The sequence below is a fragment of the Pseudomonas sp. ChxA genome (assembly GCF_030263855.1).
GTDB lineage: Bacteria > Pseudomonadota > Gammaproteobacteria > Pseudomonadales > Pseudomonadaceae > Aquipseudomonas > Aquipseudomonas fluorescens_CB.
Genome location: NZ_JARPMK010000001.1, coordinates 762501 through 819032 on the forward strand (window position 1 = coordinate 762501; position 56532 = coordinate 819032).

General features: G+C 57.0%; 58 protein-coding genes, 4 tRNA genes and 2 rRNA genes (2 of these 64 running past the window's edge). 57 read left to right on the forward strand and 7 right to left on the reverse strand.

What is annotated here, in order from left to right; genetic code table 11:
• From P5706_RS03250 to bfr, 51 genes are all read left to right on the forward strand, one after another.
• Positions 1–1793 (forward strand): 23S ribosomal RNA (locus P5706_RS03250); it begins 1099 nt to the left of the window's first position.
• 156 nt (positions 1794–1949) lie between these two features.
• A 5S ribosomal RNA gene (gene rrf, locus P5706_RS03255) occupies positions 1950–2065 on the forward strand.
• Between the two features lie 222 nt (positions 2066–2287).
• On the forward strand, positions 2288–3247 hold the full coding sequence (birA, locus tag P5706_RS03260; protein ID WP_285678553.1) for a bifunctional biotin--[acetyl-CoA-carboxylase] ligase/biotin operon repressor BirA: 960 nt from the start codon (positions 2288–2290) through the stop codon (positions 3245–3247).
• Positions 3237–3986, forward strand: coding sequence for a pantothenate kinase (locus tag P5706_RS03265; RefSeq protein ID WP_285678554.1), 750 nt, complete (start codon positions 3237–3239; stop codon positions 3984–3986). The genes birA and P5706_RS03265 overlap by 11 nt, the downstream gene beginning before the upstream one ends.
• A gap of 7 nt (positions 3987–3993) precedes the next feature.
• Positions 3994–4440 carry a hypothetical protein gene (locus P5706_RS03270; protein WP_200432043.1) on the forward strand — a complete coding sequence of 149 codons (447 nt, stop codon included), beginning with the start codon at positions 3994–3996 and terminating at the stop codon, positions 4438–4440.
• A 142-nt stretch (positions 4441–4582) separates the two neighbouring features.
• Positions 4583–4667 (forward strand) — tRNA-Tyr (locus P5706_RS03275).
• Between the two features lie 24 nt (positions 4668–4691).
• A tRNA-Gly gene (locus P5706_RS03280) sits at positions 4692–4765 on the forward strand.
• Positions 4766–4791: 26 nt separating this feature from the next.
• A tRNA-Thr gene (locus P5706_RS03285) sits at positions 4792–4867 on the forward strand.
• Positions 4868–5028: 161 nt separating this feature from the next.
• Positions 5029–5104: transfer RNA gene (locus P5706_RS03290), tRNA-Trp, on the forward strand.
• Between the two features lie 45 nt (positions 5105–5149).
• A complete protein-coding gene (gene secE, locus P5706_RS03295) occupies positions 5150–5518 on the forward strand; it encodes a preprotein translocase subunit SecE (protein WP_003194658.1) in 369 nt (122 codons plus the stop codon).
• Positions 5519–5527: 9 nt separating this feature from the next.
• A complete protein-coding gene (gene nusG, locus P5706_RS03300) occupies positions 5528–6061 on the forward strand; it encodes a transcription termination/antitermination protein NusG (protein ID WP_285678555.1) in 534 nt (177 codons plus the stop codon).
• A gap of 117 nt (positions 6062–6178) precedes the next feature.
• Positions 6179–6610 (forward strand): 50S ribosomal protein L11, encoded by a 432-nt coding sequence (gene rplK, locus P5706_RS03305; protein WP_003176435.1) that lies wholly within the window; start codon positions 6179–6181, stop codon positions 6608–6610.
• Positions 6610–7305: a 50S ribosomal protein L1 gene (rplA, locus tag P5706_RS03310; RefSeq protein ID WP_003232403.1), complete on the forward strand. Its 696-nt coding sequence runs from the start codon at positions 6610–6612 to the stop codon at positions 7303–7305. The genes rplK and rplA overlap by 1 nt, the downstream gene beginning before the upstream one ends.
• Before the next feature lie 199 nt (positions 7306–7504).
• Entirely contained in the window at positions 7505–8005 is a 501-nt protein-coding gene (rplJ, locus tag P5706_RS03315; RefSeq protein ID WP_056861893.1) for a 50S ribosomal protein L10, read from the forward strand.
• 78 nt (positions 8006–8083) lie between these two features.
• Positions 8084–8449: a 50S ribosomal protein L7/L12 gene (gene rplL, locus P5706_RS03320; RefSeq protein WP_010566858.1), complete on the forward strand. Its 366-nt coding sequence runs from the start codon at positions 8084–8086 to the stop codon at positions 8447–8449.
• A 219-nt stretch (positions 8450–8668) separates the two neighbouring features.
• Positions 8669–12742, forward strand: coding sequence for a DNA-directed RNA polymerase subunit beta (gene rpoB, locus P5706_RS03325; RefSeq protein ID WP_200432044.1), 4074 nt, complete (start codon positions 8669–8671; stop codon positions 12740–12742).
• A 64-nt stretch (positions 12743–12806) separates the two neighbouring features.
• Entirely contained in the window at positions 12807–17006 is a 4200-nt protein-coding gene (gene rpoC, locus P5706_RS03330) for a DNA-directed RNA polymerase subunit beta' (RefSeq protein ID WP_083356524.1), read from the forward strand.
• A gap of 216 nt (positions 17007–17222) precedes the next feature.
• Positions 17223–17594 (forward strand): 30S ribosomal protein S12, encoded by a 372-nt coding sequence (gene rpsL / locus P5706_RS03335; RefSeq protein ID WP_002555494.1) that lies wholly within the window; start codon positions 17223–17225, stop codon positions 17592–17594.
• A 118-nt stretch (positions 17595–17712) separates the two neighbouring features.
• On the forward strand, positions 17713–18183 hold the full coding sequence (rpsG, locus tag P5706_RS03340) for a 30S ribosomal protein S7 (protein WP_002555493.1): 471 nt from the start codon (positions 17713–17715) through the stop codon (positions 18181–18183).
• 30 nt (positions 18184–18213) lie between these two features.
• Positions 18214–20319 carry an elongation factor G gene (gene fusA / locus P5706_RS03345; RefSeq protein WP_015886136.1) on the forward strand — a complete coding sequence of 702 codons (2106 nt, stop codon included), beginning with the start codon at positions 18214–18216 and terminating at the stop codon, positions 20317–20319.
• A 30-nt stretch (positions 20320–20349) separates the two neighbouring features.
• Complete coding sequence (gene tuf, locus P5706_RS03350; RefSeq protein WP_003176426.1) at positions 20350–21543, forward strand: elongation factor Tu; 1194 nt, start codon at positions 20350–20352, stop codon at positions 21541–21543.
• 159 nt (positions 21544–21702) lie between these two features.
• The gene (gene rpsJ, locus P5706_RS03355; RefSeq protein WP_003186070.1) at positions 21703–22014 is read left to right on the forward strand and encodes a 30S ribosomal protein S10; all 312 of its coding nucleotides are present in this window, start codon (positions 21703–21705) and stop codon (positions 22012–22014) included.
• 81 nt (positions 22015–22095) lie between these two features.
• Entirely contained in the window at positions 22096–22731 is a 636-nt protein-coding gene (rplC, locus tag P5706_RS03360) for a 50S ribosomal protein L3 (protein WP_003194649.1), read from the forward strand.
• 12 nt (positions 22732–22743) lie between these two features.
• Positions 22744–23346: a 50S ribosomal protein L4 gene (gene rplD, locus P5706_RS03365; protein WP_017135963.1), complete on the forward strand. Its 603-nt coding sequence runs from the start codon at positions 22744–22746 to the stop codon at positions 23344–23346.
• Positions 23343–23642 (forward strand): 50S ribosomal protein L23, encoded by a 300-nt coding sequence (gene rplW, locus P5706_RS03370; protein ID WP_002555488.1) that lies wholly within the window; start codon positions 23343–23345, stop codon positions 23640–23642. Before rplD ends, rplW begins: the two co-directional genes overlap by 4 nt.
• A gap of 14 nt (positions 23643–23656) precedes the next feature.
• On the forward strand, positions 23657–24481 hold the full coding sequence (gene rplB / locus P5706_RS03375) for a 50S ribosomal protein L2 (RefSeq protein ID WP_003176423.1): 825 nt from the start codon (positions 23657–23659) through the stop codon (positions 24479–24481).
• A 16-nt stretch (positions 24482–24497) separates the two neighbouring features.
• The gene (rpsS, locus tag P5706_RS03380; RefSeq protein WP_002555486.1) at positions 24498–24773 is read left to right on the forward strand and encodes a 30S ribosomal protein S19; all 276 of its coding nucleotides are present in this window, start codon (positions 24498–24500) and stop codon (positions 24771–24773) included.
• Between the two features lie 11 nt (positions 24774–24784).
• Complete coding sequence (gene rplV / locus P5706_RS03385) at positions 24785–25117, forward strand: 50S ribosomal protein L22 (protein ID WP_003103908.1); 333 nt, start codon at positions 24785–24787, stop codon at positions 25115–25117.
• 13 nt (positions 25118–25130) lie between these two features.
• Positions 25131–25817 (forward strand): 30S ribosomal protein S3, encoded by a 687-nt coding sequence (gene rpsC, locus P5706_RS03390; RefSeq protein WP_003176422.1) that lies wholly within the window; start codon positions 25131–25133, stop codon positions 25815–25817.
• A 12-nt stretch (positions 25818–25829) separates the two neighbouring features.
• Complete coding sequence (rplP, locus tag P5706_RS03395) at positions 25830–26243, forward strand: 50S ribosomal protein L16 (protein WP_003232424.1); 414 nt, start codon at positions 25830–25832, stop codon at positions 26241–26243.
• The gene (gene rpmC, locus P5706_RS03400; RefSeq protein WP_002555481.1) at positions 26243–26434 is read left to right on the forward strand and encodes a 50S ribosomal protein L29; all 192 of its coding nucleotides are present in this window, start codon (positions 26243–26245) and stop codon (positions 26432–26434) included. The genes rplP and rpmC overlap by 1 nt, the downstream gene beginning before the upstream one ends.
• A 2-nt stretch (positions 26435–26436) precedes the next feature.
• Entirely contained in the window at positions 26437–26703 is a 267-nt protein-coding gene (rpsQ, locus tag P5706_RS03405) for a 30S ribosomal protein S17 (RefSeq protein WP_003176419.1), read from the forward strand.
• Between the two features lie 23 nt (positions 26704–26726).
• Complete coding sequence (gene rplN, locus P5706_RS03410) at positions 26727–27095, forward strand: 50S ribosomal protein L14 (RefSeq protein ID WP_002555479.1); 369 nt, start codon at positions 26727–26729, stop codon at positions 27093–27095.
• Positions 27096–27106: 11 nt separating this feature from the next.
• Positions 27107–27421 (forward strand): 50S ribosomal protein L24, encoded by a 315-nt coding sequence (rplX, locus tag P5706_RS03415; RefSeq protein WP_003176416.1) that lies wholly within the window; start codon positions 27107–27109, stop codon positions 27419–27421.
• Between the two features lie 20 nt (positions 27422–27441).
• Positions 27442–27981: a 50S ribosomal protein L5 gene (gene rplE / locus P5706_RS03420; RefSeq protein ID WP_003176415.1), complete on the forward strand. Its 540-nt coding sequence runs from the start codon at positions 27442–27444 to the stop codon at positions 27979–27981.
• A 13-nt stretch (positions 27982–27994) separates the two neighbouring features.
• Positions 27995–28300: a 30S ribosomal protein S14 gene (gene rpsN, locus P5706_RS03425; protein WP_003176414.1), complete on the forward strand. Its 306-nt coding sequence runs from the start codon at positions 27995–27997 to the stop codon at positions 28298–28300.
• Between the two features lie 208 nt (positions 28301–28508).
• Positions 28509–28901, forward strand: coding sequence for a 30S ribosomal protein S8 (gene rpsH, locus P5706_RS03430; RefSeq protein ID WP_010566853.1), 393 nt, complete (start codon positions 28509–28511; stop codon positions 28899–28901).
• Positions 28902–28913: 12 nt separating this feature from the next.
• Positions 28914–29447 carry a 50S ribosomal protein L6 gene (gene rplF / locus P5706_RS03435; RefSeq protein ID WP_003176412.1) on the forward strand — a complete coding sequence of 178 codons (534 nt, stop codon included), beginning with the start codon at positions 28914–28916 and terminating at the stop codon, positions 29445–29447.
• Between the two features lie 10 nt (positions 29448–29457).
• The gene (rplR, locus tag P5706_RS03440) at positions 29458–29808 is read left to right on the forward strand and encodes a 50S ribosomal protein L18 (RefSeq protein ID WP_017135964.1); all 351 of its coding nucleotides are present in this window, start codon (positions 29458–29460) and stop codon (positions 29806–29808) included.
• A 3-nt stretch (positions 29809–29811) separates the two neighbouring features.
• On the forward strand, positions 29812–30312 hold the full coding sequence (rpsE, locus tag P5706_RS03445; RefSeq protein ID WP_003176409.1) for a 30S ribosomal protein S5: 501 nt from the start codon (positions 29812–29814) through the stop codon (positions 30310–30312).
• 2 nt (positions 30313–30314) lie between these two features.
• Positions 30315–30491, forward strand: a complete 177-nt coding sequence (gene rpmD / locus P5706_RS03450; RefSeq protein ID WP_003176408.1) for a 50S ribosomal protein L30 — start codon at positions 30315–30317, stop codon at positions 30489–30491.
• 3 nt (positions 30492–30494) lie between these two features.
• Positions 30495–30932 carry a 50S ribosomal protein L15 gene (rplO, locus tag P5706_RS03455; protein ID WP_003176407.1) on the forward strand — a complete coding sequence of 146 codons (438 nt, stop codon included), beginning with the start codon at positions 30495–30497 and terminating at the stop codon, positions 30930–30932.
• Positions 30933–32261, forward strand: a complete 1329-nt coding sequence (gene secY, locus P5706_RS03460; protein ID WP_016969470.1) for a preprotein translocase subunit SecY — start codon at positions 30933–30935, stop codon at positions 32259–32261.
• A 28-nt stretch (positions 32262–32289) separates the two neighbouring features.
• The gene (gene rpmJ, locus P5706_RS03465; RefSeq protein ID WP_002555468.1) at positions 32290–32406 is read left to right on the forward strand and encodes a 50S ribosomal protein L36; all 117 of its coding nucleotides are present in this window, start codon (positions 32290–32292) and stop codon (positions 32404–32406) included.
• 129 nt (positions 32407–32535) lie between these two features.
• Positions 32536–32892, forward strand: a complete 357-nt coding sequence (gene rpsM / locus P5706_RS03470; RefSeq protein WP_003210063.1) for a 30S ribosomal protein S13 — start codon at positions 32536–32538, stop codon at positions 32890–32892.
• Positions 32893–32922: 30 nt separating this feature from the next.
• A complete protein-coding gene (gene rpsK / locus P5706_RS03475; RefSeq protein ID WP_002555466.1) occupies positions 32923–33312 on the forward strand; it encodes a 30S ribosomal protein S11 in 390 nt (129 codons plus the stop codon).
• Between the two features lie 18 nt (positions 33313–33330).
• Positions 33331–33951, forward strand: coding sequence for a 30S ribosomal protein S4 (gene rpsD, locus P5706_RS03480; RefSeq protein ID WP_003210056.1), 621 nt, complete (start codon positions 33331–33333; stop codon positions 33949–33951).
• Positions 33952–33973: 22 nt separating this feature from the next.
• Complete coding sequence (locus tag P5706_RS03485; protein WP_003176403.1) at positions 33974–34975, forward strand: DNA-directed RNA polymerase subunit alpha; 1002 nt, start codon at positions 33974–33976, stop codon at positions 34973–34975.
• A gap of 41 nt (positions 34976–35016) precedes the next feature.
• Positions 35017–35403 (forward strand): 50S ribosomal protein L17, encoded by a 387-nt coding sequence (rplQ, locus tag P5706_RS03490; RefSeq protein WP_017135967.1) that lies wholly within the window; start codon positions 35017–35019, stop codon positions 35401–35403.
• A 248-nt stretch (positions 35404–35651) separates the two neighbouring features.
• On the forward strand, positions 35652–37091 hold the full coding sequence (locus P5706_RS03495) for a catalase (RefSeq protein ID WP_425540580.1): 1440 nt from the start codon (positions 35652–35654) through the stop codon (positions 37089–37091).
• A gap of 155 nt (positions 37092–37246) precedes the next feature.
• A complete protein-coding gene (bfr, locus tag P5706_RS03500; protein ID WP_003176400.1) occupies positions 37247–37711 on the forward strand; it encodes a bacterioferritin in 465 nt (154 codons plus the stop codon).
• A 65-nt stretch (positions 37712–37776) separates the two neighbouring features.
• Here bfr and uvrA read toward each other — a convergent pair whose 3' ends face one another.
• Positions 37777–40611: an excinuclease ABC subunit UvrA gene (uvrA, locus tag P5706_RS03505; protein WP_069553225.1), complete on the reverse strand. Its 2835-nt coding sequence runs from the start codon at positions 40609–40611 to the stop codon at positions 37777–37779.
• A gap of 178 nt (positions 40612–40789) precedes the next feature.
• Between uvrA and P5706_RS03510 the strand changes: the two genes are divergently transcribed.
• Together P5706_RS03510 and P5706_RS03515 are read left to right on the forward strand one after the other, a co-directional pair.
• The gene (locus P5706_RS03510; RefSeq protein WP_122720166.1) at positions 40790–42184 is read left to right on the forward strand and encodes an MFS transporter; all 1395 of its coding nucleotides are present in this window, start codon (positions 40790–40792) and stop codon (positions 42182–42184) included.
• A 9-nt stretch (positions 42185–42193) separates the two neighbouring features.
• Positions 42194–42721 (forward strand): single-stranded DNA-binding protein, encoded by a 528-nt coding sequence (locus P5706_RS03515; RefSeq protein WP_010467282.1) that lies wholly within the window; start codon positions 42194–42196, stop codon positions 42719–42721.
• A gap of 67 nt (positions 42722–42788) precedes the next feature.
• Here P5706_RS03515 and P5706_RS03520 read toward each other — a convergent pair whose 3' ends face one another.
• Positions 42789–43697: a LysR family transcriptional regulator gene (locus P5706_RS03520; RefSeq protein WP_200432046.1), complete on the reverse strand. Its 909-nt coding sequence runs from the start codon at positions 43695–43697 to the stop codon at positions 42789–42791.
• Positions 43698–43799: 102 nt separating this feature from the next.
• On the opposite strand from P5706_RS03520, the gene tam reads away from it, so the two are divergent.
• A complete protein-coding gene (gene tam, locus P5706_RS03525) occupies positions 43800–44561 on the forward strand; it encodes a trans-aconitate 2-methyltransferase (protein WP_285678558.1) in 762 nt (253 codons plus the stop codon).
• Positions 44562–44582: 21 nt separating this feature from the next.
• On the opposite strand, the gene P5706_RS03530 is transcribed toward tam, so the two are convergent.
• Entirely contained in the window at positions 44583–45146 is a 564-nt protein-coding gene (locus tag P5706_RS03530; protein ID WP_285678560.1) for a cysteine hydrolase family protein, read from the reverse strand.
• Positions 45147–45395: 249 nt separating this feature from the next.
• On the opposite strand from P5706_RS03530, the gene P5706_RS03535 reads away from it, so the two are divergent.
• Positions 45396–46505 carry a DUF3182 family protein gene (locus P5706_RS03535; protein WP_285678561.1) on the forward strand — a complete coding sequence of 370 codons (1110 nt, stop codon included), beginning with the start codon at positions 45396–45398 and terminating at the stop codon, positions 46503–46505.
• On the forward strand, positions 46495–47250 hold the full coding sequence (locus P5706_RS03540) for an alpha/beta hydrolase family protein (protein ID WP_200432050.1): 756 nt from the start codon (positions 46495–46497) through the stop codon (positions 47248–47250). The genes P5706_RS03535 and P5706_RS03540 overlap by 11 nt, the downstream gene beginning before the upstream one ends.
• A 111-nt stretch (positions 47251–47361) precedes the next feature.
• Here P5706_RS03540 and P5706_RS03545 read toward each other — a convergent pair whose 3' ends face one another.
• The 3 genes from P5706_RS03545 to P5706_RS03555 are packed head-to-tail and all read right to left on the reverse strand — an operon-like array spanning position 47362 to position 50346.
• Positions 47362–48318, reverse strand: coding sequence for a lysylphosphatidylglycerol synthase domain-containing protein (locus P5706_RS03545; protein ID WP_285678562.1), 957 nt, complete (start codon positions 48316–48318; stop codon positions 47362–47364).
• Positions 48308–49570 (reverse strand): cardiolipin synthase ClsB, encoded by a 1263-nt coding sequence (gene clsB / locus P5706_RS03550; RefSeq protein ID WP_200432052.1) that lies wholly within the window; start codon positions 49568–49570, stop codon positions 48308–48310. The genes P5706_RS03545 and clsB overlap by 11 nt, the downstream gene beginning before the upstream one ends.
• Complete coding sequence (locus P5706_RS03555) at positions 49567–50346, reverse strand: endonuclease/exonuclease/phosphatase family protein (RefSeq protein WP_065930339.1); 780 nt, start codon at positions 50344–50346, stop codon at positions 49567–49569. The genes clsB and P5706_RS03555 overlap by 4 nt, the downstream gene beginning before the upstream one ends.
• 241 nt (positions 50347–50587) lie before the next feature.
• Between P5706_RS03555 and P5706_RS03560 the strand changes: the two genes are divergently transcribed.
• Positions 50588–52699, forward strand: a complete 2112-nt coding sequence (locus tag P5706_RS03560) for a mechanosensitive ion channel family protein (protein ID WP_285678563.1) — start codon at positions 50588–50590, stop codon at positions 52697–52699.
• 350 nt (positions 52700–53049) lie between these two features.
• On the opposite strand, the gene P5706_RS03565 is transcribed toward P5706_RS03560, so the two are convergent.
• Positions 53050–56532 carry the 3' portion of a DEAD/DEAH box helicase gene (locus P5706_RS03565; RefSeq protein WP_285678564.1) on the reverse strand. The gene runs 765 nt beyond the window's last position, so 3483 of the gene's 4248 nt are visible here — the last part of the coding sequence; its start codon lies off the right edge, out of view; its stop codon occupies positions 53050–53052.

Consider the following 56532-nt stretch of genomic DNA (forward strand, 5'->3'; position numbering starts at 1 on the left):
CGAGTCGGCCTGCGCGGAAGATGTAACGGGGCTCAAACCATACACCGAAGCTACGGGTATCACGTAAGTGATGCGGTAGAGGAGCGTTCTGTAAGCCTGTGAAGGTGAGTTGAGAAGCTTGCTGGAGGTATCAGAAGTGCGAATGCTGACATGAGTAACGACAATGGGTGTGAAAAACACCCACGCCGAAAGACCAAGGTTTCCTGCGCAACGTTAATCGACGCAGGGTTAGTCGGTCCCTAAGGCGAGGCTGAAAAGCGTAGTCGATGGAAAACAGGTTAATATTCCTGTACTTCTGGTTATTGCGATGGAGGGACGGAGAAGGCTAGGCCAGCTTGGCGTTGGTTGTCCAAGTTTAAGGTGGTAGGCTGGAATCTTAGGTAAATCCGGGATTCTAAGGCCGAGAGCTGATGACGAGCTAACTTTTAGTTAGCGAAGTGGTTGATGCCATGCTTCCAAGAAAAGCTTCTAAGCTTCAGGTAACCAGGAACCGTACCCCAAACCGACACAGGTGGTTGGGTAGAGAATACCAAGGCGCTTGAGAGAACTCGGGTGAAGGAACTAGGCAAAATGGCACCGTAACTTCGGGAGAAGGTGCGCCGGTGAGGGTGAAGGACTTGCTCCGTAAGCTCATGCCGGTCGAAGATACCAGGCCGCTGCGACTGTTTATTAAAAACACAGCACTCTGCAAACACGAAAGTGGACGTATAGGGTGTGACGCCTGCCCGGTGCCGGAAGGTTAATTGATGGGGTTAGCTAACGCGAAGCTCTTGATCGAAGCCCCGGTAAACGGCGGCCGTAACTATAACGGTCCTAAGGTAGCGAAATTCCTTGTCGGGTAAGTTCCGACCTGCACGAATGGCGTAACGATGGCGGCGCTGTCTCCACCCGAGACTCAGTGAAATTGAAATCGCTGTGAAGATGCAGTGTATCCGCGGCTAGACGGAAAGACCCCGTGAACCTTTACTATAGCTTTGCACTGGACTTTGAATTTGCTTGTGTAGGATAGGTGGGAGGCTTTGAAGCGTGGACGCCAGTCTGCGTGGAGCCAACCTTGAAATACCACCCTGGCAACTTTGAGGTTCTAACTCAGGTCCGTTATCCGGATCGAGGACAGTGTATGGTGGGTAGTTTGACTGGGGCGGTCTCCTCCTAAAGAGTAACGGAGGAGTACGAAGGTGCGCTCAGACCGGTCGGAAATCGGTCGTAGAGTATAAAGGCAAAAGCGCGCTTGACTGCGAGACAGACACGTCGAGCAGGTACGAAAGTAGGTCTTAGTGATCCGGTGGTTCTGTATGGAAGGGCCATCGCTCAACGGATAAAAGGTACTCCGGGGATAACAGGCTGATACCGCCCAAGAGTTCATATCGACGGCGGTGTTTGGCACCTCGATGTCGGCTCATCACATCCTGGGGCTGAAGCCGGTCCCAAGGGTATGGCTGTTCGCCATTTAAAGTGGTACGCGAGCTGGGTTTAGAACGTCGTGAGACAGTTCGGTCCCTATCTGCCGTGGACGTTTGAGATTTGAGAGGGGCTGCTCCTAGTACGAGAGGACCGGAGTGGACGAACCTCTGGTGTTCCGGTTGTCACGCCAGTGGCATTGCCGGGTAGCTATGTTCGGAATAGATAACCGCTGAAAGCATCTAAGCGGGAAACTAGCCTCAAGATGAGATCTCACTGGGACCTTGAGTCCCCTGAAGGGCCGTCGAAGACTACGACGTTGATAGGTTGGGTGTGTAAGCGCTGTGAGGCGTTGAGCTAACCAATACTAATTGCCCGTGAGGCTTGACCATATAACACCCAAGCAATTTGTTTCTCGAGAGAGCATCAGATTGCGGTGTGTGAAGACGAGATGAACCGAAAGTTCGACGCTCACAAAACACCGAAAGCTGTCACATACCCAATTTGCTGAAGCGAAGCCAGCTGGCTACGACTCAGTACCCGAATTTCTTGACGACCATAGAGCATTGGAACCACCTGATCCCATCCCGAACTCAGTAGTGAAACGATGCATCGCCGATGGTAGTGTGGGGTTTCCCCATGTGAGAGTAGGTCATCGTCAAGATTAAATTCCGAAACCCCTGATTGCTAACGCAATCAGGGGTTTTGTTTTGGGCGCTCGTCTAGGCGTAAATCTCGCTCACGAGTGGGGTTAATCACAACTGGCCCAGGCTGAGATGCGACGAAAGCCCGCTTTGCAGCCGCCTCCAGGGCTAAATCCTGTCCTTTCTATGCAATGACCTTGCGCATGGCTATCATGCGTGCCTCATTGTGAGGCGATGCTTGCATGCTGACGTTGTTAACACTTCTGAAAGATGGTCGATTCCACTCCGGAGAGGCGCTGGGTGCTGCCCTGGGTGTCAGCCGCAGTGCTGTTTGGAAGCAGCTCCAGCATCTGGAGTCTGAATTGAACCTGCCCATTCATAAAGTCCGCGGCAGGGGGTACCAGCTAGCATCTCCATTGGTGTTCTTGAGCGCTGAAGAAATTCAAGAGCATGCACCTGCTTTGGCGTGGCCTGTTTACATCTCTGACTCCATAGACTCCACCAACGCCGAGGCTTTGCGCCTCGTCGACGCTGGTTGCGCAGCGCCGTTTCTGGTGCTTGCCGAACAGCAAACGGCAGGAAGGGGAAGGCGGGGTCGTAAGTGGGTCAGTCCGTTCGCTCAAAACCTGTATTACAGCCTTGTATTGCGCATTGACGGCGGGTTGAGGCAGTTGGAGGGGCTTAGTCTTGTCGTCGGATTGGCAGTCATGCAGGCCCTGCGTGAGCTAGGTGTCCAGGGTGCCGCATTGAAGTGGCCGAACGACGTCCTGGTTGGGCAGAAAAAAATTGCCGGTATCTTGTTGGAATTGGTCGGAGATCCCGCCGACTTTTGCCACGTTGTCCTCGGTGTAGGGATCAACGTAAATATGCAGAAAGCCTCAGAGGTCGATCAGCAGTGGACGTCGGCGCAATTGGAGACGGGTTCCCCTGTCGACCGTAATCACTTGGTCGCACGTCTTGGGCTGCAACTGCAAAGTCACCTGGAGCGACATAAGGCTTTCGGTTTTGCTGCGCTTCAGGAAGAGTGGGAGCGAAATCATTTGTGGCAGGGTAAGGCTGTATCTCTTATCGCGGGTGTTAACCAGATTGATGGTGTGGTGCTGGGTGTTGATCACCAGGGCGCGCTGCGGCTGAGCGTCGCGGGCGTCGAGAAAATATACAGCGGCGGTGAGCTAAGCCTGAGGTTGCGTGATGATTCTTGAGCTCGACTGTGGGAATAGTTTTATCAAGTGGCGTGTACTCGATTCGCCTGCGGCCAAGGCGTCCGCTGAGGGTGTTGTCGGTTCGGACCTCGAGTTGATCGAAGGTCTGATAGCGATTCCGGGGCTCTCATTGACGCGCTGTCGCCTGGTAAGTGTTCGGGCCTCCGAGGAGACCGGCCAGTTGGTTGAGGCATTGCAGGGGGCATTTGGGGTTGTTGTGTCTTGTGCTGTCTCAGCGAGAGAGGCGGCGGGTGTACGTAACGGCTACGAAGAGTTTGAGCGCCTTGGGCTAGATCGTTGGTTGGCAATGCTGGGCGGTTTCAAGTTGGCATCAGGTGCGTGCCTGGTGCTCGATTTCGGTACCGCAGCCACTGCGGACTTTATTGCTGCCGATGGTGAGCATCTTGGCGGATTCATTTGCCCAGGGATGCCGCTCATGCGCAGCCAGTTGCGAACGCACACGCGCAAGATCCGCTATGACGATATTGCGGCAGAGCAGGCCTTGGCGCGCCTCACGCCAGGGCGCACAACCGTTGAGGCCGTTGAGCGAGGTTGCACGCTGATGCTCAGGGGGTTCGTCTTGACCCAGCTCGAATTGGCTCGAAGCTATTGGGGGGATAATTTCACCGTCTTTCTGACTGGCGGGGATGCGGACCTCGTCTCTGATGCTGTGCCTCAGGCTCGTTTCGTTCCTGATCTCGTGTTTGTTGGCCTGGCGATGGCGTGCCCTTTGTCCTGAGGTATTTATGCGTTGGCTGTTTCTGCTTTTGCTCGTTCTCAATGCCTTCTATTACATCTGGCATCAACAGGAAGCCCCGTTGCGTGCTAAAGATGTAACGCCTCTGAGCCTTTACAAGGGCTCTCAACAGGATATTCGCTTATTGAGTGAGTCCTCTGGCCCCATGGCCCGGCGTGACCGGGCAAAGGCGCCTGACGTACAAAATACCTGTTTATACATCGGTGGCTTTGCTGACCAGCGCCAGGCGCTGTCGGTCGAGCAGCGCCTCATAAGCCTGGATATAAAGGCCAAAGTGCAGCTGCTCAATACGCCTGATGCCTCCGGCTATTGGCTTCGTGTCGCCCCTGAAAGCAGGAGGCTGGCCGACGATCTGCCGTTTGAAAACCTTGCTAAGGAATTCAATGAGTTAAAACATAAAATAATGTTGTGCGAAGGCGTTGCAACTGTCGAATAGTTTGCATAGAATGGCGCCCGCTTCGCAGTGAAGACCTTTACGGTCTACAAGGTGAAGCGAAGGTCAACGCAGCTAACCTCATATTTTTAATGAGAAAATGCTTGACAGAAGGCCGGCGTGATGTAGAATGCCGGCTCGCTTAGGAGGGGTTCCCGAGCGGCCAAAGGGATCAGACTGTAAATCTGACGTCTACGACTTCGAAGGTTCGAATCCTTCCCCCTCCACCATTTTTAGCGTGAGCTGCAAGCTCCGCGGGTATAGTTTAGTGGTAGAACCTCAGCCTTCCAAGCTGATGATGCGGGTTCGATTCCCGCTACCCGCTCCAAGTTTGCAGGTTGTGCAATGTGTTTTGCTCTTGTAGCTCAGTTGGTAGAGCACACCCTTGGTAAGGGTGAGGTCAGCGGTTCAAATCCGCTCAAGAGCTCCATATAACAAGGCAGATATGAAAATATCTGCCTTTGTTTTAACAGCTGCCTCGGCTTGTTGGTGTTGCATTTGGTCTTGTTGCCAAGTGATTTCAGGTCTAGTGGGGTTGGTTGTTGTAAAGTCTTTTTCAGGCCTGCATAATGGTCGGCCTGATTTTGTTTTAGGTCAGTAGCTCAATTGGCAGAGCGACGGTCTCCAAAACCGTAGGTTGGGGGTTCGATTCCCTCCTGACCTGCCAGATTCACGTGGTGTGTCTGGCTTTCTTTTCACAGGATCTTCATAGATGACTCCTAAGGCTGAAGCTCAAAGCTCTCGTTTCGATCTCGTCAAGTGGCTCGCCGTAGTCGCATTGGTGGTCGTAGGCGTTGTTGGCAATCAGTACTACTCTGCTTCGCCGATCCTGTACCGTGTACTCGCTTTGCTCGCCCTTGCTGCTGTAGCTGCCTTTGTAGGCCTGCAGACTGCCAAAGGCAAGTCTTTCGCGGTCCTGGTAAAGGAAGCTCGCACCGAAATTCGTAAAGTCGTTTGGCCGACTCGCCAAGAAACCACGCAGACCACGTTGATTGTTGTGGCTGTTGTTCTGGTTATGGCGTTGCTGTTGTGGGGGCTTGATTCCCTGCTCGGCTGGCTTGTTTCCTTGATTGTTGGCTAAGGGTGTCCCGTGGCTAAGCGTTGGTACGTTGTGCATGCTTACTCGGGTTACGAGAAGCATGTTATGCGCTCTTTGCTAGAGCGCGTAAAGCTCGCAGGCATGGAAGATGGCTTCGGCGAAATTCTGGTTCCCACTGAAGAAGTGGTTGAAATGCGGAATGGCCAGAAGCGCAAAAGCGAACGCAAGTTCTTCCCTGGCTACGTGCTGGTTCAGATGGACATGAATGAAGGTACTTGGCACTTGGTCAAGGACACTCCTCGTGTTATGGGTTTCATCGGCGGTACTGCTGATAAGCCTGCTCCGATCACCGACAAAGAGGCGGAAGCGATTCTGCGTCGGGTTGCTGACGGTAGCGACAAGCCTAAGCCGAAGACGTTGTTCGAGCCGGGTGAGGTTGTTCGTGTCACAGATGGTCCGTTTGCTGATTTCAACGGTGCCGTCGAAGAAGTTAACTACGAAAAGAGCCGGATCCAAGTGGCAGTGCTCATTTTCGGTCGCTCTACTCCGGTAGAGTTGGAGTTCAGCCAGGTCGAGAAGGTCTAGCTGAGCAAGCATCCCAACCCCGCAGCCTTAGGCTGTGGGGTTTTGTCGTCACTGGGATAAACGCGCAAGTAACCGGGGAGCCTTTCGAGGCGTTTGAACCCGTAATTGGAGTGCCTCATGGCCAAGAAGATTACCGCTTACATCAAGCTGCAAGTGAAGGCCGCTCAGGCCAACCCAAGTCCACCTGTCGGCCCGGCTCTGGGTCAGCACGGCGTGAACATCATGGAATTCTGCAAGGCCTTCAACGCCCGTACTCAGGGTCTTGAGCCAGGTCTGCCGACTCCAGTGATCATCACTGTATACAGCGACCGTAGCTTCACTTTCGAAACCAAGTCGACCCCGGCTTCGGTTTTGCTGAAGAAAGCTGCTGGTCTGACTAGCGGTTCCGCTCGTCCTAACACCGTTAAGGTTGGCACCGTAACTCGTGCTCAGCTGGAAGAAATCGCGAAAACCAAAAACGCGGATCTGACTGCAGCTGATATGGATGCAGCCGTGCGTACCATCGCCGGTTCTGCTCGTAGCATGGGCCTTAACGTGGAGGGTGTGTAATGGCTAAGCTGACCAAGCGCCAAAAGGCTATCGCCGGCAAAATCGAAGCAGGCAAGGCCTACAACTTTGTAGACGCCGCTGCCCTGCTGACCGAGCTGTCGACTGTCAAGTTCAGCGAGTCCGTTGACGTTGCTGTAAACCTGGGTGTTGACCCACGTAAATCCGACCAGGTCGTTCGTAGCGCTACTGTGCTGCCACACGGCACTGGCAAGACTGTACGTGTTGCTGTCTTCACCCAAGGCCCGGCAGCTGAAGCTGCTCTGGCCGCCGGCGCTGATCGCGTTGGCATGGACGACCTGGCTGCCGAAATGAAAGGCGGCGACCTGAACTACGACGTAGTTATTGCTTCCCCGGATGCAATGCGCGTTGTAGGTCAGTTGGGTCAGATCCTCGGTCCACGTGGCCTGATGCCTAACCCTAAAGTCGGCACCGTAACGCCAGACGTAGCTACCGCGGTTAAAAACGCCAAGGCTGGTCAGGTTCGTTATCGCACCGACAAAAACGGCATCATCCACACCTCCGTTGGCAAAGTCGGCTTTGATGCCGTCAAGCTGAAGGAAAACGTTGAAGCCCTGATCGCTGATCTGAAGCGTATCAAGCCAGCTTCCTCGAAAGGTATCTACGTCAAGCGCGTTACCCTGAGCACCACTATGGGCCCAGGTCTGGTCATCGACCAAGGCTCGCTGGACGTATAAGAAACACGTTGGTGCGAGAGATCGCGCCAATTGAAAAAATTGGGGTCCCTGCCTGGCGGGGGCTATCCAAGACCGTAGGCGGCGCAAGCCTTAAACCTCAAGCCTACGCAGATGGTGCTCCCGGTTCCTTACCGAATCAGACACCAAAACGACATCCGGCTTCGGCCAGATGAAACGGTAACAAGCAGGAGTTAAACCCGTGGCAATTAATCTCGAAGACAAGAAGGCCATCGTCGCTGAAGTCAACGAGGCTGCCAAAGCTGCTCTGTCCGCTGTCGTGGCTGATGCCCGTGGTGTGACAGTAAGCGCTATGACCGGACTCCGTAAAGAGGCTCGTGAAGCTGGCGTATACGTACGTGTTGTACGTAACACCCTGCTCAAGCGCGCTGTTGCTGACACTGAATACAGTGTTCTCAACGACGTGTTCACCGGCCCGACTCTGATTGCGTTCTCCAAAGATCACCCGGGTGCTGCTGCCCGTTTGTTCAAGGAATTCGCCAAGAGTCAGGATAAGTTCGAGATCAAGGCAGCTGCGTTCGAGGGCAAGTTCCTCGCAGCTAACCAAATCGACGTACTGGCAACACTGCCGACCCGTAACGAAGCTATTTCTCAGCTGATGAGCGTGATTCAAGGCGCTACCAGCAAGTTGGCTCGTACTCTGGCCGCAGTTCGCGAGCAAAAAGAAGCTGCCGCAGCCTAAGGCTGAGCATCTCCTTTCGCGTATTTTTGTTTATTTCGATGGCCGCGTAGGCCGTCCCCCAATTCAGGAAATACAGTAATGTCTATCTCCCAAGAAGATATCCTCAACGCCGTAGCTGAAATGTCGGTTCTGCAGGTTGTTGAGCTGATCAAAGCTTTCGAAGAAAAATTCGGCGTTTCCGCTGCCGCTGCTTCCGCTGGCCCAGCTGTTGCTGCTGTTGCTGCTGAAGAGCAAACCGAATTCAACGTCATGCTGCTGGAAGCTGGCGAGAAGAAAGTAAACGTGATCAAGGCAGTTCGTGAACTGACCGGTCTGGGCCTGAAAGAAGCCAAGGCTGTAGTTGACGGCGCTCCTGCCCAGGTTCTGGAAGCAGTGTCGAAAGACGCCGCTGACAAAGCTAAAGCAGTGCTGGAAGAAGCAGGCGCTAAAGTCGAGCTGAAGTAAGCATCGACCTTGCGTCTCCAGCCCAAGCGTTAAGCTGAAGGCTGATGGCTGGTGGCTCTTGCCACCGGCCTTTTTCCGTTCTTGGCTGTCGACTCGGTCGCCGCCAATTACGCGCTGTAGCCACCCGATGCGGTGGTGCAAACCATGGGGTTTGCAAGATTTTCTGGCTGCTCCCGTCGGAGGGGCCAAACAAGCAGGTGACCAAGCTGGGGAACGCTGATGGCTTACTCATATACTGAGAAAAAACGTATCCGCAAGGACTTTAGCAAGTTGCCGGACGTCATGGATGTCCCGTACCTTCTGGCTATCCAGCTGGATTCGTATCGTGAATTCTTGCAGGCGGGAGCGACCAAAGATCAGTTCCGCGACGTGGGCCTGCATGCGGCCTTCAAATCCGTTTTCCCGATCATCAGCTACTCCGGCAATGCTGCGCTGGAGTACGTGGGTTATCGCCTGGGCGAACCGGCATTTGATGTCAAAGAATGCGTGTTGCGCGGTGTTACGTACGCCGTACCTTTGCGGGTAAAAGTCCGCCTGATCATTTTCGACAAAGAATCGTCGAACAAAGCGATCAAGGACATCAAAGAGCAAGAAGTCTACATGGGCGAAATCCCACTGATGACTGAGAACGGTACCTTCGTAATCAACGGTACCGAGCGTGTTATTGTTTCCCAGCTGCACCGTTCCCCGGGCGTGTTCTTCGACCACGACCGCGGCAAGACGCACAGCTCCGGTAAACTCCTGTACTCCGCGCGGATCATTCCGTACCGCGGTTCGTGGTTGGACTTCGAGTTCGACCCGAAAGACTGCGTGTTCGTGCGTATCGACCGTCGTCGCAAGCTGCCGGCCTCGGTACTGCTGCGCGCGCTCGGTTACACCACTGAGCAGGTGCTGGACGCTTTCTACACCACCAACGTATTCAGCCTGAAGGATGAAACTCTCAGCCTGGAGCTGATTGCTTCGCGTCTGCGTGGTGAAATCGCCGTTCTGGATATTCAGGACGAAAACGGCAAAGTGATCGTTGAAGCGGGTCGCCGGATTACCGCGCGCCACATCAACCAGATCGAAAAAGCCGGCATCAAGTCGCTGGAAGTGCCTCTGGACTACGTCCTGGGTCGCACCACCGCCAAGGTTATCGTTCACCCGGCTACAGGTGAAATCCTGGCTGAGTGCAACACCGAGCTGAACACCGAAATCCTGGCAAAAATCGCCAAGGCCCAGGTTGTTCGCATCGAGACCCTGTACACCAACGACATCGACTGCGGTCCGTTCATCTCCGACACACTGAAGATCGACTCCACCAGCAACCAATTGGAAGCGCTGGTCGAGATCTATCGCATGATGCGTCCTGGTGAGCCACCAACCAAAGACGCTGCCGAGACCCTGTTCAACAACCTGTTCTTCAGCCCTGAGCGTTATGACCTGTCTGCGGTCGGCCGGATGAAGTTCAACCGTCGTATCGGTCGTACCGAAATCGAAGGTTCGGGCGTGCTGTGCAAGGAAGACATCGTCGCGGTACTGAAGACTCTGGTCGACATCCGTAACGGTAAAGGCATCGTCGATGACATCGACCACCTGGGTAACCGTCGTGTTCGCTGCGTAGGCGAAATGGCCGAGAACCAGTTCCGCGTTGGCCTGGTACGTGTTGAGCGTGCGGTCAAAGAGCGTCTGTCGATGGCTGAAAGCGAAGGCCTGATGCCGCAAGACCTGATCAACGCCAAGCCAGTGGCTGCGGCGGTGAAAGAGTTCTTCGGTTCCAGCCAGCTTTCCCAGTTCATGGACCAGAACAACCCGCTCTCCGAGATCACCCACAAGCGCCGTGTTTCCGCACTGGGCCCGGGCGGTCTGACCCGTGAGCGTGCAGGCTTCGAAGTTCGTGACGTACACCCGACGCACTACGGTCGTGTTTGCCCGATCGAAACGCCGGAAGGTCCGAACATCGGTCTGATCAACTCCCTGGCCGCTTATGCGCGCACCAACCAGTACGGCTTCCTCGAAAGCCCGTACCGCGTGGTGAAAGACGCTCTGGTCACCGACGAGATCGTGTTCCTGTCTGCCATCGAAGAAGCTGATCACGTGATCGCTCAGGCTTCGGCCACGATGAACGACAAGAAAGTCCTGATCGACGAGCTGGTAGCTGTTCGTCACTTGAACGAGTTCACCGTCAAGGCGCCGGAAGACGTCACCTTGATGGACGTTTCGCCGAAGCAGGTAGTTTCGGTTGCAGCGTCGCTGATCCCGTTCCTGGAGCACGATGACGCCAACCGTGCGTTGATGGGTTCCAACATGCAGCGTCAAGCTGTACCAACCCTGCGCGCCGACAAGCCGCTGGTAGGTACCGGCATGGAGCGTAACGTAGCCCGTGACTCCGGCGTTTGCGTCGTAGCCCGTCGTGGCGGTGTGATCGACTCCGTTGATGCCAGCCGTATCGTGGTTCGTGTTGCCGATGATGAAGTTGAAACTGGCGAAGCCGGTGTCGACATCTACAACCTGACCAAATACACCCGCTCGAACCAGAACACCTGCATCAACCAGCGTCCGCTGGTGAGCAAGGGTGATCGCGTTCAGCGTAGCGACATCATGGCCGACGGCCCGTCCACCGACATGGGTGAACTGGCACTGGGTCAGAACATGCGCATCGCGTTCATGGCATGGAACGGCTTCAACTTCGAAGACTCCATCTGCCTGTCCGAGCGTGTGGTTCAAGAAGATCGCTTCACCACGATCCACATTCAGGAACTGACCTGTGTGGCACGTGACACCAAGCTTGGGCCAGAGGAAATCACTGCAGACATCCCGAACGTGGGTGAAGCTGCACTGAACAAGCTGGACGAAGCCGGTATCGTTTACGTAGGTGCTGAAGTTGGCGCAGGCGACATTCTGGTCGGTAAGGTCACTCCGAAAGGCGAGACCCAACTGACTCCGGAAGAGAAGCTGTTGCGTGCCATCTTCGGTGAAAAAGCCAGCGACGTTAAAGACACCTCCCTGCGTGTACCTACCGGTACCAAAGGTACTGTCATCGACGTACAGGTCTTCACCCGTGACGGCGTTGAGCGTGATGCTCGTGCACTGTCCATCGAGAAGACCCAACTCGACGAGATCCGCAAGGACCTGAACGAAGAGTTCCGTATCGTTGAAGGCGCAACTTTCGAACGTCTGCGTTCCGCTCTGGTAGGCCACAAGGCTGAAGGCGGCGCAGGTCTGAAGAAAGGTCAGGACATCACCGACGAAATCCTCGACGGTCTTGAGCACGGCCAGTGGTTCAAACTGCGCATGGCTGAAGATGCTCTGAACGAGCAGCTCGAGAAGGCCCAGGCCTACATCGTTGATCGCCGCCGTCTGCTGGACGACAAGTTCGAAGACAAGAAGCGCAAACTGCAGCAGGGCGATGACCTGGCTCCAGGCGTGCTGAAAATCGTCAAGGTTTACCTGGCAATCCGTCGCCGCATCCAGCCGGGCGACAAGATGGCCGGTCGTCACGGTAACAAAGGTGTGGTCTCCGTGATCATGCCGGTTGAAGACATGCCGCACGATGCCAATGGCACTCCGGTCGACGTCGTCCTCAACCCGTTGGGCGTACCTTCGCGTATGAACGTTGGTCAGATCCTCGAAACCCACCTGGGCCTTGCGGCCAAAGGTCTGGGCGAGAAGATCAACCGTATGATCGAAGAGCAGCGCAAGGTTGCTGACCTGCGTAAGTTCCTGCACGAGATCTACAACGAGATCGGCGGTCGCAACGAAGAGCTGGACACCTTCTCCGACCAGGAAATCCTGGATCTGGCGAAGAACCTGCGCGGCGGCGTTCCAATGGCTACCCCGGTGTTCGACGGTGCCAAGGAAAGCGAAATCAAGGCCATGCTGAAACTGGCAGACCTGCCAGAAAGCGGCCAGATGCAGCTGTTCGACGGCCGTACCGGCAACAAGTTTGAGCGCCCGGTTACTGTTGGCTACATGTACATGCTGAAGCTGAACCACTTGGTAGACGACAAGATGCACGCTCGTTCTACCGGTTCTTACAGCCTGGTTACCCAGCAGCCGCTGGGTGGTAAGGCTCAGTTCGGTGGTCAGCGTTTCGGGGAGATGGAGGTCTGGGCACTGGAAGCATACGGTGCTGCATACACTCTGCAAGAAATGCTCACAGTGAAGTCGGACGATGTGAACGGTCGGACCAAGATGTACAAAAACATCGTGGACGGCGATCACCGTATGGAGCCGGGCATGCCCGAGTCTTTCAACGTGTTGATCAAAGAAATTCGTTCCCTCGGCATCGATATCGATCTGGAAACCGAATAACACGTGACGCGAATCGAGAGCGGGGCTGTTTAGCCCGCTCTCTGCTCCGCCAGGAGGAAAGGCCTTGAAAGACCTACTGAATTTGCTGAAAAACCAGGGTCAAGTCGAAGAGTTCGACGCCATCCGTATTGGGTTGGCATCGCCTGAGATGATCCGTTCGTGGTCGTTCGGTGAAGTTAAAAAGCCGGAAACGATCAACTACCGTACGTTCAAACCAGAACGTGACGGCCTGTTCTGCGCCAAGATCTTTGGCCCGGTGAAGGATTACGAGTGCCTGTGCGGTAAGTACAAGCGCTTGAAGCACCGTGGTGTGATCTGCGAGAAGTGCGGCGTTGAAGTTGCACTGGCCAAGGTTCGTCGTGAGCGCATGGCGCACATCGAACTGGCTTCGCCGGTTGCCCACATCTGGTTCCTGAAATCGCTGCCGTCCCGTATCGGCTTGCTGATGGACATGACCCTGCGTGATATCGAACGCGTTCTCTACTTCGAGAGCTATGTCGTTATCGATCCAGGCATGACCACCCTTGAAAAAGGTCAGCTGCTGAACGACGAGCAGTACTTCGAAGCGCTGGAAGAATTCGGCGACGACTTTGATGCCCGTATGGGTGCCGAAGCTGTCCGCGAACTGCTGCACGCTATCGACCTGGAGCACGAGATTGGCCGTCTGCGCGAAGAAATTCCGCAAACCAACTCCGAAACCAAGATCAAGAAGCTGTCCAAGCGTCTGAAGTTGATGGAAGCCTTCCAGGGTTCCGGCAACTTGCCAGAGTGGATGGTGCTGACCGTTCTGCCGGTTCTGCCGCCAGACCTGCGTCCGCTGGTACCGTTGGACGGTGGTCGTTTCGCGACGTCCGACCTCAACGACCTGTACCGCCGCGTGATCAACCGTAACAACCGCTTGAAGCGTCTGCTCGATCTGTCCGCTCCGGACATCATCGTGCGCAACGAAAAGCGTATGTTGCAAGAAGCTGTCGATGCCTTGCTCGACAACGGTCGTCGTGGCCGCGCTATCACCGGTTCCAACAAGCGTCCTCTGAAATCCTTGGCTGACATGATCAAGGGTAAGCAAGGCCGTTTCCGTCAGAACTTGCTCGGTAAGCGTGTTGACTACTCCGGTCGTTCGGTAATTACCGTAGGTCCGACCCTGCGTCTGCACCAGTGCGGTCTGCCTAAGAAGATGGCACTTGAGCTGTTCAAGCCATTCATCTTCGGCAAGCTGGAAATGCGCGGTCTCGCGACCACCATCAAAGCGGCCAAGAAAATGGTCGAGCGCGAACTGCCAGAGGTTTGGGACGTTCTCGCTGAAGTGATTCGCGAACACCCGGTTCTCCTCAACCGTGCACCGACCCTTCACCGTCTGGGTATCCAGGCGTTTGAACCGGTACTGATCGAAGGTAAGGCTATCCAGCTGCACCCTCTGGTCTGTGCTGCGTACAACGCCGACTTCGACGGCGACCAAATGGCCGTGCACGTACCGCTGACACTGGAAGCCCAGTTGGAAGCGCGTGCGTTGATGATGTCGACCAACAACATTCTGTCGCCAGCCAACGGTGAGCCAATCATCGTTCCGTCGCAGGACGTTGTATTGGGTCTGTACTACATGACCCGTGAAGCGATCAACGCCAAAGGCGAAGGTCGTGTGTTCGCTGACCTGCAAGAAGTTGACCGTGTGTTCCGTGCCGGCGAAGCCGCACTGCACGCCAAGGTCAAGGTGCGGATCAACGAAACCGTCAACGACCGTGATGGCGGCAGCGTGAGCGGCACCCGTATTGTCGACACCACTGTCGGCCGTGCGCTGCTGTATCAAGTTGTGCCAAAAGGTCTGTCGTACGACGTCGTCAACTTGCCGATGAAGAAAAAGGCGATCTCCAAGCTGATCAACCAGTGCTACCGCGTGGTTGGTTTGAAAGAGACCGTGATCTTCGCTGACCAGTTGATGTACACCGGCTTTGCCTATTCGACCATTTCCGGCGTTTCCATCGGTGTTAACGACTTCGTTATCCCGGATGAAAAAGCCCAGATCATCAATGCTGCAACTGATGAAGTGAAAGAAATCGAAAGCCAGTACGCCTCCGGCCTGGTAACCCAGGGCGAGAAGTACAACAAGGTGATCGACCTTTGGTCCAAGGCCAACGACGAAGTGTCGAAGGCGATGATGGCTAACCTCTCGAAAGAGAAGGTTATCGACCGTCATGGCGTAGAAGTCGATCAAGAGTCGTTCAACTCGATGTACATGATGGCCGACTCGGGCGCACGGGGTTCTGCTGCGCAGATCCGTCAGCTCGCCGGTATGCGTGGTCTGATGGCCAAGCCGGACGGTTCCATCATCGAAACGCCGATTACTGCGAACTTCCGTGAAGGTTTGAGCGTACTTCAGTACTTCATCTCCACTCACGGTGCTCGTAAGGGTCTTGCGGATACCGCGTTGAAAACAGCTAACTCCGGTTACCTGACTCGTCGTCTGGTAGACGTTGCGCAAGACTTGGTTGTGACTGAAGTTGACTGCGGCACCGAACACGGTCTGCTGATGACTCCGCACATCGAAGGCGGCGACGTTGTAGAGCCACTGGGTGAGCGCGTACTGGGTCGAGTTATCGCCCGTGACGTATTCAAGCCAGGTACCGAGGAAATTATCGTTCCTGCCGGCACCCTGGTAGATGAGAAGTGGGTCGAGTTCATCGAACTCAACAGCATCGACGAAGTGATTGTTCGCTCGCCGATCAGCTGCGAAACCCGCTATGGCATTTGCGCCAAGTGCTACGGCCGTGACTTGGCACGTGGTCACCAGGTGAACATCGGTGAAGCGGTTGGCGTAATTGCTGCCCAGTCCATCGGTGAGCCGGGTACCCAGCTGACCATGCGTACGTTCCACATCGGCGGTGCGGCAAGCCGGACCTCCGCAGCTGACAGCGTTCAGGTGAAGAATGGCGGTACTGTCCGTCTGCACAACCTGAAACACGTTGAGCGAGTGGATGGTTGCCTGGTTGCTGTGTCCCGTTCCGGTGAGCTGGCAATCGCTGATGACTACGGTCGTGAGCGTGAGCGTTACAAGCTGCCGTACGGTGCTGTGATTTCGGTTAAAGAAGGTGACAAGGTCGACGCTGGCGCAATCGTGGCCAAGTGGGATCCGCACACTCACCCAATCGTTACCGAAATGAAAGGTACCGTGACCTACGTGGGCATGGAAGAAGGCATCACGATCAAGCGTCAGACTGACGAATTGACCGGTATGACCAACATTGAAGTACTCGACGCGAAAGATCGTCCAGCTGCCGGTAAAGACATCCGTCCTGCCGTGAAGATGGTCGACGACAACGGCAAGGACTTGTTGCTGCCAGGTACTGACGTAATCGCTCAGTACTTCCTGCCAGCCAACGCCCTGGTCGGTGTAGCGGATGGTGCGAAGATCGCGATCGGTGATGTTATCGCGCGTATCCCGCAAGAAACTTCGAAGACCCGCGACATCACCGGTGGTCTGCCGCGTGTTGCCGACTTGTTCGAAGCTCGTCGTCCGAAAGAAGCGTCGATTCTGGCTGAAGTCAGCGGCACCATCGCGTTCGGTAAAGAGACCAAAGGCAAGCGCCGTCTGGTCATTACCCCGAACGATGGTACTGATCCGTACGAAGAGCTGATTCCGAAGTGGCGTCACCTGAACGTCTTCGAAGGCGAACAGGTAAACCGCGGCGAAGTTATCTCCGACGGCCCGAGCGATCCACACGACATCCTGCGTCTGCTGGGTGTGAGTGCGCTGGCCAAGTACATCGTTAACGAGATCCAGGACGTTTACCGTCTGCAAGGCGTGAAGATCAACGATAAGCACATCGAGACCATCCTGCGTCAGATGCTGCGTAAAGTTGAAATCGCTGAATCCGGCGATTCCAGTTTCATCAAGGGCGACCAGATGGAACTGACTCACGTACTGGTAGAAAACGAACGTCTGGGCGCGGAAGACAAATTTGTCTCCAAGTTCACTCGTGTGTTGCTGGGTATCACCAAGGCGTCGTTGTCCACTGAGTCGTTCATCTCGGCGGCCTCCTTCCAGGAGACCACTCGCGTACTGACCGAAGCAGCGGTTACCGGCAAGCGCGATTACCTGCGCGGCCTGAAAGAAAACGTAGTCGTGGGTCGTCTGATCCCGGCGGGTACCGGTTTGGCTTACCACAGCGAGCGCAAGCGCCGCCGTGATGCTGACAAGCCGCTGCGCGTAAGCGCCAGTGAAGTGGAAGCTGCACTGACCGAAGCGCTGAACTCAAGCGGTAACTGAGTTCTGCGATAAATAAGTCTGGGCCCTGGCAGCCCCATTCGTCGGATCGAGACATTTTTGTCCCGGTTCGATGGGAGGGGAGGTCGGGGCCTTGCCTTGACTGGGGGCAAGATCCTCTTTAGACTCTTGTACCCCTAAATTTGGCGGGAATTCGTTCCTGCCATTTTGCTTTTCTTGCAAGACAATAGCGTCGCAAGACAACAGTGGAGCTAGTAGATGGCAACTATCAACCAGCTGGTACGTCAGCCGCGTAAGCGTATCGTCGAGAAATCCGACGTACCTGCGCTGCAGAACTGCCCGCAACGTCGTGGCGTATGCACTCGTGTGTATACCACCACGCCGAAAAAACCTAACTCGGCACTGCGTAAAGTATGCCGTGTGCGTCTGACCAACGGTTTCGAGGTTTCCTCGTACATCGGCGGTGAAGGCCACAACCTGCAAGAGCACAGCGTGGTACTGATCCGCGGCGGTCGTGTAAAAGACTTGCCAGGTGTTCGTTACCACACCGTACGCGGCTCCTTGGATACTTCCGGCGTTAAAGGTCGTAACCAGGGTCGTTCGAAGTACGGTACCAAGAAGCCTAAGTAGTAGCGGCTTTTTGTAAAACTGAATCATCTTATTTTCTGAGTCGATAAGAGTAAGGTCGGAGGCGTCCCGAAAGGGCACCGATTCCGAACGAACCTGAAGACCGTTTGAGGGCTTATCCATGCCAAGAAGACGCGTAGCAGCCAAGCGCGAAGTGCTTGACGATCCAAAATACGGAAGCCAAATTCTGGCCAAGTTCATGAACCACGTGATGGAAAGCGGCAAGAAAGCCGTTGCCGAGCGTATCGTTTATGGCGCGCTGGAAAAGGTTAAAGAACGCAAGAACAGCGACCCCCTGGAAATCTTCGAGAAAGCTCTCGACGCCATCGCTCCGCTGGTCGAAGTGAAGTCGCGCCGTGTAGGCGGTGCTACTTACCAGGTTCCGGTCGAAGTTCGTCCGTCCCGTCGTAACGCTCTGGCAATGCGCTGGTTGGTAGACTTCGCCCGTAAGCGCGGCGAGAAGTCTATGGCTCTGCGTTTGGCCGGCGAGCTGTTGGACGCTGCTGAAGGTAAAGGTGCTGCTGTTAAGAAGCGTGAAGACGTGCACCGTATGGCTGAAGCTAACAAAGCTTTCTCGCACTACCGCTTCTAATCTTAGCTTCACTAATTTTGCGAGGGCTTTATGGCTCGTACTACTCCGATTAGCCGCTACCGTAACATCGGTATCGTTGCTCACGTGGATGCTGGTAAAACCACCACCACCGAGCGCGTACTGTTTTACACCGGCAAAAGTCACAAGATGGGCGAGGTGCATGACGGCGCCGCGACCACAGACTGGATGGTTCAGGAGCAGGAGCGTGGTATTACCATTACTTCTGCTGCTATTACCGCCTTCTGGAAAGGTTCCGAGAAGCAGTACAAGGATGAGCACCGCTTCAACGTAATCGATACCCCGGGCCACGTAGACTTCACTATTGAAGTTGAGCGTTCCCTGCGCGTACTCGACGGCGCTGTCGTTGTGTTCTGCGGTACCTCGGGTGTTGAGCCTCAGTCGGAAACCGTATGGCGTCAAGCCAACAAATACGGCGTTCCACGTCTTGTTTACGTAAACAAGATGGACCGTGCTGGTGCCAACTTCCTGCGCGTGATCGGTCAGATCAAGCAGCGCCTGGGTCACACCCCGGTGCCAATCCAGTTGGCTATCGGTTCCGAAGACAATTTCCAGGGCCAGATCGATCTGCTGACCATGGAAGCTGTTTACTGGAACGATGCTGACAAAGGTATGGTTCCTGTTCGCAAGCCTATCCCTGCTGAACTGCAGGAACTAGCTGACGAATGGCGCAACAACATGGTTGAAGCTGCGGCCGAAGCCAACGAAGAGCTGATGAACAAGTACCTCGAAGGTGAAGAACTCACCAACGTGGAAATCAAGGCCGCTCTGCGTCAGCGTACTATCGCTGGTGAGATCGTCTTGGCTGTTTGCGGTTCCTCGTTCAAGAACAAGGGCGTTCCCCTGGTTCTCGATGCTGTGATCGACTACCTGCCGGCACCAGTAGATATTCCTGCCATCAAGGGTACTGACCCGGATGACGAGACTATCGAGCTGGAGCGTCATGCAGACGACGCAGAACCGTTCTCCGCTCTGGCATTCAAAATTGCCACTGACCCATTCGTGGGTACCTTGACCTTCGTCCGCGTTTACTCGGGCGTGTTGAACTCCGGCGACGGCGTGATCAACTCGGTTAAAGGCAAGAAAGAGCGCGTGGGTCGTATGGTGCAAATGCACGCAAACGCCCGCGAAGAGATCAAGGAAGTACGCGCTGGTGACATCGCGGCCTTGATCGGCATGAAGGACGTCACCACTGGTGAAACTTTGTGCAACGCTGACAAGCCAATCATCCTGGTTCGTATGGATTTCCCGGAGCCGGTTATTTCGGTTGCCGTAGAGCCTAAGACCAAGGATGACCAGGAAAAAATGGGTATCGCTCTGGGCAAACTTGCTCAGGAAGATCCATCTTTCCGCGTCAAGACTGATGAAGAGACTGGTCAAACGATCATCTCCGGCATGGGCGAGCTGCACCTGGACATCCTGGTTGACCGGATGCGCCGTGAGTTCAACGTCGAAGCCAACATCGGTAAGCCTCAGGTTTCCTATCGTGAGCGCATCACGAAGAACTGTGAAATCGAAGGCAAGTTCGTTCGTCAGTCCGGCGGTCGTGGTCAGTTCGGTCACTGCTGGATCCGTTTTGCACCTGCTGACGAAGGTCAGGAAGGTCTGCAATTCGTGAACGAAGTAGTTGGTGGTGTTGTTCCTAAGGAATACATCCCGGCTATCCAGAAGGGTATCGAAGAGCAGATGAAGAACGGTGTTGTTGCCGGCTATCCGCTGATCGGCCTGAAAGCAACCGTTTTTGACGGTTCTTACCACGACGTCGACTCCAACGAGATGGCGTTTAAGGTGGCTGCTTCCATGGCAACCAAGCAACTGGCCCAGAAGGGCGGTGGTGAGTTGCTTGAGCCAATCATGGCGGTAGAAGTTGTTACACCTGAAGACTATATGGGTGATGTCATGGGCGACCTTAACCGTCGTCGCGGCATGATCTTGGGTATGGAAGACACGGTTTCCGGCAAAGTGATTCGCGCCGAGGTTCCGTTGGGTGAGATGTTCGGTTATGCGACCGACGTTCGCTCCATGTCCCAGGGTCGCGCAAGCTACTCTATGGAATTCAAAAAATACAACACAGCTCCGGCGCACATCGCTGAAACTGTATCCAAAAAACAAGGCTGATTCAGTCCTTTAGGCAAGGAGTTAATTGTCGTGGCTAAAGAAAAATTTGATCGTTCCCTACCGCACGTCAACGTTGGCACCATCGGTCACGTTGACCACGGTAAAACCACTCTGACTGCTGCTCTGACTCGCGTTTGCTCCGAAGTGTTCGGTTCCGCAATCGTTGATTTCGATAAAATCGACAGCGCTCCAGAAGAAAAAGCTCGTGGTATCACCATCAACACCGCGCACGTTGAATACAACTCGCTGATCCGTCACTACGCTCACGTTGACTGCCCAGGTCACGCTGACTATGTGAAGAACATGATCACCGGTGCTGCCCAGATGGACGGCGCGATTCTGGTTTGCTCGGCCGCTGATGGTCCGATGCCACAAACCCGTGAGCACATCCTGCTGTCCCGCCAGGTAGGCGTTCCGTACATCGTGGTTTACCTGAACAAGGCTGACCTGGTAGACGACGCTGAGCTGCTGGAACTGGTTGAGATGGAAGTGCGCGATCTGCTGAGCACTTACGACTTCCCAGGCGACGACACTCCGATCATCATCGGTTCTGCTCGTATGGCTCTGGAAGGCAAAGACGACAACGAAATGGGCACCACGTCCGTTCGTAAACTGGTTGAGACTCTGGACAGCTACATCCCAGATCCAGTTCGTGTTATCGACAAGCCGTTCCTGATGCCAATCGAAGACGTATTCTCGATCTCCGGTCGCGGTACTGTTGTAACTGGTCGTATCGAACGCGGTATCGTTAAGGTTCAAGATCCACTGGAAATCGTTGGTCTGCGTGACACTACCGTCACCACCTGCACCGGTGTTGAAATGTTCCGTAAACTGCTCGACGAAGGTCGTGCTGGCGAGAACTGCGGCGTTCTGCTGCGTGGTACCAAGCGTGACGACGTTGAGCGTGGCCAGGTTCTGGTTAAGCCAGGTTCGGTTAAGCCGCACACCAAGTTCGAAGCTGAAGTGTACGTGCTGAGCAAAGAAGAAGGCGGTCGTCACACTCCGTTCTTCAAAGGCTACCGTCCACAGTTCTACTTCCGTACTACCGACGTAACCGGTAACTGCGAACTGCCGGAAGGCGTAGAAATGGTAATGCCAGGCGACAACATCAAAATGGTTGTCACCCTGATCAAAACCATCGCTATGGAAGACGGTCTGCGCTTCGCTATCCGTGAAGGCGGCCGTACCGTTGGTGCTGGCGTTGTAGCTAAAATCATCGAGTAATTATCTCTTCTGAGATAGCTCTGATGTTTTGAAAAGGCCCCCGCTCAGCGGGGGCCTTTTTTATTGGGTTGACACCTATCGGGGCCGTCTATAGAATTGCGCCTCCTTTTAACGGGCGTATTGCGCTCGCTGGGAATAGCAGCCGGAGTCTGAAATCCAATGCAAAATCAGCAAATCCGTATCAGGTTGAAGGCTTTTGACCATCGCCTGATCGACCAATCCACCCAGGAAATCGTGGAAACCGCGAAACGTACTGGTGCACAAGTGCGTGGTCCAATTCCACTGCCTACCCGTAAAGAGCGGTTCACCGTTCTGGTCTCCCCGCACGTCAACAAAGACGCGCGTGACCAGTACGAGATCCGTACTCATAAGCGCGTTCTGGACATCGTCCAGCCAACGGATAAAACCGTTGATGCACTTATGAAGCTTGATCTGGCGGCCGGTGTGGAAGTACAGATCAGCCTCGGCTAAGACTTGGGTCTTAGTCGTGTAACGCTCTGAAATGGGCGGCCATAGCGGGTGAAAGCCCCGTACACTCATGAGGTTTACAACATGACTATTGGTGTAGTCGGTCGTAAATGCGGTATGACCCGTATTTTCACCGAAGAAGGTGTCTCCATTCCGGTCACGGTCATTGAGATCGAGCCGAATCGCGTCACCCAGTTCAAAACTGAAGAAACCGATGGCTATCGTGCAGTGCAAGTCACTGTCGGCGAGCGTCGTGCTTCGCGTGTGACTGCTGCTCAAGCAGGTCACTTCGCTAAAGCAAACGTTGCAGCTGGTCGCACTGTTATGGAGTTCCGTCTCGAAGACGGCGACTACCAGGCTGGCGATCTGATCAACGCTGAAATCTTCGCCGCTGGTCAACTGGTTGATGTAACCGGTCAGTCCAAGGGTAAAGGCTTCCAGGGTACGATCAAGCGTTGGAATTTCCGTGGCCAAGACAACACTCACGGTAACTCCGTTTCCCACCGCGTCCCGGGCTCTATTGGCCAGTGCCAGACTCCTGGTCGTGTATTCAAGGGCAAAAAAATGTCCGGTCATATGGGCGCTGAGCGCGTGACCGTGCAGTCCCTCGAAGTAGTGCGCGTCGACGCTGAACGCAATCTGTTGTTGGTCAAGGGTGCTGTTCCTGGCGCTACTGGCGGCAACCTGGTTGTACGTCCAGCGGCCAAGGCTCGCGGTTAAGGGGAAGCTGACATGCAATTAAATGTAAATGACGCTCAAGCGATCGAAGTTTCCGAACTGACATTTGGCGGCGAATTCAACGAGACGCTGGTTCACCAAGCAGTCGTGGCCTACATGGCCGGCGGCCGTCAAGGTAGCAAGCAGCAAAAGACCCGTTCCGACGTACGTGGTGGCGGTAAGCGCCCTTGGCGTCAGAAAGGTACTGGCCGTGCTCGTGCCGGTACTATCCGTAGCCCAATCTGGCGTGGCGGCGGTACCACTTTCGCAGCTCGTCCGCAGGATCACACTCAGAAGCTCAACAAGAAGATGTATCGCGCAGCACTGCGCTCCATCCTTGCTGAACTCGTGCGTACTGATCGCCTGGTCGTGGTTCAAGACTTCGCTGTTGAAAGTCCAAAAACCAAAGATCTGCTGGGCAAACTGAACAACATGAGCCTGACCGACGTTTTGATCGTGTCGGAAGCTGTTGATCAGAACCTGTACCTGGCTGCTCGCAACCTGCCACACGTTGATGTACGTGACGTGCAAGGTTCCGATCCAGTTAGTCTGATCGCATACGACAAGGTGTTGATCACCGTGTCGGCCGTGAAGAAATTCGAGGAGCTGCTGGGATGAACCAGGAACGCGTATTTAAAGTTCTGCTTGGCCCGCACGTTTCCGAAAAGGCTACGGTTCTGGCTGACAAGAAAGGCCAGTTCGTTTTCAAGGTTGCAACTGACGCAACCAAGCTGGAAATCAAGAAGGCCGTCGAAAGCCTGTTCAGCGTGAAAGTAGAGCGTGTTACTACCCTGAATGTTCTGGGTAAGAGCAAGCGCACTGCTCGCGGTCTGGGCAAGCGTAATGACTGGAAGAAGGCAGTTATCTCCCTTCAGCCAGGCCAAGATCTCGATTTCAGCAGCAGTGCTGAGTAAGGAAGGGGTGCATCATGGCAATCGTTAAATGCAAACCGACTTCCCCTGGCCGCCGTTTTGTGGTCAAGGTGGTCAACCAGGAGCTGCATAAAGGCGCTCCTCACGCACCGCTGCTCGAGAAAAAATCGAAGACTGGTGGTCGTAACAACAATGGTCGTATTACCACTCGTCACATCGGTGGTGGCCATAAGCAGCATTATCGTCTGGTCGATTTCCGTCGCAACGACAAAGATGGCATCTCTGCCACTGTCGAGCGTATTGAATACGATCCAAACCGTACTGCTCACATCGCTCTGCTGCTGTACGCAGATGGCGAGCGTCGCTACATCATCGCCCCTAAAGGCGTGAGTGCTGGTGACCAGCTGATCGCAGGTGCTTTGGCACCGATCAAGCCGGGCAACGCTCTGCAACTGCGTAACATTCCAGTTGGTAGCACCGTACACGGCATCGAATTGAAGCCAGGTAAAGGCGCGCAAATCGCTCGTTCCGCTGGTGCTTCGGCTCAGCTGATCGCTCGTGAAGGTGTCTACGTGACCCTGCGTCTGCGTTCTGGTGAGATGCGTAAAGTGCTGGCTGAATGCCGCGCGACCCTGGGTGAAGTCTCGAACTCCGAGCACAGCCTGCGTTCGCTGGGTAAAGCTGGTGCCAAACGCTGGCGTGGCGTTCGCCCAACCGTTCGTGGTGTTGCCATGAACCCGGTTGACCACCCACACGGTGGTGGTGAAGGTCGTACCTCTGGTGGTCGTCATCCGGTATCGCCATGGGGCTTCCCGACTAAGGGCGCGAAGACTCGTGGTAATAAGCGTACCGACAAAATGATCGTCCGTCGTCGCAAGTAAATAGAGGGATACGACAGTGCCACGTTCTCTGAAAAAAGGTCCTTTTATTGATCTTCACCTACTGAAGAAGATCGAAGTGGCGGCGGAAAAGAACGATCGCAAACCAGTTAAAACCTGGTCGCGTCGTTCGATGATCCTGCCACAAATGGTCGGTTTGACCATCGCAGTACACAACGGTCGTCAACACGTCCCAGTTCTCGTTAACGAAGACATGGTCGGCCACAAACTGGGCGAGTTTGCCGGTACCCGCACTTATCGTGGGCACGTGGCAGACAAGAAAGCCAAGCGTTAAGGGGTTAGGAAATGGAAGTAGCCGCTAAGTTGTCGGGCGCTCGAATCTCCGCCCAGAAAGCCCGCTTGGTCGCCGACCAGATCCGCGGGAAGAAGGTGGGCGAAGCGCTCAACCTGTTGGCTTTCAGCAGTAAGAAAGCCGCCGAGATCATGAAGAAAGTGCTGGAGTCGGCCGTAGCCAACGCCGAGCATAACGAAGGCGCAGACGTTGATGACCTTAAGGTCAGCACCGTTTTCGTCAACGAAGGGCGTTCGCTGAAGCGCATCATGCCACGTGCCAAAGGCCGTGCTGATCGCATCGTCAAGCGGTCTTGCCATATCACTGTCAAGGTTGCTGACAAGTAACGGAGTCGAAGAGATGGGTCAGAAAGTACATCCCATTGGCATTCGCCTGGGAATCGTCAAGGAGCACACCTCCGTCTGGTACGCAGACGGTCGGACTTATGCGGACTATTTGTTCGCTGATCTGAAGGTGCGTGAGTATCTCCAAGACAAACTAAAAAGCGCGTCCGTAAGCCGTATCGATATCCATCGTCCGGCACAAACTGCACGTATCACCATCCACACCGCTCGTCCAGGTATCGTTATCGGGAAGAAAGGTGAAGATGTTGAGAAACTGCGTCAGGACCTGACCAAGCAAATGGGTGTGCCTGTGCACATCAATATCGAAGAGATCCGTAAGCCGGAGCTCGACGGTATGCTGGTTGCGCAGAGCGTAGCTCAGCAGCTGGAGCGTCGTGTAATGTTCCGTCGCGCTATGAAGCGCGCTGTACAGAACGCCATGCGCATTGGTGCCAAAGGCATCAAAATCCAAGTGAGCGGTCGTCTCGGCGGTGCTGAAATCGCACGTACTGAATGGTATCGCGAAGGTCGTGTGCCACTGCACACCCTGCGTGCCGACATCGACTATGCCAACTACGAAGCTCACACCACTTACGGTGTGATCGGTGTAAAGGTTTGGATCTTCAAGGGCGAAGTAATTGGTGGTCGCCAAGAAGAACTGAAACCACAAGCACCAGCGCCTCGTAAAAAAGCTGCTAAGTAAGGGGTACGCCAAATGTTGCAACCTAAGCGTACGAAGTTCCGCAAGCAGATGACAGGCCACAACCGTGGTCTGGCTCAGCGCGGTAGCAAAGTCAGCTTCGGCGAGTTCGCGCTGAAGTCTGTAGCTCGTGGTCGTCTCACCGCTCGTCAGATCGAGTCAGCGCGTCGTGCACTGACCCGTCACGTTAAACGTGGCGGCAAGATCTGGATCCGTGTATTCCCGGACAAGCCGATCTCCAAAAAACCTCTCGAGGTTCGGATGGGTAAAGGTAAGGGTAACGTGGAATACTGGGTAGCCCAGATTCAGCCAGGCAAAGTCCTGTATGAAATCGAGGGTGTAACTGAAGAGCTGGCGCGTGAGGCTTTTGCCCTGGCTGCTGCAAAGCTGCCGCTCGCCACCGCCTTTGTTAAACGGACGGTGATGTGATGAAAGCGAATGAACTTCGTGAAAAATCCGCACAGCAGCTGAACGAGCAACTGCTCGGCCTGCTGCGCGACCAGTTCAATCTGCGTATGCAGAAAGCAACTGGCCAGTTGGGGCAGTCTCATCTGCTCTCGCAAGTTAAGCGTGACATCGCTCGCGTGAAGACTGTGCTCAACCAGCAGGCAGGTAAGTGATCATGGCTGAAGCCGAAAAGACTGTCCGTACGCTGACTGGCCGTGTTGTCAGCGACAAGATGGACAAAACCATCACCGTACTGATCGAGCGTCGCGTTAAGCACCCGATCTACGGTAAATATGTTAAGCGTTCGACTAAGCTGCACGCGCACGACGAAACCAATCAGTGCCACATCGGCGACAAGGTCACTATTCGTGAAACTCGTCCGCTGGCCAAGACTAAGTCTTGGGCGCTGGTTGATGTTCTCGAACGCGCTGTGGAAGTCTAAGGACTAGGGGTCGGAGAAATTATATGATTCAGACTCAATCCATGCTCGATGTGGCCGATAACAGCGGCGCTCGCCGTGTTATGTGCATCAAGGTGCTGGGTGGCTCCCATCGTCGTTACGCTGGTATCGGTGACATCATCAAAGTTACCGTGAAGGAAGCAATTCCTCGCGGTAAAGTGAAAAAAGGCCAAGTGATGACTGCTGTTGTAGTCCGCACTCGTCACGGCGTACGTCGTGCTGATGGCTCCATTATCCGCTTTGATGGCAACGCTGCTGTTCTTCTGAACAACAAGCAAGAGCCGATCGGCACCCGTATCTTTGGGCCAGTGACCCGTGAACTTCGTACTGAGAAGTTCATGAAGATCGTCTCGCTCGCCCCAGAAGTGCTGTAAGGAGATCCGACATGCAAAAGATTCGTCGTGACGACGAGATCATCGTGATCGCCGGCAAAGACAAAGGTAAGCGCGGTAAGGTGCTTAAGGTTCTCGCTAATAACCGTCTGGTTATCGGCGGTCTGAACCTGGTTAAGCGTCATACCAAGCCTAACCCGATGTCGGGCGTACAAGGCGGTATCGTCGAAAAAGAAGCTCCACTGGACGCTTCTAACGTCGCCATTTTCAACGGCGAAACCAACAAGGCTGACCGCGTTGGTTTCAAAGTAGAAGACGGCAAGAAAATTCGTGTCTTCAAGTCGACCCAAAAAGCGGTTGATGCTTGAACACTGCTAGGTAGAAGACCATGGCACGACTAAAAGAGATTTACTGGAAAGAAATCGCACCGAAGCTTAAGGAAGAACTTAAGCTTTCGAACGTGATGGAAGTTCCACGCGTTACCAAAATCACCCTGAACATGGGTCTGGGCGAAGCAGTCGGTGACAAAAAAGTCATCGAGCACGCTGTTGCTGACCTGGAAAAGATCACCGGTCAAAAAGTCGTTGTGACTTACGCTCGGAAATCCATCGCTGGCTTTAAAGTCCGTGAAGGTTGGCCGATCGGCGTCAAAGTGACTCTGCGCCGTGAGCGTATGTATGAATTCCTGGATCGTCTGCTGTCGATCTCCCTGCCTCGGGTTCGCGACTTCCGCGGCCTGAATGCCAAGTCCTTCGATGGTCGTGGTAACTACAGCATGGGCGTGAAAGAGCAGATCATCTTCCCGGAAATCGACTACGACAAGATCGATGCTCTCCGCGGTCTGGACATCACCCTGACCACCACTGCCAAGAACGATGATGAAGGTCGCGCCCTGTTGCGTGCTTTCAAATTCCCGTTCCGCAACTGATTGGAGTAGGACCATGGCCAAGATGAGCATGAAAAACCGCGAGCTGAAGCGTCAGCTCACGGTTGCCAAGTACGCCAAGAAGCGTGCAGCACTGAAAGCAATCATCGTTGATCTGAACGCAAGTCCAGAAGCACGTTGGGAAGCGACAGTTGCTCTGCAGAAGCAGCCACGTGACGCAAGCGCTTCGCGCATGCGTAACCGCTGCCGCCTGACCGGTCGTCCGCACGGCGTTTACCGCAAGTTCGGCCTCGGCCGTAACAAACTGCGTGAAGCGGCAATGCGTGGTGACGTACCAGGTCTGGTTAAAGCCAGCTGGTAAGTACTTTCAACGTCCAGGTGGGCAGAATCGCAAGATACTGACCGCCGGTGACCTTGAATCTGGATCAAGCCCCTTTTGGGGCTTGTTTCATTTCCGGAGTATGTCTAAAATACGCGGCTCGCCTGAGCCCGTGTTTTTTATGCTCGGAGATTCTCGGCGACATATGTAGCCGCAAGGCTAATTTTTTTGTATTAGGAGCGTCTAGCCCATGAGTATGCAGGACCCGTTAGCGGACATGCTAACTCGTATCCGTAATGCCCAGATGGCTGAAAAGTCCGTCGTAAGCATGCCATCTTCCAAGTTGAAGGTAGCTGTTGCCAAAGTCCTGAAAGACGAAGGCTACATTGCGGGTTATCAGATCAGCAGCGAAACCAAGCCACTGCTGTCCATCGAGCTGAAGTACTTCGAAGGCCGTTCGGTCATTGAAGAAGTGAAGCGCGTTAGCCGTCCAGGCCTGCGTCAGTACAAGTCCGCTGAAGATCTGCCGAAAGTTCGTGGCGGTCTGGGCGTGTCTATCGTCTCCACCAACAAAGGTGTGATGACGGATCGTGCTGCGCGCGCTGCCGGTGTCGGCGGCGAAGTTCTTTGCACTGTGTTCTAAGGGGGGATAAGCATGTCTCGCGTCGCTAAGAACCCCGTTAAGCTGCCAGCCGGTGTCGAAGTAAAATTCGCAGGCCAACAGCTTTCGGTGAAGGGTGCCAAGGGCACTCTTGAACTGAACATCCATTCGTCCGTTGAGATCGTTGAAGAAGCTGGTGAGCTGCGTTTCGCTGCTCGCAATGGCGATCAACAAACTCGCGCAATGGCCGGTACCACGCGTGCGTTGGTAAACAACATGGTCCAAGGCGTAAGCCAAGGCTTCGAGCGCAAGCTCCAGCTGGTCGGTGTTGGTTACAAAGCGCAAGCAAAAGGCACGGTTTTGAACCTGGCCCTTGGCTTCTCGCACCCAGTGGATTACGAACTGCCGGAAGGCATCACCGCTGAGACCCCTAGCCAAACCGATATCCTGATCAAGGGTATTGATAAGCAGCTGGTAGGTCAGGTGGCCGCTGAGATCCGCGACTTCCGTCCACCAGAGCCGTACAAAGGCAAAGGTGTGCGCTACGCGGACGAAGTCGTCCGTCGTAAAGAAGCCAAGAAGAAGTAGGGCATAGCAAATGACCGACAAAAAAGTTACTCGACTGCGTCGCGCTCGCAAAGCACGCCTGAAAATGCACGAACTCGAAGTCGTGCGTCTCTGCGTGTACCGCTCGTCGCAGCACATCTACGCCCAGGTCATCTCGGCCGACGGCAACAAAGTCCTGGCAAGCGCCTCGACTTTGGATAAAGAACTGCGTGATGGTGCCACCGGCAACATCGACGCGGCCACAAAGGTTGGCCAGCTGGTCGCTACACGTGCTAAGGCCGTGGGCGTCTCGCAAGTGGCTTTCGACCGCTCTGGCTTCAAGTACCACGGTCGCGTGAAAGCGCTGGCTGATGCTGCTCGTGAAGCTGGGCTGGAGTTCTAAGTTATGTCAAATAACGACCAAAAGCGCGACGAAGGCTACATTGAGAAGCTGGTTCAAGTTAACCGCGTAGCCAAAACCGTTAAAGGCGGCCGTATCTTCACTTTCACCGCGTTGACCGTGGTTGGTGATGGTAAAGGGCGTGTTGGCTTCGGCCGTGGCAAGTCACGTGAAGTGCCTGCTGCGATCCAGAAGGCAATGGAAGCTGCTCGTCGCAACATGATCCAAGTTGATCTGAACGGCACCACGCTGCAGTACGCAATGAAGTCCGCTCACGGCGCTTCGAAGGTGTACATGCAGCCTGCTTCTGAAGGTACCGGTATCATCGCTGGCGGCGCTATGCGTGCTGTCCTCGAGGTTGCTGGCGTTCAGAACGTTCTGGCCAAGTGCTACGGCTCGACTAACCCGGTAAACGTGGTTCACGCCACTTTCAAGGGTTTGAAAGCTATGCAATCTCCTGAGTCTATTGCTGCCAAGCGCGGCCTGACTGTCAAGGAGATCTTCTGATCATGGCTACCGTTAAAGTAACGCTGATCAAAAGCATGACCGGCCGCATTCCTAACCACAAACTGTGTGTTAAAGGTTTGGGTCTGCGTCGCATCGGTCACACTGTAGAAGTCCAGGATACTCCCGAGAATCGCGGGATGATCAACAAGGCTTACTACATGCTGCGTGTAGAGGGTTAATCGATGAAACTCAATGATCTGAGTCCAGCGCCGGGTTCCCGTCGCGAAAAGCATCGTCCGGGCCGTGGTATCGGTAGCGGTTTGGGTAAGACTGGTGGCCGTGGCCACAAAGGTCAAACCTCCCGCTCCGGTGGCACCATCGCTCCTGGCTTTGAAGGCGGTCAACAGCCGCTGCATCGTCGCCTGCCTAAGTTCGGTTTCGTATCCCTGAAAGCCATGGATCGCGCAGAAGTGCGTCTGTCCGAGCTGGCTAAAGTGGAAGGCGACATCGTTACTGTGCAGACCCTGAAAGATGCCAACGTGATCAACGTCAACGTACAACGTGTGAAAATCATGTTGTCCGGTGAAGTGACTCGCGCTGTCACTATCGGCAAGGGAATCGGCGCCACCAAAGGTGCGCGTTCGGCTATCGAAGCAGCTGGCGGCAAGTTCGAGGAATAAATGGCTAAGCAAGGTGCTCTCTCAGCGCTCGGCAAAGGCGGTATGTCTGAACTTTGGGCTCGTCTGCGTTTTCTGTTCCTGGCGATTATCGTCTACCGAATAGGCGCACACATCCCGGTTCCAGGTATCAACCCGGACCGACTCGCAGACCTGTTTCGACAGAATGAGGGGACCATTCTTAGCTTGTTCAACATGTTTTCCGGCGGCGCGCTGGAACGGATGAGCATCTTTGCGTTGGGGATCATGCCGTACATTTCGGCATCGATCATCATGCAGTTGATGACCGCCGTCAGCCCGCAGCTGGAACAGTTGAAGAAGGAAGGTGAAGCTGGCCGTCGCAAGATTAGCCAGTACACCCGCTACGGCACTGTCGTCCTCGCTCTGGTTCAAGCTATCGGCATGTCCGTTGGCCTGGCGGGGCAGGGCGTTGCGTTCACTGGTGACTTTGGCTTCTATTTCGTCGCGGTATCCACGTTTGTGGCTGGCGCGATGTTCATGATGTGGCTGGGTGAGCAGATTACTGAGCGTGGTGTTGGTAACGGTATCTCGATGTTGATTTTCGCAGGTATCGTCGCCGGTCTTCCGAGAGCAATCGGGCAGTCTTTCGAGTCTGCACGTCAGGGTGATATCAACATTTTCGCCTTGGTTGCCATCGGTTTGCTGGCAGTAGCGATTATCGGTTTTGTGGTGTTCATTGAGCGTGGCCAGCGTCGTATTGCTGTTCACTACGCCAAGCGTCAGCAGGGCCGTAAGGTTTTTGCTGCGCAGACCAGCCACTTGCCGCTGAAAGTGAATATGGCCGGTGTTATTCCGGCAATTTTCGCGAGCAGCATTTTGCTGTTTCCGGCTTCGTTGGGTACCTGGTTTGGTCAGTCTGAAAATATGGGCTGGCTGCAGGACCTCTCTCAGTCGATCGCTCCTGGTCAGCCGTTGAATATTCTGCTGTTTAGTGCAGGGATTATTTTCTTCTGCTTCTTCTATACGGCGTTGATGTTCAATCCGAAAGACGTAGCGGAAAACCTGAAGAAGTCCGGTGCCTTTATTCCGGGTATCCGTCCAGGTGAGCAGTCGGCACGCTACATTGATGGCGTTCTGACTCGTTTGACCCTGTTCGGTGCTCTATATATGACGGCCGTGTGCCTGCTTCCCCAGTTCCTGGTGGTTGCAGCAAACGTTCCGTTCTACCTTGGCGGGACCTCGTTGCTGATCGTGGTCGTGGTTGTGATGGACTTCATGTCCCAAGTACAATCGCACCTCGTTTCGCACCAGTACGAATCCCTGATGAAGAAAGCCAACCTGAAGGGCTACGGCAGCGGCATGTTGCGCTGAGTACCCCATAAGGTTCGAGGAGTTGGTGATGAAAGTTCGTGCATCGGTGAAAAAGCTGTGCCGTAACTGCAAGATTATTCGCCGCGAAGGTGTTGTTCGAGTAATTTGCAGCGCGGAACCGCGTCACAAACAGCGCCAAGGCTGAGTGTGATCCGCTTGAAGCCCGGCAGCTAGTGCGCTGCCGGGTTGATTATTTGTTATTACAGCGATATTATCTCGCGCCCTATTTCTTGGCTTCCGGGGCGTAGGTAGCTGTCAATTGGAGTCCCACTGAATGGCCCGTATTGCAGGCGTTAACATTCCAGATAACAAGCACACTGTTATCTCGCTGACCTACATCTATGGTGTTGGTCGCACTACTGCGCAGAAAATTTGCGCAGACACTGGGGTAAACCCAGCCGCAAAGATCAAAGATCTGAGCGACGAGCAGATTGAGCTGTTGCGTGGCGAAGTGGCGAAGTTCACCACTGAAGGTGACCTGCGTCGCGAAATCAACATGAAAATCAAGCGTTTGATGGACCTCGGTTGCTACCGTGGTCTGCGTCATCGTCGTGGTCTTCCAGTACGCGGTCAGCGTACCAAGACTAACGCGCGTACCCGTAAAGGTCCGCGTAAGCCGATCCGCAAGTAATCGCCCACGCGAATCGACAGGAAAATTATCATGGCAAAACCTGCTGCTCGTCCTCGTAAAAAAGTTAAAAAGACAGTGGTTGATGGCATCGCCCACATCCATGCATCTTTTAACAACACCATCGTGACCATCACCGACCGTCAAGGTAACGCGCTGTCTTGGGCTACCTCTGGTGGTTCGGGTTTCCGCGGTTCCCGCAAGTCCACCCCGTTTGCTGCTCAAGTAGCTGCTGAACGTGCTGGTCAAGCTGCGCTGGAATACGGCCTGAAAAACCTCGACGTTAACGTCAAAGGTCCAGGTCCAGGTCGTGAGTCTGCTGTCCGTGCTTTGAACGGCTGTGGCTATAAGATCGCCAGCATCACCGACGTGACGCCAATCCCGCACAACGGGTGCCGTCCGCCGAAGAAGCGCCGCGTGTAATCCAGGAGATTGTAAAGAATGGCTCGTTACATTGGTCCAAAATGCAAACTCGCTCGTCGCGAAGGCACCGATCTCTTCTTGAAGAGCGGCGTGCGCGCGATCGAATCGAAGTGCAACATTGAAGCAGCACCTGGTATCCACGGCCAACGCCGCGGTCGCCAGTCCGATTACGGCACCCAACTGCGTGAAAAGCAGAAGGTCCGTCGTATCTACGGCGTTCTCGAGCGTCAGTTCAGCGGCTACTACAAAGAAGCTGCTGGCAAGAAAGGTGCAACCGGTGAAAACCTGCTGCAACTGCTCGAATGCCGTCTGGACAACGTTGTATACCGTATGGGCTTTGGTTCGACTCGTGCCGAATCCCGTCAGCTGGTATCGCACAAATCCGTCAGCGTAAACGGCCAAACCGTTAACGTTCCGTCTTACCAGGTTCGTGCTGGTGACGTGGTCGCGATTCGCGAGAAAGCAAAAAACCAACTTCGCATTGTCCAAGCTCTCGATCTGTGTGCCCAACGTGGCCGCGTAGAATGGGTAGAAGTAGACACTGAGAAGAAGTCGGGCGTTTTCAAGAACGTTCCTGCTCGCAGTGATCTGTCCGCCGACATCAACGAAAGCCTGATTGTCGAGCTCTACTCCAAGTAAGGGCTAGAAAATAGGTGCATCCATGCAGATTTCGGTAAATGAGTTCCTGACACCCCGCCACATTGATGTGCAGGTTGTCAGTCCAACCCGCGCCAAGATCACTCTCGAGCCTCTCGAGCGTGGTTTTGGCCACACCCTGGGCAACGCGCTGCGCCGCATCCTGTTGTCCTCAATGCCCGGCTGTGCAGTAGTCGAGGCCGAGATTGACGGTGTGCTCCACGAGTACAGCGCCATCGAAGGTGTACAGGAAGACGTAATTGAAATCCTGTTGAACCTTAAAGGTCTGGCTATCAAGCTGCACGGCCGTGACGAAGTTACGCTGACCTTGTCGAAGAAGGGTTCGGGGGTGGTTACCGCTGCCGATATTCAGCTGGATCATGATGTCGAGATCGTTAATCCCGATCACGTAATCGCTAACCTGGCGTCTAACGGCGCCCTGAACATGAAGCTCACTGTAGCTCGTGGTCGTGGTTATGAACCGGCCGACTCGCGTCAGAGCGATGAAGACGAAAGCCGCAGCATTGGTCGCTTGCAGCTTGACTCTTCGTTCAGCCCGGTTCGCCGTATCGCATACGTGGTGGAAAACGCCCGTGTCGAGCAGCGTACTAACCTGGACAAGCTGGTTATTGATCTGGAAACCAACGGTACTCTGGATCCTGAAGAGGCTATCCGCCGCGCTGCAACCATCCTGCAACAGCAGTTGGCTGCGTTCGTCGACCTCAAAGGTGACAGCGAACCAGTGGTAATCGAGCAGGAAGACGAGATCGATCCGATCCTGCTTCGCCCGGTTGACGATCTGGAACTGACTGTACGTTCGGCTAACTGCCTTAAGGCGGAAAACATTTACTACATCGGCGACCTGATTCAGCGTACCGAAGTAGAACTGTTGAAGACTCCGAACCTGGGCAAGAAATCCTTGACTGAAATCAAGGACGTTCTGGCCTCCCGCGGTCTGTCCCTCGGCATGCGCCTCGACAACTGGCCGCCTGCAAGTCTTAAGAAGGACGACAAGGCGACTGCCTGATCGTCGTAATCACCGAACGTGAGTTTGGTAAGGAATGAACCATGCGTCATCGTAAAAGTGGTCGTCACCTGAGCCGTACCAGCTCGCACCGCAAGGCCATGTTTCAAAACATGGCGGTGTCGCTGTTCGAGCATGAGCTGATCAAAACTACACTGCCGAAAGCTAAAGAACTGCGTCGCGTTGCTGAGCCGCTGATCACTTTGGCCAAGACAGACAGCCTGGCTAACCGCCGTTTGGTTTTCGACCGTACTCGTTCGAAAGCTATCGTTGGTAAGCTCTTCAACGACCTGGGCAAGCGTTACGCTACCCGTGAGGGTGGCTACCTGCGCATCCTCAAGTGCGGCTTCCGCACTGGCGACAACGCGCCTATGGCGTATGTCGAGTTGGTTGATCGTGCTACTGCCGGCGAAGCTGTAAGCGCCGAGTAAGACGACACGCTGCAACGAAGAACCGGGCCTAGTGCCCGGTTTTTTGTGGGCGATAGGAAAGCCGTCTATATTTCTGAAGTCGCTGCCGCTTCTCTTATTAATCCAAATTCTATTCGCCCTGACGGGTTGTTAGTTATTTTCTATCAAAGTCCATGATTTAATGCATTTGATGGTGTCATCTTGATGGTCAATACTCCCTCCAAGCCGATTAGCCGGCAGTTCTAAGCCTGACCTGAGGAAGATTGAGCATGAGTACAATTCTGACTACCGCCAGCGGCGCTCCCGTCGCTGACAACCAGAACTCCCGCACTGCCGGCCCGCGTGGCCCATTGCTCCTCGAAGACTTTCATCTCATCGAGAAGCTTGCGCACTTCAACCGTGAGAACATTCCTGAGCGTCGTGTGCACGCCAAAGGCTCAGGTGCGCACGGTACGTTTACCGTCACTCGGGACATCACCCAATACACCCGCGCCAAGCTGTTTGAGTCGGTAGGCAAGAAGACCCCAACGTTTCTACGTTTTTCCACGGTGGGCGGTGAGCGTGGCTCGGCAGATACGGCGCGTGACCCGCGCGGCTTTGCCTTGAAGTTTTACACCGAGGAAGGTAACTGGGACATTGTTGGCAACAACACCCCGGTGTTCTTCATTCGCGACCCGCTCAAGTTTCCGGATTTTATCCACACCCAGAAACGCTTGCCGCAAACCAACCTCAAAAGTGCCCAGATGGTCTGGGACTTCTGGTCGTTGTCCCCCGAGGCGTTGCACCAGATCACGATTCTGTTCTCGGATCGTGGCACTCCAGACGGCTATCGCCACATGCACGGCTTTGGTAGTCATACCTACAGCCTTATCAATGCCCGAGGCGAGCGCCATTGGGTCAAGTGGCACTATAAAACCAAGCAAGGGATCAAGAACCTGACACCCGAGGAGGCGACCCGTATCGCCGGTACCGATCCTGATTACGCGCAGCGTGACCTGTTTGCTGCGATTGAGCGCGGTGACTTTCCAAAGTGGAGCGTCAACATCCAGATCATGACCGAGGCTCAGGCTGCTGCTCACTACGAAAACCCGTTTGATGTGACCAAAACCTGGTCGCAGCAGGAGTTTCCGTTGATCGAGGTGGGTGAACTGGAACTGAACCGTAATCCAGTGAATTACTTTGCTGAAGTCGAACAGGCATGCTTCGGTCCAAGCAATATGGTGCCGGGTGTTGGTCTGTCGCCAGACCGTATGCTTCAAGGCCGTGTTTTCGCTTATGCGGACGCCCACCGCTATCGCGTTGGCACCAACCATCAGCAGTTGCCGATCAACTCCCCATTGAGTCCGGTCAATAACAACCAGCGCGATGGTTCCATGTCCTTTGGTTACGGTGGTGCGGCTCCTAACTATGAGCCCAACAGCTTTGCAGATACACCGAAGCAGGCGCCACAGTACGCTGAGCCGCCTCTGGCGCTGAGCGGTGCTGCTGACCGTTATGATCAGCGTGAGGACACGGACTACTATAGCCATGCCGGTGCGTTGTTCCGCCTGCAGGACGACGCTCAGAAAACATTGCTGATCAACAACATCGCCGGCGCGATGGCCGGCGTCAGCAGTGATGTGGTTCAACGTCAGCTTCAGCACTTTTTCAAGGCTGACCCGGCTTACGGCCAGGGCATTGCAACGGCATTGGGCGTAACGCTTAGCTGACTCTAAACGAGAAGCAGAACCGCCCTCATTTGGGCGGTTTTTGCGTTATTTCCGCTACTTTTCTCGGAATATCTTCGCTTTTCTGCCGTTTGTCCCGTGACCTTCGAGTCAGCATGGTTCAAACTACAGACTTTAAAGCAGGGAGATGTAGGGCGATGCAAGGTCACCCCGACGTAATCGATTACCTCAACACGTTGCTGACGGGCGAACTGGCAGCTCGTGACCAATATTTCATTCATTCGCGTATGTACGAAGACTGGGGCTTTACCGAGCTCTACGAGCGTATCAACCACGAAATGGAAGAAGAGGCACAGCACGCCGACGCGCTGATGCGCCGTATCCTGATGCTCGAAGGCACGCCGCGCATGCGTCCCGACGACCTGGACGTGGGCACCACGGTACCTGACATGCTCGCTGCCGACCTTCGTCTCGAGTACAAGGTGCGTGCCGCGCTCTGCAAGGGCATCGAGCTCTGTGAGCAGCACAACGACTATGTCACTCGCGAAATACTGCGTGTGCAGTTGAATGACACCGAAGAAGATCACACCTACTGGCTTGAAAAGCAGTTGGGGTTGATCAAGTTGATTGGTCTGGAGAATTACCTGCAATCGCAGTTCTGATTTCCGGCTACAAAAAAGCCCCTGTCACCGCAAAGTGACAGGGGCTTTTTCATGCGCCCGATAAATCAGGCTTTGTCGCGCGCCAACAGTGGCTTCAAGTAGTAGCCAGTATGCGACTGTGGCATCTCGGAGACCTGCTCCGGCGTGCCCACCGCAATGATCTGGCCACCCTTGGAACCGCCTTCCGGTCCGAGGTCCACCAGCCAGTCGGCCGTTTTGATCACATCCAGGTTGTGCTCGATGACTACCACCGTGTTGCCGTGGTCGCGCAAGCGGTGCAAAACGTCGAGCAATTGCTGAATATCCGCGAAGTGCAGGCCCGTGGTCGGCTCATCGAGGATATACAGGGTTTTGCCCGTGTCGCGTTTAGACAGCTCACGCGACAACTTCACCCGTTGCGCCTCGCCACCCGACAGTGTGGTCGCGGACTGGCCCAGCTTGATGTACGACAGGCCCACATCCATCAACGTCTGCAGCTTGCGCGCCAACGCCGGAACCGCGTCAAAGAACACCCGCGCTTCCTCGATGGTCATCTCCAGGGTTTCGTGGATGCTCTTGCCCTTGTACTTGATCTCCAGGGTCTCGCGGTTGTAGCGCTTGCTCTTGCACACGTCGCACGGCACGTAGATGTCCGGCAGGAAGTGCATTTCCACCTTGATCAGGCCATCGCCCTGGCAGGCTTCGCAGCGGCCACCCTTGACGTTGAACGAGAACCGGCCAGGCCCGTAGCCCCGTGAGCGCGACTCCGGCACGCCGGCAAACAGTTCGCGTATCGGCGTGAACAACCCGGTATAGGTCGCAGGGTTCGAGCGTGGTGTGCGGCCAATCGGGCTTTGGTCGATATCGACCACCTTGTCCAAATGCTCCAGGCCCTTGATGCTGTCGTGTGCAGCCGCTTCCAGGGTGGTTGCGCCGTTCAGGGCGGTAGCGCTCAGTGGGAACAGCGTATTGTTGATCAGCGTCGATTTGCCCGAGCCGGAAACACCGGTCACGCAGGTCAGCAGGCCCAGCGGAATCTCCAGGTCGACATTGCGCAGGTTGTTGCCGCGCGCGCCCTTGAGGTGCAACGCCATTTTCTTGTTGCGCGGCGTGCGCTTGGCTGGCACTTCTATTTTCACCCGGCCGGACAGGTACTTGCCGGTCAACGAGTCCGGATGAGCCATCACTTCGGCAGGCGTGCCCTCGGCGACAATATGTCCGCCATGCACACCCGCTCCAGGGCCAATATCGACCACATAATCGGCCAGGCGAATCGCGTCTTCATCGTGCTCAACCACGATCACCGTGTTGCCGATATCGCGCAGGTGTTTCAGCGTACCCAGCAGGCGATCGTTGTCGCGTTGGTGCAGGCCAATCGAAGGCTCGTCGAGGATGTACAGAACACCCACCAGGCCAGCGCCAATCTGGCTGGCCAGGCGAATACGCTGAGCCTCACCACCGGACAAGGTATCTGCGCTGCGATCCAGCGACAGGTAGTCCAGGCCCACGTTGACCAGGAATTGCAGGCGCTCACGGATTTCCTTGAGAATCTTGTCGGCAATTTCCCCGCGGCGGCCGGTCAGCTTGAGTACACCGAAGTATTCACAAGCATCACCGATCGGCAGGTTGGTGACCGCCGGCAATGTTTTCTCACCGACCCACACATGCCGCGCCTCACGACGCAGGCGCGTGCCACGGCAATCCGGGCACGGTTGGGTGCTGAGGAATTTCGCCAGCTCTTCGCGTACGCTCGCCGATTCGGTCTCGCGGTAGCGACGTTCCAGGTTCGGCACAATGCCTTCGAACGGGTGCGAGCGTTTGACGATATCGCCGCGGTCGTTCAGGTATTTGAAATCGACGTTCTGCGAGCCACTGCCGTGCAGGATGACTTTCTGTTGTTCGGCGGGCAATTGGTTGAACGGCACTTCCAGGCTGAATTTGTAGTGCGACGCCAGCGACCCCAGCATCTGGAAGTAGTAGACGTTGCGCCTGTCCCAGCCGCGTATCGCGCCTTCCGCCAACGTCAGGTCACCATTGACCAGGCGCTTGATGTCGAAGAACTGCTTCACCCCCAGGCCATCGCATGTCGGGCAGGCGCCGGCCGGGTTGTTGAAGGAAAACAGCTTGGGTTCCAGCTCGCTGATCGCATGGCCGCAGATAGGGCAAGCAAAACGGGCGGAGAAGATGATCTCTTCGCCCGGTTCGTCATCCATCGGTGCGACCAGGGCAATACCATCGGCCAGCTTCAGCGCGGTCTCGAACGATTCCGCCAAACGCTGCTGCAAGTCGGCGCGTACTTTGAACCGGTCGACCACCACATCAATCGAATGCTTCTTCTGCTTGTCGAGCTTCGGCGCTTCGTCCAGCTCATACAGCTTGCCGTTGATGCGCGCACGCACGAAGCCCTGGGCACGCAGCTCTTCGAACACCGACAGGTGCTCACCCTTGCGCTCGCGAATCACCGGCGCCAGCAGCATCAGCTTGGCACCTTCCGGTTGGGCCAGCACCAGGTCGACCATCTGGCTGACGGTCTGGGCTTCCAGCGGAATGTCGTGGTCCGGGCAACGTGGAATGCCCACGCGCGCATACAGCAGGCGCAGGTAGTCGTAGATTTCAGTGATGGTGCCCACGGTCGAGCGTGGGTTATGGGAGGTCGACTTCTGTTCGATGGAAATCGCCGGCGACAGGCCTTCAATGGTGTCGACGTCGGGTTTTTCCATCATTGACAGGAACTGCCGTGCATAGGCCGACAGCGATTCCACGTAGCGGCGCTGGCCTTCGGCATACAGCGTGTCGAACGCCAGGGACGATTTGCCCGAGCCGGACAAGCCGGTGATGACGATCAGTTTGTCCCGGGGCAGGGTCAGGTCGATGTTCTTCAGGTTGTGGGTTCTAGCCCCACGAATCAGGATCTTGTCCAAGATGGCCTCGCACGGCGGGCGTAAATAATGCCGGAGTATACGGCTAAAGACTGGATGAATATACACTGTCAAAGTGCCGGGTGCAGCCTTAGATGAAAGCTGCGCGGCAAAGCGCCGCATATACCCTCTCAATCGATGGGACTGGTAGAATCGCCGCCGGTTCACACGAGGTTTTTCCATGCACGATCCCCACAGCGAACGCATGAGTAGCGGCGAGACCCGAGCAGCAAGCGGTCTGGCCCTGGTGTTCGCGTTCCGTATGCTAGGCATGTTTATGGTGTTGCCGGTGCTGGCGACCTATGGAATGGATCTCGCAGGAGCGACCCCCGCACTGATCGGCCTGGCGATTGGCGCCTATGGCCTTACCCAGGCGCTTTTTCAGATCCCGTTCGGGATCATTTCCGACCGTATCGGCCGTCGGCCGGTCATTTACCTGGGGCTTATCGTGTTCGCCCTCGGCAGCGTGCTCGCGGCGCAGTCCGACTCAATATGGGGTGTGATTGCCGGGCGCGTCCTGCAGGGCGCCGGGGCGATTTCCGCGGCGGTGATGGCGCTGCTCTCGGACCTGACCCGCGAACAACATCGCACCAAGGCCATGGCCATGATCGGTATGACCATCGGCCTTTCATTCGCCGTTGCGATGGTAGTCGGCCCCTTGCTGACCCGCGCCTTCGGTTTGCACGGGCTGTTCCTCGCCACCGGCGGCATGGCGTTGTTCGGCATCGTGATCGTGGCCTTCATGGTGCCGCGCTCCACCGGCACCTTGCAGCACCGTGAGTCCGGCGTCGCACGCAAGGCATTGTTGCCGACGCTCAAGCACCCGGACCTGCTGCGCCTGGATTTAGGTATCTTCGTATTGCACGCAATGCTGATGTGCAGCTTCGTTGCTTTGCCCTTGGCCCTGGTCGAAAAAGCCGGTTTGCCCAAGGAACAGCATTGGTGGGTGTACCTCACGGCACTGCTGATTTCGTTCTTCGCCATGATCCCGTTCATCATCTACGGCGAGAAGAAACGCAAAATGAAACGAGTTTTGCTCGGCGCCGTCGCAACGCTGATGCTCACTGAGCTATTCTTCTGGCAGTTCGGCGACAGCCTGCGGGCACTGGTAATCGGCACGGTGGTGTTCTTCACCGCGTTCAACCTGCTGGAGGCTTCGCTGCCTTCGCTGATCAGTAAAGTTTCACCGGCCGGTGGCAAGGGCACTGCGATGGGGGTGTATTCCACCAGCCAGTTCCTCGGCTCCGCGCTTGGCGGCATCATGGGCGGCTGGATGTTCCAGCATGGCGGTTTGTCGGTTGTGTTCCTCGGATGCGCCGGGCTGGCTGCACTTTGGTTGGCCTTTGCTGTTACCATGCGCGAACCTCCCTATGTGACGAGCCTGCGTTTGCCGTTATCGCCAGAAGCGATCCGCGAAGCCGGTCTGGTTGAGCGCCTCAAGGCCGTTACCGGGGTTACAGATGCCGTGGTTATTGCAGAAGAAGCCGCCATCTACATCAAATTAGACACCGAATTATTGGATCGCGCGACGCTCGAGCAACTGGTCAACCCAGTGCCGACAGCGCGCCCAGCCTAGGAGAACGTTATGGCCCGTGGGGTTAACAAAGTCATATTGGTCGGTACATGCGGCCAGGATCCCGAAGTTCGCTACCTGCCTAACGGTAACGCCGTGACCAACCTGAGTCTGGCGACCAGCGAACAGTGGACCGACAAGCAGACTGGCCAGAAGGTCGAGAAAACCGAATGGCACCGTGTGTCGATGTTCGGCAAGGTGGCAGAAATCGCCGGTGAATACCTGCGCAAAGGTTCGCAGGTTTACATCGAAGGCAAACTGCAAACCCGCGAGTGGGAAAAAGACGGCATCAAGCGTTACACCACCGAAATCGTGGTCGACATGCAAGGCACCATGCAACTGCTCGGCGGCCGTCCACAGCAGGGCGACCAACAAGGCGGGGGCAACAACTACCAGCAGTCCGCTCCGGCCCCACGCCAGCAGGCTCCGCGCCCGCAGCAGTCGGCACCGCAGCAGTCGCGCCAGGCGCCACCTCCACAGCAGGCCGCTCCACAGCCGGCTCCGGATTTCGACAGCTTTGATGACGATATCCCGTTCTGAGGCCAAAGCCCCGGAACGAGCAAAACCCCCGCAGGCGAAAGCCTCGGGGGTTTTTTAATGCCGGTGATCAAGCCTCTGTCGCCGCCGCTGTGACCACCATCTCCTTGAACCTGCGCAATACCGCCGAGCCATCACCCATTCGCGTGGCCAAATGCAACGGCGCTACCAGGCTCCGGCACTCGGTCAGTTCGCGATAAACAATGCCATCTCCGCGCAACCGCTGCATGGAGGCAGGGACGATGGAGACGCCAAGTCCCGCAGCTACCAAGCTCAAGGTGGCGGTCATACGTGGCGCTTCCTGCACCACCTGCGGGCTGAACCCCGCTTCACGGCAGGCCACCAGAATGGCGTCGTATAGCCCCAGCCCCACGCGACGGCGATAGAGCACAAAAGCCTCATTAGCCAATGCTGCCAAGGGTAACGGGTGCCCCGCATCAAGTGCCAAGGGATGATCAGTCGGCAGCGCCAACAGCATCGGCTCCACCAGGATCGGTTCGTCCTGCAACTGTTGCGTGCCACTGAGCGGTGAGCGGATAAACGCGGCATCCAGTTTTTCCTGCACCAGCGCGTCCAGCAGTTCGCCGGTTCCCGCTTCTTCCAGTACCACCGAAACCCCCACAAAGGCCTCGCGAAACCGACGCAGCACGCTGGGCACAAAAGGATGCAACGCCGCCGAGCTGGTAAAACCGATGGCGAGTCGGCCTCGTTCTCCCCGCGCGGCACGGCTTACCACATCCGCAACACCCTCGGCCCGCGCCAGGATGTCACGCGCCTCGTCCAGCAACGCGAGGCCTGCGGTGGTTGGGCGCACGCCGCGGGGCAGGCGCTCCATCAGCATCACGCCTAATTGCGCTTCAAGACTTTGCAGCAAGCGTGTCAGCGGCGGTTGCTGCATGCCCAGGCGTTCTGCGGCGCGGGTGATGTAGCCTTCCTCGGCAATAGCCACAAAGGCTTTAAGCTGGCGAAGCTCCAACATAGGGATACTTTCAAGGTATGGGAGGTTGCCAATCCTGGCATTTGTTCTCATGGCTCACAAGACTTAGGCTGTGGTCACCGCCAACAAAGAAGGAAAGCCGCGATGACCTGGTCTGCCAAGCAATACACGATGTTTGAACAGCAACGTACCCGCCCGGTCCGTGACTTGGTCGCGGCCATTCCCAATACCGATGTGCGCAGCGCCGTCGACCTGGGGTGCGGCCCTGGCAATTCCACTGAAGTGTTGGCCGAGCGTTTCCCGCAGGCGCACGTTACGGGCATGGACAGTTCCGACGACATGCTGGTAGACGCCCGCAAACGCCTGCCAAAACTGAACTTCGAACTGGCAGACATCGGCGCCTGGAACCCAGGCCAGAAATTCGATGTGATCCTCGCCAACGCGTCCCTGCAATGGCTACCTGACCACGCTACGCTTTATCCGCATCTGGTCGACCAACTGACACCCGGCGGCACGCTCGCCGTACAAACCCCGGACAACCTCGACGAACCTGCCCACCGGCTGGCCCGCGAAGTGGCGGCAGATGGCCCGTGGGCGGCAAAGATCGGAGCGGTCAAACACAATGAGCGGCACACCGCGAGTTACTACTACGAGCTGCTGAGCAAACATTGCAGCACCGTCGACGTGTGGCGCACCACCTATCAACACCCGTTGGCCGATCATGCGGCGGTGGTGGAGTGGTTCAAGGCGTCGGCATTGCGGCCGTTTCTTGCACCGTTGACCGATAGCGAAAAAGCCGCATTCCTACAGCAATACCAGGCGCGTATTACCCAGGCTTACCCGGCCCTGGCCGATGGCACTGTATTGCTGCCTTTTCCGCGCCTGTTCATCATCGCAACCCGCTGAGGGCTGGCAAACAAGCGGTGGTCATTGCGCCGCCGCTTGCGCCTTGAAGTATTCATCCGTCGACACCACGCTGGCGTACCCAAAGGCCAGCGATGCCATGTAAGCGCCATGCACCTGCGCCGCCGCAATCACCTGGCCATTGAATACCTGGTCGCGGGTCGCGCAGGCGTCATGAATCAGCGTGACCTGGTAGCCCAGGTCTGCCGCAGCCCGCACCACGGCGTCGATGCACATATGGCTCATGTTGCCGACCACCACCACGTCAGTGATGGCACGTTGTTCCAGCACGGTGCGCAGGTTTGTCCCGCGAAACGCATTCACAAAATGTTTAAGCACCACCGGCTCATTACCCTGGTTAAGCACCTTGGCATGCAGGTGCGCGCCCTCGGAGCCTGGCGTGAAGAAGGGCGCGTCTTCGCTGGTGAACTCATGGCGCACATGAATAACGGAGTTGCCCGCCTGGCGAAACATCTGCAGCACCTGCGCAGCCTTGTCCGCCGCGGCTTCCACGCCATCGAGCGGCCACTTGCCCTCGGGGAAGTAATCGTTCTGGATATCGATGAGGATGAGCGCTTGCTTGGCCATGGGTGTCCTTGTGATGGTTGGCAGTGCCTTGCATCTTAGCTGGCCCGTGGCCATCCACGCAGCCGCTTTGATAGTGGTGTCGTGCAGAACACGGTCCGTTTAAACCCCGGTCGTGCAGAATAAAACAGGCCTAGTGCCATCGCTGTTTGAGTAACTGATTGATTTACCGGCCATCCTTGCGGGCCGTGCTTTGGCGTGATCCATGCAACCTTTCTCGCACACACATGGCAGGATCGCCAAGGGGGACGCATGACCCCGATTCAACGCAAAAAAAGCGTGGTCGCCCACTCCACACGCCACGGCGCGCCGCAACATGAAGTCGAAACCAATCGCGCTTTGGCGCGCTGGCTGGCGCAGATCCTTGGGCTTAAATTCGGCGGCAGCTATGACCCGCAGTTGCACGCCGGCCTCGACTTGTATGTGTTGCCCACCCAAACCCTGATCGGTTCCGAGCAGGCGCGGCCGCTCAATGTCAAAGGGCCGCAGGATCTGTGGGGCGGTTATGTCGATCACGCATTCATCTGCACCAAGGCGATCACCCATGGCCTGTTGAGCCCTGACGCCACGGCGCCCGAAGGCTGGTCGCCGGAGTTTTGTGAGCGTGTGCGCTCGGTCGTTCTCGACGGGCTCAGCGTGTTTGCCCTTGAAGATGCACTGCCTGCCGCCACGCGCTTGCTTTACAGCGGGCCGATCCGCTTGAAACCCGTGCATGCCTGCGCCGGACGCGGCCAGGAAGTTATCCACAGCCTCGACGAGTTCGAGGCCCTGCTGGCGAGGCCGGAAGCGGCGCAGTTGTTTAGTGACGGCGTGGTGCTGGAGCAGGATCTGCACGACGTCACTACCCATAGCGTGGGCCAAAGCTTTATCGGCGATCACGAGTTCAGCTACTGCGGCGAGCAATACCTCACCCAGGACGGGCACGGTAAAGAGGTCTACGGCGGCTCGAGCTTGCTGGCGGTGCCCGGTGGCTACGACGAGTTGCTCAAGCTCGATTTGCCCGACGATGTGCGTGAAGCCATCCAACAAGCCCAGGTTTTCGACAGCGCCGCCGATGAGGCCTACCCTGGTTTCTATGCCTCGCGGCGCAATTACGATATTGCCCAAGGCCTGGACAGTGACGGCCAACGTCGTAGCGGCGTGCTCGAACAATCCTGGCGCATGGGTGGGGCCAGCAGCGCGGAGGTCGCGGCGCTGCAAAGCTTTATCAATAACCCGGGCCTGCGGGCGATTCATGTGTCCTCGGTGGAAACCTATGTGGACCAACCGCTACCCGCGCACGCTATTGAGGTGTATCGCGGCCCGGCCGAAAACAGCGACTTTCTTCTCAAGTATGTGACGGTTAAATCTTATGACGGCTAGAAGCGAAAGCATTGCGATCGACATCGACGACGAACAGATGAGCGGCACCTTCCTGAGTCCCAAATCCAAAGTCCCCGGCGTGTTGTTTGTACACGGCTGGGGCGGCAGCCAGGAGCGCGACCTGGAGCGCGCCAAGGGCATCGCCGGGTTAGGCTGCGTGTGCCTGACCTTCGACCTGCGCGGCCACGCCGGCACCGGCATTCCCTTATCGCGCGTCACCCGTGAAGACAACCTGCGCGACTTGCTGGCGGCCTATGATCGTCTGCTCTCACACCCCGCCATCGACACCTCGGCCGTGGCCGTGGTGGGCACAAGTTATGGCGGCTACCTCGCGGCGATTCTCACTTCATTGCGCCCGGTACGCTGGCTGGCGCTGCGCGTGCCGGCGTTGTACCGCGACCAGGAATGGCTCAAGCCCAAGCGCGAGCTGGATAAGGCCGACCTGATGGATTACCGCAGCACCCTAGTACACGCCGAGACCAATCGCGCCCTGCATGCCTGCGCCAAGTTCAGCGGTGATGTGCTGATCGTCGAGTCGGAAACCGACGACCATGTACCCCATGCCACCATCATGAGTTACCGCGCAGCGTGCCAGAACACCCATTCGTTGACCCATCGGATCATCGATGGCGCCGACCACTCGTTGAGCGACCCGGTGTCGCAGCAGGCCTACACCTCGATCCTGGTGGACTGGATTACCGAGATGGTGGTGGGGGAGCGGTTGAGCATTATTCAGTCACGGTAGTGCGGTGCCCTTTAGGGCCTCATCGCGGGCAAGCCCGCTCCCACACTTGGAGTGCATTCCAACCTGTGGGAGCGGGCTTGCCCGCGATGGCGATCGAACTGCCGACACTGTTCAAGCCGGTGCCTTCTTCACCCGCAACGCCTTGGCCTTGGCCTCCACCACCAGGTACATCACCAACGCCACCAACAGCGGCAAAATAAAGTAGATCGCCCGGTAGGCAATCAGCCCTGCAAGCAAACTGCCCCGCGACGCCTCATGCTGCATCAGCGCGATAAACACTGCCTCCAACACGCCGAGCCCGGCCGGTATATGGGTGATCACCCCGGCAATCGCGCTGATCAGCAGCACGCCCAATACCAACGGGTAGTCCAGCTTGGCGGGCAGCAACGTAAAGATCACCGCCGCCATCAACGACCAATTCAACGCACCCAGTGCCAATTGCAAACAGGCCATGCGCAACGACGGCAAGTTGATCTCGATGCCCTTGATCGACCATGCGCGTTTCTTTGCAAACTGGCAGGCCGCCAGATAACCCAGGCTGGCCAGCACCAACACCACGCCAATGCCTTGCAACGCGCCGCTGCTGACCTTCCAACCCGGCGGCATGCTCACCAAACCACTGGTGAATACCACACCGGCCACGGCCATATAGCCAAACCAGTTGGTGGCCAGGCTCAGCCCAAGAATCTTGGCGATATTGCTGGTGCTGACCCCGAGCCGCGAATACAGCCGATAGCGCATGGCTATGCCGCCAACCCACGCGCTCAAGTTGAGGTTGAAGGCGTAACTGATGATCCCCACCGGCAGGATCTGCTTCCAACGCAAATCCTGGCGAATGTAGGTGCGGCCGATCAGGTCGAAGCTGGCGTAGACAAGAAAGCTGCAAAGCGTCAGCCCGCCGGCGATCAACAGCGTGCGCAGCTTGAAGTCCGCCAGCGTCTGCAGCACCTCGCTCCAGTCGATACGCCGCGCGAGCAGAGTGAACAGCACAATCAGCAGTACAAAGAACGCGAATGTCAGCGGTTTCTTCCAGCGCTTGAATCGCGAGCCGCCGCTTTCAGTGCTCATGGGCCTGGCTCTCGAATGGCTTGAGGCGCGGCTTGTGTGCCGGCAGCCAGCCCGTCAGCGCGGGGAAGTGCCGCATGACATGGAACACTAAAAAGCCCACGGTCAATCGCCATAACCACAGGCGTGGCTTGCGGTTTTCCGGCATGGTCTGGCAGTGATTGCGCGCCAGTGTTTCCAGGCTTTGGTACAGCTGTTGATTGAACGCTCGGTCACGAATCAGCACGTTGGCTTCCAGGTTCAGCGACAGGCTCAATGGGTCCAGGTTGCTCGAACCCACGGTGCTCCAGTCGTCATCCACCAAGGCCACTTTGCCGTGCAACGGGCGCTGGCAATACTCATGAATCACCACGCCATCCTTGAGCAGATAGTCATACAGCATGCGCGCCGCGAGCTTGGCCAGCAGCACATCGGGCTGGCCCTGCATGATCAGTTGCACCTGCACGCCACGCCGCGCGGCATTGCGAATTTCACGCAGCAAACGGTAGCCGGGAAAGAAGTAGGCGTTGGCAATCACCACGCGTTTTTGCGCCTTGCTCAAGGCGTGTATATAGGCCTCTTCGATGTCATCACGGTGTTGCAGGTTATCGCGGTAAATCAGGCGCACCAGGCCGTCGTCGGTGTGCGTCGGCCACAACGATGGCCGTTGCTGGCGACGTCGCCAGCCGCGTCGCGTGCGCACCTGGCGGCCACTTTGGGCGAGGGCGAAATGATGCAGGTCCGCCACGGCCGGGCCGCTCACTTGCACGGCATAATCCTGCTTGGCTTCGGGGCCGAAATCGCCCAAGTGGTCGGCCGAAAAATTGATCCCGCCGATAAACGCCACGGCGGCGTCCACCACCACTATCTTGCGGTGCAGGCGACGGAACCAGTTGGTGCGAATGCCCGCTATCTTCGCTGCCGGGTCAAACATTTGCACCGTCACCCCGGCCTCGGCCAGCTCACCGAGAAAGGCTGGGCTCAGTTCGCCGCAGCCAAAGCCATCGAGGCTGACGATCACCTTTACGCCACGCTGAGCCGCCTTAATCAGGATGCCTTGCAGCTCATGGCCAACCTTGTCTTCGAACAGAATAAAGGTCTCCAGCAAGATCTCCCGTTGCGCCTGGCGCATGGCCTCGAAGACGGCGGGAAAGTACGCCTCGCCGTTCTCCAGCAGCTCAATGCGGTTGCCCGGCTGCCAACCGTAATCCAGGTCGCGAGCCTTGGCATCATCCGGCGGCTGGTCGGTGGCGATGTGTTCCACGGCGACATTCATAGCTCAATCTCCACCGACAGCGGCACGTGATCTGACAGGTGGGACCACGGCCGCGTCGTCAGCGCCTTGGGGTTATGCACCTTGAGGTTGCGCACATAGATGCGATCCAATGGCAGCAACGGCAAGCGCGCCGGAAAGGTGCGCGCCGGTTTGCCATGGGCTTCGATAAACACCTCCCTGAGCCCGCTTTGGCTCAAGTCGGCCTTCTGGCGCCAGTCATTGAAATCACCGGCGACGATCAGCGCCGCGTCAGCCGGAATCTCGGCAATGCGCTGCTCCAGCAAACGCAATTGCTGCTGGCGATGCACCTCGCGCAGGCCCAGGTGCATGCAGATCGCATGCACCTCTTGGCCGCTGCCCGGCAAGCGCAGCACACAATGCAACAGGCCACGGCTTTCATGGCCGCTCTGGGAGATGTCGAGGTTGTCGTAGCGGATGATCTGGAATTTGGACAGCAGCGCGTTGCCGTGGTCGCCATGCGGGTAAACCGCGTTGCGGCCGTAGGCGAACTGCGGCCAGATGCTGTCGGCCAGAAACTCATACTGCGGCATCTTTGGCCAGTCGCTGTAACGCTGCGGGTGCCGCTCATGGGTGCCGTGGATTTCCTGCAGGAACACCATGTCGGCACCCACGCTGCGCACCGCCTCACGCAACTCGGGCAGGATGAAGCGTCGGTTCAACGCGGTGAAACCCTTATGGATATTCACCGTCAGCACGGTGAAGCGGGTGATGGCGGTGCTGGGCGTAACGGGCACCCAGTCGGCAATCGCAGCCATGATCGCTCCTGTGGATAGGTAAAGGGTGAAGCCTGTTTTATTGGCTGATGTTATTGGCTGACTGCGGGTGTTGGCGGAAAGTTTCGAGTGACCTACAGGCGGTGCTGTTAACCGATCGTTCCCACGCTCCGCGTGGTAGCGCAGCCCGGGACGCTCCGCGTCGCTTGAACGCAGAGTGTGGGAACGATCAGCGCTCAAACCCGTCAGTTCCTTACAGACCCTGCTGAAGGAGCCCAGTGTTTTGCTGAATCTAAAGACTGCATTACTGCTCGTCGCGCTGTTGGTGTGTGGCAATGGCGCGTTGCAAGCCGCGGCCGCGGCGCCTGCGGCAGCTGAGGCTCCAGCCAAGCCGGAGTTGCTGGTCGAAGGTGGCCTGCTCGGCGCCATCAGCTCCAGCATTGACGATGTGCAAGACAAACTCGACCTCAACCAGAACCTCATCGACGCCTGGCGCCTGCGCGCCGACCGTGCGGCGGATGAAGTCGGGCGCCTGGTCGATCAAACCGCCCAACGCTCGCCGTGGAGCGTGGCCGGGGACTTCCTGCTGCTGTCCGGGGTGTGGGTCGGCGCCTTTGCGGCACTCACGCTGCTCGGGCGCTTTAGCGTGCAACGCCTGGGTCGGCGGCGTTTCGTTGCACAGCGCGGGCGTCTGCAGGGCGTTCTTGGCTACGTGGTGCCCTACACGATTCCAGCCGTGATCTGCCTGCCGCTGACGCTTTACGTCAGCCACTTTTTACCCAGCTCCATAGGCCGTGCGCTGGCGCTGTGTTTTGCCTATGCCACCAGCAGCGGCATCTTCTCCACGTCGATGCTGTTGTGCGTCATCGTCATGTTCAACGTCGGCCACAAGCGCCCGGCCGTGCAGATTATTCGCAACTATTGTCCCAAGCCGCTGTTCCTGATCGGCTTTCTCGCCGCTCTCAGCGATGCCCTGACCAGCCCACAGATCGCGCGCCAGTTGGGCGGCAATATCACCAGCAGCATCGCGGTGTTTACCGGCCTGTTCGCGGCGGTGATTTTCGGCGTGCTGGTGGTGCGCCTGCGCCGTCCAGTCGCGCATCTGATCCGCAATCGGCCGCTGGCCCAGCGCCTCAAACACCCGGCGCTGCAGCAATCGCTGCGGGTGTTTTCCGGGCTTTGGTATTGGCCGATTCTGTTGATGGTGCTGGTCTCGGCGATCAACCTGATCGGCGCCGGTGATGACAACCAGAAGGCCCTGCGTTGCGCGCTGTTCACCACGATTCTGTTGATCGGCACGGTATTTCTCAGCACGGTGTTGCAACACTTGTTCAAGTCCCGCAGCCAGGTGGCGATCCAGCGCAGCAGCGCCTACAAGGAACGCTTCCTGAGCCTGCTGCACGCGATATTGCGCATCGCCATGGCCATCGCCTTTATCGAAATTCTCGGGCGTATCTGGGGCATCTCGCTGTTCGAGTTTGCCCAGCGCAACTCGGTGGGGCGTGCGATCAGCGATTCTCTGAGCAGCATCGGCCTGATCCTGCTGGTGACCTGGCTGTTCTGGGTGGTGCTCGACACAGCAATCCAGGAGGCGTTGAAGCCGCCGGTCAACAAGCGCTCCAGTCGCCAGCCCAGTACGCGGGTCAAGACCATCCTGCCGTTGTTGCGCAATGCAGTGAAAATCGTGCTGGTGGTGATCTGCGCGATCACCACCATGGCCAACCTGGGCATCAATGTCGCGCCGCTGCTGGCGGGTGCCGGTGTGGTCGGCCTGGCCATCGGTTTTGGTTCGCAGCAGTTGGTGCAGGACGTGATCACCGGCCTGTTCATCATCATTGAAGACACGCTGTCGATCGGCGATTGGGTAGTGCTCGACTCCGGCCATGCCGGCACCGTGGAAGGCTTGACCATCCGCACCCTGCGCCTGCGAGACGGCAAGGGTTTTGTGCACTCGGTGCCGTTCGGGCAGATCAAGGCGGTCACCAACCAGTCGCGGCAGTTTGCCTATGCGTTCTTCTCGGTGCAGTTCACCTATGACACCGACGTGGACAAGGCTGTGGAGCTGATCCGTGAGGCGGGGCAGTCGATCCGCGACGATGTGTTCCTCAAGTACAACCTGCAAGGTCCGCTGGAAGTGTTCGGGGTCGACAAGATGGACCTCAACGGCGTGGTGCTGACGGCGCAGTTCCGTACCGTGTCGGGCGGGCAATATGCTGTGAGCCGCGCGTTTAACCAGCGCCTGAAAAAGCTTGTGGATAACTGTGATGAGGTGCATTTCGCGCAGACTTATCCACAGCAGGTTTGGCTGCCCAAGCGACCTGCTCATGTGGCGGATGAGGCGGGTGAAGAGGTGCCGGGTGCGGTGGTGTTGACGGAGCAGCACAGGCCTCAATGATGTAATGACTGTTCCTGCCTCATCGCAGCATAGGTATCTACATAGCCGGTTAATACGAAGTCTGTGGCAAGTGGGCTGTTGTGGCGAGCAGGCTTGCCCTGCGTTGGGCTGCGTAGCGGCCCCCAATAAAGACACTGAAATTCCTTCTGAAAGAACTCAGCGCCAGTTTTTGGGGCTGCTTCGCAACCCAACGCAGGGCAAGCCTGCTCGCCACAGGAGAAATTGGCTGCCTCCAAAAGTTGTGTAGATGCCTATGCTTATCGCAGGCAAGCCAGCTCCCACAGTTGGAATGCATTCCCCTGTGGGAGCCGGGCTTGCCCGCGATGAGGCCGGCAAGGTCCATACAGGTTTCAGCGCCTGATCAACTTCTCCTGCACTGCCTGCAAGTCCTCCTCCAGCAACACCTGCTGCTTACCCGCGACCATCACCGCCGCCGGCAAGCCATCGCGATACACAATCCGATTGCCGCTTACCGCCGGCACTTTATTGCCCGGCAGCAAGGTCCCCACCAGGTTCAACGGGTCCGCCCCGCACACCGCAATCAAACTGCCGTCATGCGGCCGGCGTCTGACCTCACGTAGCAACGGAATCGCTTCCGGCAGCGCAAACTGTTCCCCCGCCAAACCACTCACAAACCGCCCGCCGCGAATCTCGCCCCGCGCCTCCAGGCGATGGAAGGTGCGCAGCAATTCGCGCCAGCTTGGCAGCCAGTCGGCCTCCCGCTCCAGCAACCGCCAGAACACCACGCCATAACGGCGCAGCAGGGTCATCGCCACATGCTCCAGGGTCTCGGCGGAATGCGGGCCGGCGGCGCTGGGCGAGCGGCGTACCAAGGCCCAGCGCCCGGCGTCGTCCATACCACCGATAAACGCCCCGCGCCCACGCCGGCTGCTGCGTGCCTGGCGTTTGCTGGCGGGCGTGGTCAAGGCCCGCAGCCCGGCAAAGCTGTCGGCATTCACCAGCCCCGCGCCCACCAGTTCCTGCAAGGCGGTTTCCAGTTCGCTGCGCAGCAGATGGGCTTCGTGCACCAGTTCGTCGAAAAACAGCGCGCCGTGTTCACGTAGCGCCAGGTGGACTTTTTGCGCCTTGGGCGACAGCGTAGTGCTGTCGGTCGGTTCGGTCAGCCCGCTCCACAACGGCACTTGGCTGCGCGGCAGCAACACCACCGGCGTACTGCGCAATGCCAGGGCACCGGCCTTGTTGCTCAGGCGCGTCCATACCAGCTTGCCGCTGCGGCACAGCTCGTCGAGCCAGGTGGAGGAATAGTCCTTGAGCCGCGCACTGAGCAAGTCACTGTCCCAGGCCGAGGTGGCGGCGGCGTAACCTTCGAACTGCCCGACAATCTGCGGCAACATTGCGCTGCCCTGGCCGCGAGTGCCGTCGGACAGATGCTGCCAATCGAACAGAAAACGCATGAAGTCCTGCAACGCCACCGGCTCGATTTCCCGGCGCAGACGCTTGACTGTGTAGCGATGGATACGCGCGAGCAAATGCCGCTCGCACCATTGTTCCTGGGTGGCGCCGGGGCTGAAACGGCCGCGCAGTACGTAGCCTTCCCGCTCCAGGCGCGCGAGTGACTGGCTGATATCCTCGGCTGGCAGGGCCAACGGCGTAGCGATCTCGGCCAGGGTCAACGGGCCGAACCCACCAAGGCGCGCGCGCAGCACTTCGGCCAGTGCATCGTCAAAGGTCCAGGGCTCATCGAAGCCCGGCAATAACGGCAAGCCATTCGGATAGACCGCTTGCAGGCAACTCAGGCGTTCCACCGCCACCCACAGGCCATTGTCCAGTTGATAGGCGCGCCCGCCCTTGGCCAAGGCGTGCAACCACTCGGCCCATTGCGGCGTGACTTCGTTGCCGGCGATACACGCCAGGCTCATCAGCGCCTCATGCATTTCATCCAGGCCATGGGGCGCGGGCCAGGCTTCTTCACGGACGCCGGCAATGGCCTCGGCGTCCAGCGCGCCAAGGTCGTCGGTACTGTGCGGGTCGCTCCAACGACGGTTGAGCACGGCCTGGGTGCGGCGCTCCTCCAGCGGTGCGTCGTCGAGAAAGGTGTAGGGCCGCGCGCTGAGAATCTCCGCGGCCATGGGCGAGGGCGCGGGCAGGTCGCGGCTGATCAGGCGCACTTCTCCACGCTCCATGCGCCGCAACAGGTTCAGCCAACCCTCGCTGTCCATGGCTTCGTGCAGGCAGTCGTCGAGGGTTTGCTCAACCAGTGGGTGTTCGGGTACTTCGCGCTCGCCGGCAAGGTTTTCCAGGCAAGCAATCTGGTCGGGAAACACGCTGGCGATCAGGTCTTCGCTTTTCATGCGCTGGATCTGCGGCGCCACCTTGCGCCCGCCGGTATAACGCGGCAACGCCAGGGCCACACCCGCATTCCAGCGCCAGCGCACGCCAAACAGCGGCGCATCCAGCACAGCCTGGATCAGCAGGTGCTCGGCGCTGTTGCTATGCACATAGCGCCACACTTCATCCAGCTCAAAACTGTGGCTGGTGGACAGCGACAGCACGATTGCATTTTCACTGGCGGCCGCCTGCAATTCAAAGTTGAACGTGCGGCAAAAACGCTTGCGCAGTGCCAGGCCCCAGGCGCGATTGATGCGGCTGCCGAACGGCGTGTGGATGATCAGTTGAGTGCCGCCGGACTCATCGAAAAACCGCTCCATGATCAATGTGTCCTGGGACGGCAAGGCGCTCAGCGCCAGGCGCGCACGGGCCAGGTAATCAAGGATCTGCTCGGCGCTGGCGCGGTTCAGGCCAAGGCTGGCGGTGAGCCAGTCTTGCGCGGGTTGCAGGTCACCGGGCGTGGTGCTGAGCAGGGCGTCCAACTGCCCCTGAAAACGCGCGACTGCCGCCGATAACTCGTTGCTGCGCCCCGGCGCCTCACCCAGCCAGAAGGGGATGGTCGGCGGCTGGCCGTGGGCATCTTCGACCCGTACCTTGCCGCTTTCTACCCGCAGGATTCGGTAGGACGTATTACCGAGTTGGAAGATATCCCCGGCGATGCTTTCCACCGCGAAGTCTTCGTTGACGCTGCCGATGTTCAGGCTCTGAGGCTCCAGCAATACGCTGTAGTCGGCGTTGTCGGGGATGGTGCCGCCGCTGGTCACGGCGGTCAGTTTGGCGCCACGGCGGGCGCGCAGGGTGTGGGTCACGGCGTCACGGTGCAGGTAGGCGCTGCGGATGCCCTGGCGGCCGTTATAGCCGTCGGCAAGCATGTGCAGCAGCGCCTGGTAGTGGCGCTCATCGAGTGCGGCGTAGGGTGAGGCGCGGCGGATGAGGTCCAGCAACGCCTGCTCTGGCCATTCGCGGGCGCTGACTTCGGCGATGATCTGTTGGGCCAGCACGTCCAGCGGGGCGATGGGGATGTGCAAGGTGTCCAGCTCGCCGCGCCGCACGCAGTCAAGCAGGGCGGCGCATTCGATCAAATCATCACGGGTGGTGGCGAACAGTCGCCCCTTGGGCGTGCCGCCGACCTGGTGGCCGGAACGCCCGACCCTTTGCAGAAAACCGTTGATGGAACCGGGCGAGCCGATCTGGCACACCAGGTCGACCTCACCGATATCAATCCCCAACTCCAGCGACGCGGTGGCGATCAGCACTTGCAGCCCGCCGGCCTTGAGCCGTTGCTCGGCGTCCAGGCGCAGCTCTTTGGCCAGGCTGCCGTGGTGTGCGGCCACGGCGGTCTTGCCCAAACGCTCACTCAGGTGCCGGGCCAAGCGTTCGGCCAAGCGCCGTGTGTTGACGAACACCAGCGTAGTACGGTGTTCGCGGGCCAGTGTGGCGAGGCGGTCGTAGACCAATTCCCACACATCGTTGGCCATTACCGC

What these genes read in the sequence shown, in the direction of transcription:
- rpsN (WP_003176414.1), top strand. Translation starts at nt 27,995, where the DNA reads ATGGCCAAGATGAGCATGAAAAACCGCGAGCTGAAGCGTCAGCTCACG.
- birA (WP_285678553.1), top strand. Translation starts at nt 2,288, where the DNA reads ATGCTGACGTTGTTAACACTTCTGAAAGATGGTCGATTCCACTCCGGA.
- P5706_RS03535 (WP_285678561.1), top strand. Translation starts at nt 45,396, where the DNA reads ATGACCCCGATTCAACGCAAAAAAAGCGTGGTCGCCCACTCCACACGC.
- rplF (WP_003176412.1), top strand. Translation starts at nt 28,914, where the DNA reads ATGTCTCGCGTCGCTAAGAACCCCGTTAAGCTGCCAGCCGGTGTCGAA.
- P5706_RS03495 (WP_425540580.1), top strand. Translation starts at nt 35,652, where the DNA reads ATGAGTACAATTCTGACTACCGCCAGCGGCGCTCCCGTCGCTGACAAC.
- rpsC (WP_003176422.1), top strand. Translation starts at nt 25,131, where the DNA reads ATGGGTCAGAAAGTACATCCCATTGGCATTCGCCTGGGAATCGTCAAG.
- rplQ (WP_017135967.1), top strand. Translation starts at nt 35,017, where the DNA reads ATGCGTCATCGTAAAAGTGGTCGTCACCTGAGCCGTACCAGCTCGCAC.
- bfr (WP_003176400.1), top strand. Translation starts at nt 37,247, where the DNA reads ATGCAAGGTCACCCCGACGTAATCGATTACCTCAACACGTTGCTGACG.
- rplL (WP_010566858.1), top strand. Translation starts at nt 8,084, where the DNA reads ATGTCTATCTCCCAAGAAGATATCCTCAACGCCGTAGCTGAAATGTCG.
- rpoB (WP_200432044.1), top strand. Translation starts at nt 8,669, where the DNA reads ATGGCTTACTCATATACTGAGAAAAAACGTATCCGCAAGGACTTTAGC.
- rplB (WP_003176423.1), top strand. Translation starts at nt 23,657, where the DNA reads ATGGCAATCGTTAAATGCAAACCGACTTCCCCTGGCCGCCGTTTTGTG.
- secY (WP_016969470.1), top strand. Translation starts at nt 30,933, where the DNA reads ATGGCTAAGCAAGGTGCTCTCTCAGCGCTCGGCAAAGGCGGTATGTCT.
- rpsL (WP_002555494.1), top strand. Translation starts at nt 17,223, where the DNA reads ATGGCAACTATCAACCAGCTGGTACGTCAGCCGCGTAAGCGTATCGTC.
- rplC (WP_003194649.1), top strand. Translation starts at nt 22,096, where the DNA reads ATGACTATTGGTGTAGTCGGTCGTAAATGCGGTATGACCCGTATTTTC.
- rpmD (WP_003176408.1), top strand. Translation starts at nt 30,315, where the DNA reads ATGGCTACCGTTAAAGTAACGCTGATCAAAAGCATGACCGGCCGCATT.
- P5706_RS03270 (WP_200432043.1), top strand. Translation starts at nt 3,994, where the DNA reads ATGCGTTGGCTGTTTCTGCTTTTGCTCGTTCTCAATGCCTTCTATTAC.
- rpmJ (WP_002555468.1), top strand. Translation starts at nt 32,290, where the DNA reads ATGAAAGTTCGTGCATCGGTGAAAAAGCTGTGCCGTAACTGCAAGATT.
- rpsQ (WP_003176419.1), top strand. Translation starts at nt 26,437, where the DNA reads ATGGCTGAAGCCGAAAAGACTGTCCGTACGCTGACTGGCCGTGTTGTC.
- P5706_RS03555 (WP_065930339.1), bottom strand. Translation starts at nt 50,346, where the DNA reads ATGGCTGCGATTGCCGACTGGGTGCCCGTTACGCCCAGCACCGCCATC.
- P5706_RS03515 (WP_010467282.1), top strand. Translation starts at nt 42,194, where the DNA reads ATGGCCCGTGGGGTTAACAAAGTCATATTGGTCGGTACATGCGGCCAG.
- rpsM (WP_003210063.1), top strand. Translation starts at nt 32,536, where the DNA reads ATGGCCCGTATTGCAGGCGTTAACATTCCAGATAACAAGCACACTGTT.
- rplW (WP_002555488.1), top strand. Translation starts at nt 23,343, where the DNA reads ATGAACCAGGAACGCGTATTTAAAGTTCTGCTTGGCCCGCACGTTTCC.
- rpsD (WP_003210056.1), top strand. Translation starts at nt 33,331, where the DNA reads ATGGCTCGTTACATTGGTCCAAAATGCAAACTCGCTCGTCGCGAAGGC.
- rplK (WP_003176435.1), top strand. Translation starts at nt 6,179, where the DNA reads ATGGCCAAGAAGATTACCGCTTACATCAAGCTGCAAGTGAAGGCCGCT.
- rpsE (WP_003176409.1), top strand. Translation starts at nt 29,812, where the DNA reads ATGTCAAATAACGACCAAAAGCGCGACGAAGGCTACATTGAGAAGCTG.
- rplN (WP_002555479.1), top strand. Translation starts at nt 26,727, where the DNA reads ATGATTCAGACTCAATCCATGCTCGATGTGGCCGATAACAGCGGCGCT.
- rplV (WP_003103908.1), top strand. Translation starts at nt 24,785, where the DNA reads ATGGAAGTAGCCGCTAAGTTGTCGGGCGCTCGAATCTCCGCCCAGAAA.
- rplX (WP_003176416.1), top strand. Translation starts at nt 27,107, where the DNA reads ATGCAAAAGATTCGTCGTGACGACGAGATCATCGTGATCGCCGGCAAA.
- rplR (WP_017135964.1), top strand. Translation starts at nt 29,458, where the DNA reads ATGACCGACAAAAAAGTTACTCGACTGCGTCGCGCTCGCAAAGCACGC.
- rplD (WP_017135963.1), top strand. Translation starts at nt 22,744, where the DNA reads ATGCAATTAAATGTAAATGACGCTCAAGCGATCGAAGTTTCCGAACTG.
- rplO (WP_003176407.1), top strand. Translation starts at nt 30,495, where the DNA reads ATGAAACTCAATGATCTGAGTCCAGCGCCGGGTTCCCGTCGCGAAAAG.
- rpsH (WP_010566853.1), top strand. Translation starts at nt 28,509, where the DNA reads ATGAGTATGCAGGACCCGTTAGCGGACATGCTAACTCGTATCCGTAAT.
- rpmC (WP_002555481.1), top strand. Translation starts at nt 26,243, where the DNA reads ATGAAAGCGAATGAACTTCGTGAAAAATCCGCACAGCAGCTGAACGAG.
- P5706_RS03540 (WP_200432050.1), top strand. Translation starts at nt 46,495, where the DNA reads ATGACGGCTAGAAGCGAAAGCATTGCGATCGACATCGACGACGAACAG.
- P5706_RS03530 (WP_285678560.1), bottom strand. Translation starts at nt 45,146, where the DNA reads ATGGCCAAGCAAGCGCTCATCCTCATCGATATCCAGAACGATTACTTC.
- rpsJ (WP_003186070.1), top strand. Translation starts at nt 21,703, where the DNA reads ATGCAAAATCAGCAAATCCGTATCAGGTTGAAGGCTTTTGACCATCGC.
- P5706_RS03520 (WP_200432046.1), bottom strand. Translation starts at nt 43,697, where the DNA reads ATGTTGGAGCTTCGCCAGCTTAAAGCCTTTGTGGCTATTGCCGAGGAA.
- P5706_RS03265 (WP_285678554.1), top strand. Translation starts at nt 3,237, where the DNA reads ATGATTCTTGAGCTCGACTGTGGGAATAGTTTTATCAAGTGGCGTGTA.
- P5706_RS03510 (WP_122720166.1), top strand. Translation starts at nt 40,790, where the DNA reads ATGCACGATCCCCACAGCGAACGCATGAGTAGCGGCGAGACCCGAGCA.
- clsB (WP_200432052.1), bottom strand. Translation starts at nt 49,570, where the DNA reads ATGAATGTCGCCGTGGAACACATCGCCACCGACCAGCCGCCGGATGAT.
- P5706_RS03485 (WP_003176403.1), top strand. Translation starts at nt 33,974, where the DNA reads ATGCAGATTTCGGTAAATGAGTTCCTGACACCCCGCCACATTGATGTG.
- rpsG (WP_002555493.1), top strand. Translation starts at nt 17,713, where the DNA reads ATGCCAAGAAGACGCGTAGCAGCCAAGCGCGAAGTGCTTGACGATCCA.
- rplA (WP_003232403.1), top strand. Translation starts at nt 6,610, where the DNA reads ATGGCTAAGCTGACCAAGCGCCAAAAGGCTATCGCCGGCAAAATCGAA.
- tam (WP_285678558.1), top strand. Translation starts at nt 43,800, where the DNA reads ATGACCTGGTCTGCCAAGCAATACACGATGTTTGAACAGCAACGTACC.
- rplE (WP_003176415.1), top strand. Translation starts at nt 27,442, where the DNA reads ATGGCACGACTAAAAGAGATTTACTGGAAAGAAATCGCACCGAAGCTT.
- secE (WP_003194658.1), top strand. Translation starts at nt 5,150, where the DNA reads ATGACTCCTAAGGCTGAAGCTCAAAGCTCTCGTTTCGATCTCGTCAAG.
- rpsK (WP_002555466.1), top strand. Translation starts at nt 32,923, where the DNA reads ATGGCAAAACCTGCTGCTCGTCCTCGTAAAAAAGTTAAAAAGACAGTG.
- fusA (WP_015886136.1), top strand. Translation starts at nt 18,214, where the DNA reads ATGGCTCGTACTACTCCGATTAGCCGCTACCGTAACATCGGTATCGTT.
- P5706_RS03545 (WP_285678562.1), bottom strand. Translation starts at nt 48,318, where the DNA reads ATGAGCACTGAAAGCGGCGGCTCGCGATTCAAGCGCTGGAAGAAACCG.
- rplP (WP_003232424.1), top strand. Translation starts at nt 25,830, where the DNA reads ATGTTGCAACCTAAGCGTACGAAGTTCCGCAAGCAGATGACAGGCCAC.